The following is a 54,968-nucleotide window of genomic DNA, read 5'->3' as shown; positions in this document are numbered from 1 at the left end:
GCCGTACACGATCACCGCGACCGCTCCCGCGTCGTACGCGTCCTGCGCGTGCTGATTCAGGTCGATCTCGCGACGGTCCTCGACGAGCGCGACGGCGCCGCGTACGCCGGCAGCGGCGAGCTCGTCCGGGGTGCCCGTGCCGGCATGCACGAGCGGCGCAGAGAGCTTGCCGATGTGCTTGGGCGAGAGGATCCCGTAGCTCAGCTCCCGAGCGATGTCGATCTTCTTGCCTTTCGCGCTCACCGTCGCGTCCAGCAGCGGCTGGTTCATGATGTACCGGGTGTGGACCGTCTGCGGGCCGTAGTCCGGATCGTGATCCGTGAGCACGGCGAGGTCGAGGTCCAGTCCGCCGTCGACGATGCTGATCCCCACCGAGATCGAGGTCGAGACCGGGTACGGACGGTCGGGGAGCTCGCGCAGAATCGTCGAGTCGAGGCTCCACGGACGGGACTTCTTCTCGGTCGAGATCTCGACGGGGAGCGCCTTGTCGGCTTCGAGCACGATCTCCTGGTCGGTGCTCAGGTCGACGTCGTAGCTGAAGCTCGTGAAGCCCTCGATGAACAGCGCGGTCGGGCCGGCCGAGTCCAGCAGCTGGCCCATCACCGTGTACCGGCCGCGGGGCACGCGCACCTCGGCGACGCCGTCGGTGAAGCCGAACCACTGGTTGAACTCGGGGTCGTCGACGCCGTAGATCATTCCCTGACTTCCGAGACCCGCGCGGTCGCCGCCGTGCTGGAACGCGTCGATGCGCAGCACCGACATGTTCTGCTCGACGGTGTATCCGAGCACCGTGCGAACGGGCGGTGTGCCCGCCCCGGAGGCGGTGAGCACGCCGGAGTACACACCCGGGTCTCCTGCCTGCGGGTCGACCGTCACCTCGACGGTGGCGCTGCCGAGCGCCGGCACCGTGACGGACTCCGCCGCGAGGGTCACCATGCCGTCGGGCGCGGGCGACCCGTCGGACTTCTCCGCAGACACTTCGAGCTCGAGCGTCGCGTCGGTGTCGGTCGTGTTGGTGTAAGTGACCGTCTGTGTGCGCGGCTCCTGCGTGTCGCGCGGCGACAGGAACACGCCGAACGACAGCGAGCCCGAGCTCGCGTAGACGCTCTGCGCCAGTGCGCCGGGGATCCAGATGCGGCCCGCGCCCTCCCAGAAGACCGGGTTGCCCGCGGCCTGCGTCGAAGACATCAGCACCTTCTTGAGGGCGTCGCCGGAGAGCGACGGCCGGGCCGACTTGAGGATCGCTGCGGCGCCCGCGACGTGCGGTGCGGCCATCGAGGTGCCGGACTCCGACGTGTAGTACTCGTCGACCGGGAACATCGGGTTGGTGTTCGCGGCGCGCGCGGCGATGATGTCGGTTCCCGGGGCGACGACGTCGGGCTTGATCGCGCCGTCGCCGAAGCGCGGACCGACCGATGAGAACGGCGCGAGCACGTCGTGGTCGTCCACCGCGCCGACGGTCAGCGCCCGATCGGCGGTGCCGGGGGTGGTCACGGTGCCGGGCATGTACGAGCCTTCGTTGCCCGCCGCGATGACCACGAGGGTGCCGTATCGCTCCGCGATCGAGTTCACGGCCATGGCGCCCGGGTCGGTCCCGTCGGTGTACTCGCCGCGGACGCCGAGGCTCATGTTGATGATGTCGGCGCCGTTGGACGCCGCCCACTCCATCGCATCGATGACCCAGGAGGTCTCGCCCTGACCCTGCGCGTTGAGGACACGCGCGTTCATCAGGTGGGCGCCGGGCGCGACACCGCGATTGACCCCGCCGGATGCCTCACCCGACCCCGCGATGATCGAGGCCACGTGCGTGCCGTGACCCAGCTGGTCGATCGGCGTGCCGCTGCCGGTGAAGTCGTGCTCGAGGGCGACCACGCCGTCGTCGAGGTCGGGGTGCGAGGTGTCGATGCCCGAGTCGAGGACGGCGACCGTCACACCCGACCCGTCGAGGCCCGCCGACCACGCGGCCGGCGCACCGATCTGCGGCATCGACTCCGCGTCTTCCACGACGACCGGGGCGTCGAGCCACACCTTCTCGACGACGGCCGACTCCTCGGCCGCCTCGACGAGCTCGGGCGCACCCTCGGACGCCACGTCGCCGGCGATGGCCGAGATGGACTCGAGCACGGTGTCGGCCTCGACACCCAGTGCGTCCCACTCGGGGGCATCCGTGCGAGCGTTCTCGGCGGATCCGGTGCCGACGATGACCGGCAGACCGTCCGCCCCGTCCGCGGCGAGCTGCTGAAGCGCGGTGATGTCGAAGAGGTTCAGGTCGAGCTTCTCGGGCACCAGGCCGGCGACATCCGAGGGCAGGACGAAGAGGTGGTCGCCGCGCCCGAAGGTCGAGTACGACACGGGGTGACCGTCGTCGCGGGGTGCCGGTTCGAACGACACGAGCGGCTCGCCGTCGGACCCCTCCATGAGGGTGACGCGATCGCCGGTGATGAGCGTGACCGTCTGAGGTGCCTCGGGCGCGTGCGCCGCGAACGGCTCCTCGTGCTGGGTCGGCTCCGGATCGGCCGCCAGCGCGAGGGCGGGGAACCCTCCGACGGTGACCGCCGCGACCGCGACTCCGGCGAGAGCGGTGCGGATCGTACTTCTGACTCTCACAGATACTCCCTGTTCAGCGACGCGCGGCGCCGGAGTGAGCCCGACGCCGCGCCTATATGTTGTGAACCGCAACAAGAGCGTTCGAGTCGAAAAGGTAGCGCTCCCACGACAGAAGCCTGCCGGAGATGAGGTTTTTCTCTCCGTGCTGTAACAGGCGCGAAACAAAAGAGCGGACGCGAGCCCGAGAGGGGCCTCTCAGGTCGCATCGCGGCGCCACCAGCGCTGGCGCCGGCGAGCATCCTCCTCGGCTTGCTCGGCCTCGGCGGATGCCGCGGCGCGCGCCTCCCGTCGCTCACGCCACGCCGCGACCTCTTCGTCGACGTCGCGTGTCGGCGTCACGACCGGAGGACCGCCCAGCAGCTGGCGCCGCGCTTCGATCACGCGGCGGTTGAAGTCCTCGAGGTACTCGCGCACGTCTCCCTCGCGTGTGAGGGCGTCGAGGCGCTCCTCCATCTCGGCGTGCTCGACGCGGAGCATGAGCGCGGGCGGGCCGAGTCCCGTGAGCTTCTCACTCTGGATCTTGCGGCGGATCCACCAGTCCGGGTCGTGGTGGTCGCCGAGCCCCTCGAGGGGCTTGCCGTAGCCGGGGAGGTCGTCGAACTCGCCCCGCCGGATCGCCTGCTGGATCGCCGTCTCGACGTAGGCCGCCCGGTCGAGCGCGTTGGGCGTGCGCGGCGCGGCGCTCGCGGCGGCATCCGTCGCCCGTTCCTCTTCGGGCTCCTCACCCGCGGCGCGGGCGTCCCGCTCGAGGCGGTAGCGGGTGGCTTTCAGGCGGGGGTCTTCCGGCATGGGGATTCCTCAGCGCACGTGGTCCCGCCACGAGTGGTGCGGCTCGTAGCCGAGCACGCGACGCGCCTTCTCGATCGAGAGCAGCGTCTCGTGCTCGCCCACCTCGCGCGTGAACGGGACGTCGGGGAACATCGCCGCGACGAGCTCGGCGTTCGGCCGCGACATGACGGTGTCGGCGGCGGCGATGATGTAGGGCTCGAACCCGGGCTTCGCGACCTCGAGCGCACGTTCGACGGCCTGCGCCGCGTCGCGTGCGTCGATGTAGGCCCACAGATTCCACTTGCGCAGCGCGGGGTCGGCGTCGTAGCCCGGGAAGGCGGCGTAGTCGTCGGGCACCATCACGTTCGAGATGCGGAACGCCGTGATCGAGAGATCCGGATGCCACCGCACCAGCTCGGTCGCCATGCGCTCCTCGAGCGTCTTGACGAGCGAATACACCGACTCGGGGCGCGGCGGATACTCCTCGTCGACAGGGAGGTAGGGCGGGGGCACGTCGAACGGGAGTCCGAGCACCGTCTCGCTCGACGCGTAGACGATCTTGCGGATGCCGAGCCGCACCGCGGCCCAGAAGACGTTGAACGTCGCGGGCATGTTGTTGTGGAACGTCTCGACGTCGGTGCGCCAACCCGGCGCGGGGATCGCACCGAGGTGCACGACCGCCTCGAACGGGGGCGTCCGGTTGATGCCCGACAGCGCGTCGATGACCTGCCCGTAGTCGGTGAGGTCGAGCCGCACGAACCCCGGCGCGGGGGCGCCGACCTGGTCGAAGCCGACGACGTCGTGGCCCGCCGCCCGCAGCTCGCGGAGGACGACCGTGCCGAGTTTGCCGCTCGAGCCCGTGAGTGCGATGCGCATCCTTAAACCCTGCCACGGTCGTGCGCAGGCGGGTCGAGTACGGTGATTCCCGGCTGCGGCCGCTGCGCGGGATACTGGTATCCGCTCTCAGCGATCCACCCCTCCAACAGGAAACCTCCTCATGGCACGCATCCCCATGTCCGGCACCCAGCACGCGCTGCGCGCCGGTGACTACCAGGCCGTCATCGCGAGCGTCGGCGCATCGCTGCGCTCGCTCACGTACCAGGAGCGCGACCTCGTCGTGCCGTTCGACGCCGACGAAGTGCGCCCGTCGCACCGCGGCGAGACGCTCGCGCCGTGGCCGAACCGCATCGTCGACGGCAAGTACTCGTTCGCCGGGCAGGACCACCAGCTCGCGCTCACCGAGCCGGCGCGCGGGCACGCGCTGCACGGCCTCGCGACGTGGCTCGAGTACGAGGCCGTCGACAAGGGCCCGAGCCATGTGACGCTCGCCACGATCATCTCGCCGCAGATCGGCTATCCGTGGCGCATCCTCGTGCGCACGAAGTTCGCCCTCGACGCCGACGGCCTCACGCAGACCGTGCAGGCCACCAACTGGAGCGACTCCGGCGCTCCGTGGGGGACGGCGCCGCATCCGTATCTCGTCGCGGGCGAGGGCCGCGTCGACGACTGGACCCTCGAGCTCCCCGCCGCGCAGGTGCTCGCGGTGACCGACGACCGGCTCATCCCGACCGAGCTCCAGGCGGTCGACGCCGCCGACCCGGAGCGCTTCGACTACACGACGCCCCGGCGGATCGGCGCCGCGAAGATCGACCACGCCTACACGGCGCTCGCGCGTGACGAGAACGGCGATGTGACGGTCCGGCTCACGGATGCCGCGGGCCGCGGCGTCGCGATGACGTGGGGTCCCGCGTGCCCGTGGGTGCAGGTGCACACGTCCGACCGGCCGGGTCAGGCCGCCGACCGCACCGGCCTCGCGGTGGAGCCGATGACGTGCGCGCCCGACGCGTTCAACGCGGACAAGTACGACTACGACACGGGCCTCATCGTCATCGGCCCCGACGAGATGGTCGAGGCGTCCTGGCGCATCTCGGCGATCGGCTGAGCCGGTCCACCGCCCCGGCGACCGCCCGAGGCGAAGAGAAGGGCGGTGGGCCTCGGAGTGCTCTCTCCGCGAGGCCCACCGCCTCTGGTTGGCCGCCTACCCGCACCCGATTCGAGAGGCGGCGCGGGTCGAGAGTCTGGGGAACCTCTCGACCTGTGCTCTAGCAAGAACGACGGTACGGGCCTCTTCGGTTCACCGAGAGGGGCTTGAATCGGGGCGCGTGTTTTGCTAGACGATCTGCGAGCTCACGACACCGGTGTTCGGGTGTCGATCGCGTCGCGCAGCGGGCGGCGCATGAAGTTCCAATAGTGCGCCGGCATGAGCCTCGCGAGCACGTCGACGAGACGCGCTTCGCGCCCCACCATCGTGCGGGCCTTGCGCCGGACCGTGGCGTCCACGATGCGGGCAGCGGCGTCCTGTGGTTCGGTGTGGTACATCGCCGCCTGGGCCTCGGCGGCACGCTGTGCGATCGCCGGATCGATCGCCGCCGCGAAGCGTCCGTGCAGGATGATCCCCGTCTTCACGCCCGCCGGATATACCGCCCCGACCGACACCGACGAGCGCTCGAGCTCGTGGCGCAGCGCCTCGGTGAACCCGCGCACGGCGAACTTGCTCATCGCGTAGGGGATGCGCCCCGCGGGCGCCGCCAGCCCGTAGATCGACACGAGGTGCGTGATGTGCGCGGCGGGCGCTCGCCGCAGCGCCGGCAGCAGCGCCTTCGTGACGTTGACGGTGCCCCACAGGTTGACGTCCATGAGCCAGCGCATCTCCTCCATCGTCAGCTGGTCGATGTCGCCGAGCATCGACGACCCCGCGCACGCGATGAGGGAGTGGATGACCGGATGCGCCGCCTCGACGTCGCGCACGGCGGCGAAGACGGCGTCGTCGTCGGTGAGGTCGACGATGTGCGTCGTGTGTCCGTCGCCCGCGAGCGACGCGGCCACGGCGGTGAGCCCGTCGGCGTTGCGGTCGAGCAGCGCGACACGTGCGCCCTTCACGGCGAGCAGGCGCGCGGTCTCGGCGCCCATGCCGCTCGCGCCTCCCGTGATGACCGTCGTGCCGCCGCTGACGTCGAGGTGGGGCATCCGTGTCATGCCGGTGCCCCGTTCACCTCGATGAACTGCGCGATCCTCGGCCCGAGCTCGTCCCACGGCGAGCCGATTCCGTACACCGGCGTGAGGTGGTTCTGCCCATAGAGGAAGTGCATCGGGGGATACGTGCCGCGCTGCGCGAACCACTCCGCGACGAGTCGCGCCGCGTGCTCCTGGAACTCCGGCTCGTCGAACTCGCTCACCGAAAGCAGCAGCGGAAGGTCGGTGTCGATGAGGCCCTGCAGCGTCGCGTACTCGCTCCAGCGCGAGGTGTCCTCACCCCAGTACGCGAGGTGGAAGTCGCGGTGCGACGCACGGCCCACGTCGTAGAGGCACGACACGAGGATCGCGCCCGCGAGCGCCCGCCCGTGCGGACCGTAGCCGCCGTGCCCGACGACGTAGTCGGCGACGTGCATCGCGCCGGCGGATTGGCCGGCGAGGAAGATGCGGGACGGATCGCCGCCGTGGTCGCCGATGTTCTCGACGACCCAGGTGACGGCATCCGCCACGTCTTCCGCGCCGCTCGGGTACGGGAACTCCGGCGCGAGGCGGTAGTTGATGACGGTTGCGACCCACCCCTGCTGCACGGCCCACGAGCCGAGGTTCGCGAAGTACGGCGTCGTGTCGGAGTCCTTCGCCCCCCGCACGAACCCGCCGCCGTGCACATACATGAGGACGGGCCGCGGCGTGCCCTCGCCGGCGGCCGAACGGTACACATCGAGCACGTGGCGCTCGTGCGGTCCGTAGGGCAGGTCGTCGACGATCTCGACGCCGTCGAAGATCGCGGGGTCGATATCGGATGCCGCGACCTGCACGGTCCCCGCGATCGTCTCGGGCACGAGGTCTGGGCCGAGGGCGGCGAGCGCGTCTCTGCGCTCGCGGAAGGTCTGTGCCATGGGGCTCTTTCCAAGGAATGGGAATCGGGTCCGCCATAGACGATACGCGGGCGGCAGGATGGGGAACGGCTGTCAGCGGCGACGGTCGGAGGGGGACGACGGCGTGGTGGATCTCGAGTTCGGAGTGTTCGACTGGGTCGACGTGGCGCGCGGGCACAGCACCGCGCAGACGTACGACGAGCGCATCGCGGTGGCCAAGCGCGCCGATCGGGGCAGGTTCGAGCGGTACCACATCGCCGAGCACCACGGTGCGACCCTCGGGCTCGCCGCTTCGCCCGGACTGTTCGCGGCGGCGATCGCGCGCGAGACCGAGCGCATCCGGCTCGCTCCGATGACGTTCATCGTGCCGCTGTACGAGCCGCTGCGCCTCGCGGAGGAGATCGCGATGATCGACAACCTCTCGCACGGGCGGCTCGAACTCGGCATCGGCAAGGGCTCGTCGCCGATCGAGGCGCGCATGTTCGGCCACTCGCCCGAGCAGATGCAGGAGCGGTACGACGCGTTCCTGCCACGCGTGCTCGAAGCGCTCGAGTCGGGTGTGTACCGCAGCGACGCGGGGGAGGAGTTCCCCCTCACGATCCGCCCGCTGCAGCGCTCGTTCACCACGTGGTACCCGACGTCGAACCCCGAGTCGATCCAGAGGGCGGCGGTCAACGGGGAGAACACGATCTTCGGCTTCGCGTTCCGCTCGCCGGGGCTCGACGTCATCCGCGAGCGACGCGACATCTACTTCGAAGCCCGTGCCACGGTGGACTCGGCGGAGAAGCATCCGCGATTCGGCGTGCTGCGGCACGTGTTCGTCGCCGAGGACGAGGGCGAGGCGTGGCAGAAGGCCGAGGCGGCGTTCGTCGACCATTACGACAATTTCACGTGGCTGTGGCGGCAACACGGCGTGGACCAGCCGCCGCTGCCCGACCTGCGCCGACTGGTCGCCGACCATCTGTTCTTCGTGGGGTCCGTCGATTCCGTCATCGAGCAGGTGGTGAGCGTCGTCGAGGCGACGAGCGTCAATTACCTCGCCGGTGCGTTCAGCTGGGGATCGCTCCACGTCGACGACGCGCTCACGTCGATCGACCTGTTCGACACGGAGGTCATCCCGCAGTCGCTGGCCCGGCTCGGAGGCTGAGGTCACGGGTTGGTCGTTCGGTCGCCGAGATCGCACGAACGGCGGCCCCGAGGCGGCGAGGGCGGTGATTCGCGCAATCTCGAAGCGCCGGGCGCGGGCGCTACCCTCGTCGAAGGAGGTGGGGATGGGACGGCACGCCGAGGCGATCGCTGAGGGCGTCGCGATCGCGAACGCTGCCGCGCGTCTCGCGATCCGCAACCACATCCTGGTCGAGACGATCGGCAACGACGAGCCGTACGACCCCGAGCGCGAGCGCGAGTTCGCACGTGAGACGCTGCTCGCGCTCGCAACCGAGCAGCAGGACGCGGCCGAGCGCACGCACCGCCTGCGCAAGCGCGCGTGGGGCAAGCACAGCGAGTCGTACGGCACCCACGACTACCGCGACCGCGACACGCGCAACCTGCGCAGGCGCGAGAAGCAGTACGCGGGTGTGGCGAAGGCCCTGCGCCGCATGGCCGATGACCCCGAGGTCGTGACCGAGCTCATCGAGAAGGCGCGTGACGCCGCATGGGGTGACGTCGAGGCCAACCTGCAGCGCCGACTGCGGGTCGAGGGGGCGCATCCCGAGCTCGATCCCGACTACGAGACGATGCGAGAAGCACGGATGCAGGCACTCCGGCTCGTCGACCTCGCGAAGCTCGCCGCGCACCAGCGCCGCAAGCGTGAACACGCTGCGGAGATCGCCGAAGAACTCGCGGAGGAGTCCGTCGAGGGCGCCTGACACCGGCCTTCTGGCCCGATTTCGTCAGCCGCCGGGCGTGCGGTAGGCTTGTCGACTGTGCGCGCGAGCGCACGTGCGCCCGTAGCTCAATGGATAGAGCATCTGACTACGGATCAGAAGGTTAGGGGTTCGAGTCCCTTCGGGCGCGCACTGTGTTGAGACAGTAAGGAAGAAGCCCCGTGCAGGGGCTTTTTCTCTGTCCGGCGGCCTTCGCGATCGAGTCTTCACTGGGGTTGGAGGAGCTCGGCGTGAACACGACCTGGTCGCTCGTCCTCTGAACTGCGCCGGCCCAGGCCCACTCGCACGAGTGGGGCGGGCAGGTCACCGTGCGTGCAGCCCCATCGCGCGAGCCCGGTCAGCGGGAGAAACGCCGGTCCATGCGGGCGCATGTTCCAGCGGCCGTTCTGGAAGAGTGCGTACATGCCGTCGAATGCATTCACCAGGTTGTCCGTCGCGCTGGCCGACGTCGACGCCCAGATCGCCCACGCGAAGACCTTCGCCGGAGGTAAACGAGGCGCACCCGCATCCGTGAATGGTGTCGCGCGCCCCGGGCGTCCGTTCACCCGCGCCGCAACGGTGATGCTCGCCGGCGCGCTCGAAGGCTACGTCGAGGCGCTCGCGATCGAGACCGGCAAGGCGCTCGGGTACAGCCCGCAGCAGATGAAGGACCTCGACTACGTCGTCGGCCGCAGCCATGGTGCGAACGTCGGGCACATCCACAACCTGTTCGCGCAGGTCGGCATGCCGTTCGTGCTCGACACCGTCGGATGGAAGGGCCTCCCGAAGGGGACGGTTCGCAAGTTCGTCGGCGACCTCGCCAAGCGGCGCAACCAGATCGCCCACGGCGCGGCTCCGCAGGTGGCCGTGGTGGTCGAAGTCGAGCGGTGGCGCCGACTCGTCGGAAGCCTCAGTCAGGCTCTCGACACCGCCGCTGCGAAGCGGGTGGCCGACGTCGTCGGCACTGCTCCGTGGTGAGCCTCCGATCTTCGAGAGCCGGGTCGGAAACGAACGCGCGCTAGCGTGATCGCGTGCTCTTCGCGCAGCTGCTGACCGTCGTCCTCGTCCTTCTCGCCGTCTTCCAACTCGCGCTCGTGTTCGGCGCCCCGCTCGGCCACTTCGCGTGGGGCGGTCAGCACCGCGTGCTGCCCGCGGGCCTGCGCGCCGGGAGCCTCGTCGCGGTCGTCATCTACGGGGTGATCGCGCTGATCGCATGGGACCGAGCGAGAATCATCGACGTGTTCCCGGATGCCTTCGCCGAAGTCGCGATGTGGGTGATCTTCGCGTACTTCGTGCTCGGGACCGTGATGAACGCCATCTCGCGCAGCAAGCCGGAGCGCTACACGATGACGCCGGTGACGATCGTGCTCGCGGTGCTGTCGTTCCTCATCGCGATGGGGTACGACCAGGTGATGGCTGTGGGCTGATCAATTCGGCTCGCAGGCGTAGCCGTCTCCGTCGCGGTCGAGTCCGTAGACATCGGTTCCCACGACCTTGGCGATGCCGCTGAAGTATGCGGGGCCGTTTCCTCCGCCGCCGGCGCAGTCGACGTCGCTCGCGATCGGAACGCACGCCTCGGCGTAGTTCGGGTCGCACCCCGGATTCTGCTGCACCGGTGCCGGAGGGGGCGGCGGGGCGACGTACGTGCCGTTCGCGATCACCCGCGCAACCGGCTCGGTGGTGACGACCTCCGAGATCAGTTCGCGACTGACCTCTTCGCCGTCGACGAGGTGCACGAGATACGTCAGCTTCTTCTCGCCGTTCCGTCCCTCAGCGCGGACCTGCGTCTGCCCGGCGGCGAGATTGCCGTCGTCGACCACGGACTCCGCGAAGGGGAGCGCTTCGACGACAGTCTCTTCGCGCGTGGTCTTCACGGGGGTCGGAGTCGGCGTCGATGTGCGCGTCGGTCGAGCCGACGGGGTGTCCTCAGGGGAGGGTGTCGAGGTGGGCAGGGTGAGCCCGGCGAACCTCGCAGCCTGGGTGTCCGGCACACGTCCCATGTTGGGCAGAGCCGCGACGCTCACGCTGGCGGTGATCAGGAACACCACGGCCGCGGCCGACGTCACCACGGCGGCGGACGACCGCGAGCCGAAGCGCAGCCACGTGCGCTTGTTCTTCGCGAGCGCGACGACCCCGGTGATGAGCACCGCGAGAGCGACGGGCGCGACGAACGGCGAGAACGCGAGCATCACGCCCGTCGCGAGTGACGCGACGATGAGCCACCCCCACCACGGCATCCGTTTTCTGGCCCGCGTCGCAGTTCGCTGTCGCATCATCCGTTCCTCCCCAAGAGTCCCTCCGACCCTAGGTGAGCACCGGAGGTTCCCTTCAGGCGGATGCCCCGAATCGGAACGACCTTGGGGAATGCTGATGCGGACTTGAGGTTCACCCGCCCGTGCCGCGCGATCGGTCAGACGAAGACCAAGTAAGCGCCCGGCTTACCCGGCTCGCGCAGCTCGAACCGCACCGTCAACCCATCGCCGTCGAGCAGCGCGACCTGCCGCACGTACCGCTCGCTCGTGACGTACCCGGTGCGCGCGAAGCCCCACACGCCGGAGAACCATGCACGAAGCGCGGCGAGCAGGTCGCGGTCCATGCCGGCGGCCGCTCGCGAGGGGCGCACCCAGAAGTACACGACCGCGTCGAGGTGCTCCCAGCGGTCGTCACCCAGCGCGGAAACCTCAGCCTTCGTCAGGAACGTCGCATCGACAGGGAAGACATAGACGCATCCGAGCGCCTCGTCCCCGGCGGGATCGAGCACCGTGTAGGTGAACGCCCGGCGCTCGGAGTGGCGACGCTCCAGGTCCTCCAGGTCGGCACGATCGGCCTCGACGGTGAAATCGTCCTCAGGCCACGATGTCTGCTCCCACAGGCGCAGCTCATCGCGGGTCTCCATGACCGCGGCATGGTCGCGCTCGGCGTCGGAGGCGTGGATCGGGCGCAGAGCGAAGTCGTCGGTGCGCAGGCCTTCCGGCACGGGCCGGTCCGGGTCGAGGAAAGGCATTCGCTCATCCTTCCGCACTGAGCCGGTGCGCGGTCACTCGCACGCCAGCCCGTCGCCGTCTCCGTCGCCTCCGTTCCCGGTGCGGATCGCGAACCACTCGTAGATCTCCGCCTGCGCGGGATCGTCGCGGCTGAACGGGCCGACCGGGTGCCCGACGTCGTTCCGCTTGAGCTTCGCGCACGACGAGTACTGTTCCCACCAGCCGTCCGCCGCCGGCGGTGCGAACGCCGCCGCGTGGCATCCGACCGTGATCACTGAGCCGTCCGCGCCGACAGTCGCCTGCTGCGCGGCGTGGTAGTCCTCCTCACGCGGATGCGCGGGGTATCCGTCTCGGGAGTCGTAACGCGCCACCGCATTGCCCGACTCCAATTGCAGCATGCCGAGGTCGACACCGGACGGGGTCTTCACGTACCGGATGAGGCGGCCGTGCCGATCCTGGTCGTTCTGCCCGGCCGGCAGTACGAGGGTCACCGTGTCGCCAGGCGCGAGTACGCCCGAGATGACAGCGGATGCGTGGCCGTGGCCGCACTCGCTGCGCTCCGGTGTGTCGATCCCGATGAGCCGTACCGTGCCCGCGCTCGTCTCGATCGTGTCGCCGTCGATCACCGCGACGAAGGTGGCGGACTCCGTGGCATCCGAGTTCTTCGAAGGCCCGGCGGCATCGATGTGCGCCCGCGGCCCACACGCCGACAGCGCCACGACCGTCGCAACGGCCGCGACGAACGACACCACGATCTGTCGGACTCGCACTCTCACCCCACGCCTATCGGCTCGCCGACACCACATCGCCGACAGCCACGCCCCATTCTCGCCCGGACCGGCGACAGTGCCTCGTCTGCTTCGGACTCGACGCGCTTCTTCGCTGAGCGAACGGGTCATTGACGCGCACCCCGCGCGGCGCAATGCTGAACCAGCGCATTCGGCGCCGGGGAGCGAGGAGGCGTTCGTGACGATCTCTGCACGTGCGAGCGAGGCGAAGTCCGCGGTCGAAGTCGTGACGGCGTTCTTCGGGCGCATCGAGGCGATCGAAGACCCGGATGCCGTCGACCTGACTTTCGGCAACCCGCACGAGCTCGCCCTGCCCGGCCTCGTCTCGGCGATTCGACAGCAGGTCGAGCCGCGGTCGGACGGCTGGTTCGCGTACAAGACCAGCGAGCCCGAGGCCCAGGAGGTCGTGGCATCCGGTCTCTCCGCCGAGCTCGGACTCGACTTCGAACCCGCCGACATCGCGATGACGCAGGGCGCGTTCGGTGCGATGACGCTCGCGCTCGCGCTGCTCGCAGATGCCGGCGACGAGGTGATCATCCCGCTTCCGGGGTGGTTCTGCTACGAGCCGATGCTGCGCGTGGGGGACCTCGTCCCCGTCCGGGCGCCTCTCGACCCCGAGACGTTCGACCTCGACGTCGACGCGATCGCGCGCGCGATCACGCCGCGCACGCGGATCGTGATCGTGAACTCGCCCGCGAACCCGACGGGGCGCGTCTACCCGAAGTCGTCGTGGGACGCGCTGGCGACCGTGCTCGAAGAAGCCTCGGCGAAGAACGGTCGCCGGATCTGGATCATGTCGGACGAGCCCTACCGTCGCATCCGGTTCGACGGCATCGGCTTCGCGAGCCCCGCCGGTTCGTATCCGTGGACCGTCATCGACTACTCCTACGGCAAAGTGCTCCTCGCGCCGGGTCAGCGGCTCGGCTACCTCGCGCTGTCGCCGCTCATTCCAGCGGCCGAGCGCGAGGAGCTGCGCGAAGCGCTCATGCCCACCGGCCTCGCGATCGGATGGGGCTTCCCCGACGCGATCATGCAGTACTCCGTGCCCGCTCTCGAGACCGTGTCGATCGACATCGCCGACTACACGCGCAAGCGCGATCGGCTCTTCCAGGCGCTGGCGGAGGCGTCGTTCGAGGTCACCCGTCCGGAGGGCACCTTCTACCTGTGGGGCCGCGCGCCCGGCGGCGACGCGGTCGCGTACTGCGATGCGCTCGCCGCCCGCGGCGTGTACATCATGCCGGGCACGCTCTTCGACCAACCCCATCACTTCCGGATCTCGCTCACGGGGACGATGGGCATGATCGATGCGGCGATCCCGCACCTCGTCGAGGTCGGCTCCGAGCTCCGGAAGGCGGCTGTGCGCGCCGGTTGACGCCCCGTCAGGCCCGGGCGCTGCGCCCGGTGAAGTGCCGTCGGCACCGCGCCTGATACGACTCGACGCCGCCCACCTGCTCGCGGGTGGGGACGTTCGGGTCGCCGACGTCGCCCGGTGCGAGACGCCGGTGGAACGCGGCATCCGCGCCGCACACCGCGCACACCGCCGTGAGCTTCACGACGTCTTCGGCGATCGCCATGAGCGACGGCATCGGCTCGAACGGGCGCCCGTCGAACGTGACGCACAGTCCCGCCACGACGACCGTGCTCCCGTCCGCGACCAGCGCATCGACGGCGGGCACGAGGTCGGGGCCGAAGAACTGCGCTTCGTCGATCGCCACGAGGTCGAGATTCGCTCCGCGCACCGATGCCGTCAGCTCGTCGACGCTCGACACCGCGCGCGACGGCACGCTCAGGCCGGAGTGCGAGCTGACCTGGCCCTCGCCGCGGCGGTCGTCGAGCGCGTGGTTGATGACCTCGACCGCGAGGCCGGCGATCTGCGCCCGGCGGACCCGCCGCAGCAGCTCCTCGGACTTGCCCGCGAACATCGGACCGGTCACGACCTGCAGCCGAGGGTCGTTGCGCGTGTGCATGGCGCCACCCTACGGCGGGGTCACGACGCCGCGCGTCAGCGCGGCTGCATCCGGATCCCGCCGTCCATGCGGATCGTCTCGCCGTTGAGGTAGTCGTGCTCCACGATCATCCGCACGAGCTGCGCGTACTCGTCGGGCCGCGCGAGCCGCTTCGGGAACAGCACCTGCTCCGCCAATGACGCGCCGACCTCTTCGCCGAGCGCGGCGAGCATCGGGGTGTTCACGATGCCGGGCGCGATCGTGTTGACCCGGATGCCGGACGACGCGAGGTCACGCGCCGCCGGGAGCGTCATGCCGACGACACCGCCCTTCGACGCCGAATAGGCGACCTGCCCGATCTGACCCTCGAACGCGGCGACCGACGCGGTGTTGACGATGACTCCGCGCTGGCCGTCCTCGTCGGCGGACTGGTTCGCGATGACCTCGGCCGCGAGGCGCATGACGTTGAACGTCCCGATGAGGTTCACCTCGATCACCTTGCGGAATGTCTCGAGGTCGTGCACGCCCTTCGACCCGCGCAGGCGACGGGCGGGTGCGATGCCGGCGCAGTTGACGACGATGCGCAGGGGCGCGGCATCCGGATCGATCCCGTCGAGCGCCGCTTGAACCTCATCGGCGCTCGTGACGTCACCCGCGACCAGCTGCACACCCTCGTGTGGCTCGGCCTTCTCGATGCCCTGCGGCAGGTCGAGGGCGATCACGGATGCCCCGTGCGCGGCCAGGCTCGCGGCGGTGGCGGCTCCGAGTCCCGAGGCTCCGCCGGTGACCAGGGCAGTCGTGCCGTCGATTCTCATGTGTCTCCTCCATTGCAGATGGCGTCAACGCTACCGATCGTTCAGGATCGAAGAGGAACCCAGCCCCCAGAGCGAGGAGCCCCCGCAATGATGCAAGAAGCCGTCATCGTCGACGTCGTGCGCACGCCGGCCGGCCGCGGAAAGCCGGGCGGCGTGCTGTCGTCGGTGCATCCGGTGGATCTCGCCGCCCACGTGCTCACCTCGATCCTCGAGCGCAACGGACTCGAATCGCGCCAGATCGACGACGTCATCATGGGATGCGTCAGCCAGGTCGGCGAGCAGTCCCTCAACATCGGGCGCCAGGCCGTGCTCGCCGCCGGCTTCGACGAGACCGTGCCGGCGACCACGATCGACCGCCAGTGCGGATCGAGCCAGCAAGCGGCGCACTTCGCCGCCCAGGGGGTCATGGCGGGCGCGTACGACATCGTGATCGCGGCGGGCGTCGAGTCGATGAGCCGGGTGCCGCTCGGCTCGAGCGTCGCCGGTGCGGAGGTGGCCCCCGGCATCCGCAAGCGGTACCCCGAAGGCCTCGTGAACCAGGGCATCTCGGCGGAGCTCATCGCCCACAAGTGGGGCTTCAGCCGAGACGAGCTCGACGCCTTCGCCGCCGAATCGCACAGGCGGGCGGCGGACGCCGCGGCCCGCGGCGACTTCGACAGCCAGGTCGTCCCGGTCGAGATTGACGGCGAGCTCGTGCGGCACGACGAGACGATCCGGTCGGGCACGACGGTCGAGGGCCTGGCGGGCCTGCAGCCCGCGTTCCGCACCGAGAAGGCCGTGGCGCGCTTCCCCGACCTGGAGTGGAACATCACGCCCGGCAACTCGTCGCCGCTCACCGACGCCGCCTCCGCCGCGCTCATCATGAGCGAGAAGAAGGCGCACGAGCTCGGGCTCACGCCGCGCGCGCGGTTCCACGCCTTCGCCGTCGTGGGCGACGACCCGCTCATGATGCTCACGGGGCCGATCCCCGCGACGCGGCGCGTGCTCGAGCGCTCGAGCCTCGGTCTGGACGACCTGGACGCATACGAGGTGAACGAGGCGTTCGCATCCGTGCCGCTCGCGTGGGCGCGCGAGGTCGACGCGGACGCCGCGAAGCTCAACCCGTGGGGAGGGGCGATCGCCCTCGGCCACGCGGTCGGGGCATCCGGCACACGCCTGCTCGGAACGCTCGTGGCGTACCTCGAGGCGACGGGCGGACGGTACGGGCTGCAGACGATGTGCGAGGGCGGCGGACTCGCGAACGCGACGATCATCGAACGCCTCTGACGGGCGGACGGGGCGCATGCCACACTGACCCCGTGAGACTCGTTCAGATCGCCCAGCACGCCGACGACCTGGATCGCGCCGCCGAGTTCTACACCGTGCTGCTCGAGCGCACGCCGACGGCGAAGTTCGACCCTCCCGGGTTGCTGTTCTTCGACCTGGACGGCGTGCGCCTGCTGCTCGACCGGAGCGCTCCGTCGTCGCTCATGTACCTCCACGTCGAGAACGTGCACGAGACGATCGAGCGCCTCGACGGGCTCGCCGAGGTGGTGGAGAAGCCGCACGTGATCTTCACGCACGACGACGACAAGCTCGGCCCCGCCGGACACGAGGAATGGCAGGCGTTCGTGCGGGATTCCGAGGGGAATCTCGTGGGACTGGTGTCGTTCCAACGGCCCTGAGCGCGACACTCCTCTCGGGTGGTCGTTCGCTCTGGGCGAACGCTTCTGGATTTAGCACTCTCTTACGACGAGTGCTAATCTGGTAGTGGTTGAGTCGAGGCGGCTCAACTTGGGAATGACACGAGTGAACGAAGAGAAGGAGGGACCGATGGCAACGTTCGACCCGTTCCGCGATCTCGACCGGCTGGCGTCCAGCCTCTTCGAGACCGTGCGCGGACCGAGGCGTATGCCGATGGACCTTTACCGCGACGGTGATCACTACGTGCTGACCGCCGACCTGCCGGGCATCGACCCCGGTTCGGTCGACATCGACGTCGACGGTCAGCTGCTGACGATCCGCGCGGAGCGCACGCTCCCGTCCGGCGAGGGCGTCAAGTGGATCACGCGCGAGCGTGAGGCGGCGAGCTTCGTGCGCCAGCTCAACCTCGGCCAGGGCATCGACACCGATCGCATCTCGGCCAGCTACAACAACGGTGTGCTGAGCGTCACGATCCCCGTCAGCGAGGAGGCGAAGCCGCGCAAGATCCCGGTGATGACCGAGGGCGCCCCGCAGACGATCGAGGCTCGCGAGAGTTCCGACTCGCCGCAGCCGATCGCGCAGTGACCTCAGGTCACGCCAGCACCCACGCCCCGGGCCCCGCCCGGGGCGTTTTCGCGTGCGTCGGGTGTCAACGGGGCCGTGGCCGGCCGATCGTGTGAAAGCGCCGGGCTCAAACGCCGATCGGGCTCCTGAACAGCGGCGCGGCGGTCGATCCGGCCCGGCGCTTTCACCGCCGGACCGCTTGCGCCGCCCCGGATGGGGTCCCCTAGGATCGACGGAACCCGAACCCGGACCGTCAGCAAGGAAGCCGATGACCGCCGATTCCTCCGCGCCCGCGCGCCCGTCGCCCGCGGCCGCAGCCGAAGCCCCTGCCCGCCCCGAGCGCGAGCTCACCGAACCTGTCTCCCTCACCCGCCCGAACGGACGCCTCAACACGGACGCGATCGGATGGGCGCGGCACCCGATCGTCGACACCTCCGGAGTCGGCCGTGGCGGCGGGCGCAACAAGCGCTGGGAGTACTGGAACGTCATCACGCCGACGCACATCCTCGCGCTCACCGTGTCGTCGATCGACTATGCCGCCGTGCACGAGGTGTGGGTGCTCGACCGCGTGCGCCAGCGCACGTGGGGCCGCAACGCGACCGTGCTGCCCGCGCGGGGCGTCGAGCTTCCGCCGCGGCTCGAGGCCGGTCGGGCCACCGCCCGCGCCAAGGATCTCGAGATCGACATCGACGAGGTCGAGAACGGCACGCGCCTTCGCGCCCGCATCCCGGGGGCGGAGTTCGATGTGGTCGCGGAGCGGCCCGACGGACACGAGCGGCTCGCGGTGGTCGTTCCGTGGACCGCGACGCGGTTCCAGTACACGGTGAAAGACGTCGCCCGACCTGCGCGCGGCTCGCTCACCCTCGACGGCATGAAGCGCGAGGTGCCGGCGGGGCAGTCGTGGGCGGTGCTCGACCACGGGCGTGGTCGCTGGCCCTATGACGTGGCCTGGAATTGGGGTGCCGGATCAGGCATCTCGAACGGACGCGTCATCGGCGTGCAGGTCGGAGGCCAGTGGACGGACGGCACGGGGTCGACCGAGAACGCGATGCTCGTCGACGGGCATCTGCACAAGATCCACGACGAGCTCGAATGGGACTACGACGTCTCGAACTGGCGTCGCCCGTGGCGCGTCACGGGCGGTGGGCTCGACGCGACGTTCACGCCGTTCTACAACAAGATCTCGCGCACGAACCTCGGCGTGATCTCGTCGAAGACGGATCAGTGCTTCGGACACTGGTCGGGCACGTACCGCATCGACGGGGGAGAGGTCGTCGAGTTCGACGGGATCACCGGCTGGGCCGAGGACGTGCACAACCGCTGGTGACCGCGCATGTGCGGGTCGCCCCCGCGGCCTATGCTGACGCCATGCCGGAGTACGTCGTCCCGACCGCGAAGCGGCGCCGTGGGCGCCCGCGCGGAGGAGCGTCGGATGCGCGCGAGCGCATCCTCACCGCAGCGGCCGAGGAGTTCGGCGAGCTCGGCTACGACGGTGCCACGATGCGCGGGATCGCCGCGCGCGCCGGCGTCGACGCGGCGCTCGTTCACCACTACTTCGGAACGAAGGCCGACCTGCTCACTGAGATCGTCGACGCGCCGGTCCGGCCGGATATCGACGTGCCCCGCCTGCTCGACGGACCACGCGACGCCATCGGCGAGCGCATCGTCCGATACGTGCTCGAGACCTGGCAGGACGCCGACGTGCAGAAGCGCGGCCTCGCGCTCCTGCGCGCGACGCTCGGCAATCGGCTGACGACGCCGCTGCTCGCCGCGTTCCTTTCGCGCGAGCTGATCGGCCGCATCGCCGACCAGCTGGACGTGCCGGATGCCGAGCTGCGCGCCTCGCTCGTCGCGACGCAGATCGCGGGGCTCCTGCTCGGGCGCTACGTGCTCAAGCTGAAGCCGCTGGCCGGGGCATCCGTCGATGAGCTCGTCGCACGGATCGGTCCGACCGTGCAGCGGTATCTCACGGAGTGACCGCGGGGGCGGATTCGGCGACCGCCGCCTCGTAGGCCGCCTGGAGCTCCGCGAAGACCGAAGCGGCGCCGGGGGGTCGCGGTATACCGAGATGCTGCTCGCGCAGCTCGTCCATGAAGCGGTCCCACAGCTCAGGTCCGCCCCTCTCGAGCAGCTCGGCTCTGACCGACAGCTCGTGGCTCGCGGGCAGGTGCCGGCGGCCCCACGATCCGAGCGCCGCCATCACAGGCACGAGCTGGATGCCGGCCTCGGTCAGGCTGTAGCGGATCTTCTGGCGATGCGTCTCGTCGTCGGAGCGCCACAGGAGTCCCTGTGCGACCAGGCGCCGGAGCCGATCGGCGAGGATGTTCGACGCGATGCCCTCCTCCGACCCGGTGAGCAGCTCGCGGAAGTGGTGGCGGTTGCCGAACATCACGTCGCGCAGCACGACGAGCGACCAACGGTCGCCGAGCACCTCGACGGCCAGGTTGATGGGGCACCCCGACCGGTGACCATCGTCCCGAGCATCCGTCATGAATCTGATTGTACTTTGCAATCGGTCCTGCTAGGTTGGCGCACACCGGTTCCACTTTGCAATCAGTTCGGAGGATCGATGGCGACTCCCACCGAGAGCCTCGACACGCGGTTCAGCGACTCCGCCGCGTTGCCCACTCCGTGGTCCGCGGCCGCCGAGCGTCTCGCCCGCGCCGAAGTGGCATGGATCGTGACCGTGCGGCCCGATGGGCGTCCGCATTCGACGCCGGTGGTCCCCGTGTTCCACGATGACCGGATGTACTTCCATACCGGCCGCCGCGAGGTGAAGCACGCGAACCTGCAGGCCAACCCGAACGTCCTCGTGCTCGTCGGCGACACCGAATGGGACCGGGGACTGGACGTGATGTTCGAGGGGACCGCGACGCCGGTCACCGATCCCGAGGCGCTGCGCCGCGTCGCCGACCTCTTCCGCGCGCGGTGGGACGGTCGCTGGATCCTGGAGTCGGCGGATGGCCGGCTCGAGACGCTCGCGGCGCCCGACGTCGAGATCGTGGTCTACGAGGTGACCCCGACGAAGGCGCGCGGGCACTCCAAGGGCGAGCCGTTCGGCCAGACCACCTACCGGTTCAGGGCCGAGCGCAGCCCGGCACCGCTCGCGCAGGAAGGCATTCGATGAAACTGCTCCTCACGTCCGGCGGCGTCACGAACGACAGCATCCGCAACGCCCTCGTCGAGATGCTCGGCAAGCCCATCGGCGAGGCGGACGCGCTCTTCGTGCCCACCGCGCAATGGGGTCAGCCGATGTGCTCGCCCCAGTCGGTGTGGAACTCGACCGCGGGCCGGTGGAGCAACGGCGTCGAGAGCATGGTGGAGCTCGGGTGGAAGTCCGTCGGCGTGCTCGAGCTCGCGGTGCTGCCGAGCGTCGGCCGCGAGCGGTGGGAGCCGTGGGTGCGCGGGGCCGACGTGCTGCTCGTCGACGGCGGCGAGGCGGTCTTCCTCGCGAAGTGGATGCGCGAGTCCGGGCTCGTCGATCTGCTGCCCGAGCTGCACGACACCGTGTGGGTCGGCGTGAGCGCCGGGAGCATGGTCATGACCCCGCGCGTCGGTCGCGAGTTCGTCGACTGGGACCCCGACGGCACGGACGAGACGCTCGGGGTCGTCGACTTCTCGATCTTCCCGCACCTCGACTACCCGGGCTGGACGGAGAACACGACCGAGGCCGCCCGGCGCTGGGCGACGAAGATCCCCGGGCCGGCGTACGCGATCGACGAGGAGACCGCGATCCGCGTCGTCGACGGGGAAGTCGACGTCATCTCGGAGGGTCACTGGGAGCGCTTCGACGCGCAGGCGCGCACGTCTTGACCGACGGGTAGGCGCGCGAGCATAATTCATCACGTGATGAATAATCCCGCGGTGCCGGATGCCTCGCCCGCCGTGCTCGTGCGCGACCTGCACGTGCGGCGGGGCAGGACCCGGGTGTTCGAGGGGCTCGATGTGGAGATCCCCCGCGGTCGGATCACAGGCCTCCTCGGGCCGTCGGGCTGCGGCAAGACGACGCTCATGCGATCGATCGTCGGCGTGCAGAAGATCGCCTCCGGCACGGTGACGGTGCTCGGCCGGCCCGCCGGCTCCGCGGGGCTGCGCCACCGGGTCGCCTACGACACGCAGGCCGCCTCTGTCTACGGCGACCTCACGATCGAGCAGAACCTGCGGTATTTCGCGCGCCTCATCGACGCTCCGCGCGACCACGTCGACCGCGTGATCGAGAGCGTCGGCCTCGCCGACCAGGCGAAGCAGACGATCGACTCGCTCAGCGGCGGTCAGGAGAGCCGGGTGTCGCTCGCGGTCGCGATGCTGGGCTCGCCCGAGCTGCTCGTGCTCGACGAGCCGACGGTGGGCCTCGACCCGCTGCTGCGCGCCGAGCTGTGGGCGGTGTTCCGCACGCTCGCCGAGGAGGGCGTGACCCTCATCGTGTCGAGCCACGTCATGGACGAGGCGCTGCGCTGCGACCGCCTGCTGCTCATGCGGTCGGGGCGCGTGATCGCCGACACGACGCCGCGCGCGTTCCTCGGCTCGACCGGCGAGGAAGACCCCGACAACGCGTTCCTCGCGCTCGTCGAGAAGGATGCGCGCGCGCATCCGCGCTCCGAACATCGGGCCGGCGACCCGGGGGCGGAGGGGCGGCCATGAGGTTCTCACGCACCTTCGCGACCGCGGGACGGGTGCTCCGCCAGCTCAGCCACGACCACCGCTCGGTCGCGCTCATGCTCGTCGCCCCGAGCCTGCTCGTAGGGCTGTTCGCGTGGCTGTTCGTCGATCAGGACCAGGTCTTCCAGATGGTCGGGCCGGCGATCCTCGCGCTGTTCCCGTTCGTCGTGATGTTCCTCATCACGTCGATCACGACGCTGCGCGAGCGCCGGTCGGGCACGCTCGAACGCCTCATGACGACGCCGCTCGGCAAGGCCGACTTCATCGCCGGGTACGCGATCGCGTTCGCGGCCGCCGCGATCGTGCAGGCGCTCATCACGGTCGCGTTCGCGGTCTATGTGTGCGGGCTCGAGGTCGACGGACCACTGTGGCAGCTCGGGCTCGTCGCGGTCGTCGACGCGGTGCTCGGGTCGGCGCTCGGCCTGCTCGCGAGCGCGTTCGCGCGAACCGAGTTCCAGGCCGTGCAGTTCATGCCGATCATCGTGTTCCCGCAGATCCTCCTCGGCGGGATCATCATGCCGCGCGACCAGATGCCCGACGCGCTCTACGCGATCTCGGACTGGCTGCCGCTCAGCTACGCGGTCGACGCCGTGAATGCGGTCACGGCCGGGGATGAGGAGTGGGAGGTCTACGGTCCGCTGCTCATCGTGGTCGCGTTCGTCGTGGGCGCGGTCGTGCTCGCGTCGCTCACACTGCGGCGGCGGACGCCGTGATGACGGATGCCGAAAGCCCCCGTCCCTGAGCGAGGTGGGCAGCGACGCGTCCGGGTCCGGTACCTGGTCGAGCGAAGCGAGACGAAGGGCGGCTCAGTCCGCGCCGTCGGCCTTCGTGCGGTTGCGGAGCTTCGACGTGAGCTCGCGCAGCTGCGCCAGCTCGTCGTCGGAGAGCACCGACATCCGCTCCGCGATCTGGCGACCGTGCACGTGGGCGAGCTTGCGGAACAGGGACGCGCCCTCGGGTGTCGCCTTGACGAGCGCTCCGCGGCCGTCGTCGGGGTCGGGGCACTTCGTGATGAGACCGCGCGTGACCATGCGGTCGACGAGTCGCGAGACGCTCGGCTGGCTGATGAGCATGTTGGCGGTCACGTCACGCAGCCGCGCGGTCTGGTCCTCGCCCCGCGTGACCGTGAGGAGCACGTCGTACTCGGCCTGGCTGAGCTGTCCCTCGTCGAAATCGCGGCTGATGAGCTCGAAGATCTCGTGCTGCGCACGGAAGAGGCTCTCCCAGGCGTCGATCGCGAGGCGGCGGTCCGTCATGCACACCAGAGTAGAGCCCCGGTGCGACGCCGGGAGCGTGAGTCGGTGCGCGCCCCGCCCCTAGGCTGAGGAACATGTCTGTCTGGCAGAGGATCGTCGTCGGCGCGATCGCTGCGGCGGTGTCACTCGTGGGGGTACTGGGCGGCGCATCCGCTGCCTACGCGACGGAGACGGATGCCCCGACCGCCGCGGTCGCGGGCACCGACGTCGAGGCGTTCACGTTCGAGAGCATGGACGTCGTCTACACGATCGGTCGCGCCGAGGACGGCACGAGCACGCTCGAGGTGGTCGAGACATTCGTGGCGGTGTTCCCGGACTTCGACCAGAACCGCGGCATGCGCAGGACGATCCCCGACTCGTATCAGGGGGCGCCGCTGAATCCGCGCCTCATCTCGATCACCGACGAGAACGGCCAGTCGCGTCCTTCCGAGGTCGCGTCCGAGGACGGCTGGTACATCATGACGTCCCGCGCGAACGACTATCTGCACGGCCGGCAGACCTTCGTGTTCACGTACACGCTCGAGAACGTCACGCGATACTTCGACGATGTCGGTGCGGACGAGTTCTACTGGGACGTCAACGGCGCGGACTGGCGGCAGCCGTTCGGCCGGGTCTCGGCGACGCTGATCGTGCCGCCCGAGCTGTCCGACGCGCTCACCGGACAGCAGGCGTGCTACCAGGGGTACCAGGGCGCGACGCAGCAGTGCGCGATCACGGCGGCACCGTCGACCGACGGGGGCGCGACCGTTGTGGCATCCGCCGATCAGCTCGCGGCCTTCCAGACCATGACGATCGCGGTCGGCTTCGAGGCGGGCACCTTCGCGACGTTCGACTCGACGTACTTCGGGTCGCCGTGGGGCTGGGCGCAGGGCATCGCGGCGCTCTTCGCGGGCGGCGCGGCCGTGTTCGCGGGAATCACGCGGTCGCGCAAGCTGCGCGACGCGCCCGGAAGGCCGACGATCATCGCGGAGTACACGCCGCCGCGGCAGGTCGACGCCCTCGAGAGCGCCGTGCTGCTCGGCAAGACGACGAAGGCGATCCCGGCAGAGGTGCTCGAGCAGGCGGTGGTCGGCAGCATCCGGATCGTCGAAGGCAAGCGCTCGTGGACGGGCAAGGCGAAGCTGCGGGCGGTGCTCGTCGACCCGTCGCGGGCGGACGGCGATGGGCGGATGCTGCTCGACGGCCTCTTCCCGACGGGCACGCCCGGTGAGGAGTTCGAGTTCGGGCGCACCGACACGCGCTTCTCGACGGCCGCGCAGGCGATCATCAAAGCCGCGAACCGGGAGCTCGACCGCCGTGGGCTGCGTCGGCACGTGCCGCTGGGCGTGCGTGCGCTGCCGGTGGTCGTCGCCATTCTGGCGGCGGCCTTCGTGGTCCTGTTCGGCATTGCGGCGCTGGACGCGTTCGTCGACGGGTGGGTCCCGGTCCTCGTCATCATCGGCACGGGGCTCGCCGTCTTCGCGACGATCGGGCTCGTCTCACACAAGCCGCTCACCGCCGAGGGCGCCGAGGTGCGCGACCACCTCGAAGGGCTCAAGGTCTTCATCGAGTGGGCGGAGGCCGACCGCATCCGCATGCTCCAGTCGCCCGAAGGCGCCGAGCGCGTGCGGATCGACCCGAACGATCCGCGCGAGATGCTCAAGCTCTACGAGACGCTGCTGCCGTACGCGGTCGTGTTCGGGCAGGAACGACAGTGGGCGGAGCACCTCGCCGTCCTGTACGGCTCGCAGGGCAACCCGGGGTGGTACGTGGGCTCGAGCGGATTCAACGCGGCCGCGTTCTCCGCCGGAATCGGGTCCCTTTCGGCCAGCGCCTCGGCGTCGTCGTCGACGTCCGGCGGCTCGGGCGGCGGCGGGTCGGCCGGTGGTGGCGGGGGAGGCGGCGGAGGCGGCGGTGTCTGACAGCGCCCGGCTCGCTTAGCCTGGAGGGGTGAGCGCCTACGTCTCGGCGTTCGAGCTGTTCTCCGTCGGTGTAGGACCCTCGAGCTCCCACACGGTCGGCCCGATGCGGGCGGCCCGTGATTTCGCCGTCCGCCTGCGGGAGTCGGGAGACCTCGACCGTACCGCCCGCGTCCGCTGCACGCTCTTCGGCTCGCTCGGCGCGACCGGCATCGGCCACGGCACGCCCGACGCCGTCGTCGCCGGCCTGCGCGGCGAGGATCCGGCCACGGTGGACCCCGACGCCGTCCGCCGCGCATGGAGCGATCGGCCCGACGGCGGCACCCTCGTGCTCGCGGGCGCGCACGGCGTGCGGTTCGCGAAGGACGACATCGAGTTCGCACCCCGGATGCGGCTGCCGGGGCATCCGAACGCCATGACCCTCATCGCGCTCGACAGCGCGGGCGCGCCCCTCGCAGAGGAGACGTACTACTCGATCGGCGGAGGCTTCATCCGCCGCGAAGGCGAGCCGTCGCGCGCGCCGGCGCGGCCGTTCCCGCTCTTGTTCGGCAGCGCCGAGGAGCTCCTGGCGCTGTGCGACGAGCACGGACTGACGATCGCCGAGGCGGCGCGCATCAACGAGCAGGCGGTGCGCTCCGAAGAGGAGGTCGCGGCGGGCCTCGACGCGATCTGGAACGCGATGGCCGGATGCATCGACGCCGGGCTGCACGCCGACGGCGAACTCCCGGGCATCATGCGCGTGAAGCGGCGCGCGGCCGCGATCCGCAGACAGCTCGAAGAGGCCGAGGCGTCGGGGCATCGCGAGCTGCCGGGGGAGTGGCTGGGCGCCTTCGCGCTCGCGGTCAACGAAGAGAATGCGTCGGGCGGGCGCGTCGTCACGGCGCCGACGAACGGCGCGGCGGGGATCCTGCCGGCGGTCGCGATGTACTGGTGGCGCTTCCTCGCCGACTCGGGGCTCGGCGCCGACAACGCCGTCACTCCGCACGGCCCGCTCGTCGGCAGTGCGCTGCTCGCGTTCGGCGGCGTCTCCTCCCGGTCGCTGAGCGAGGAGCGAAGCGACGAGACGAAGCGCACGTTCCCGATCGACGACCACGCCGAGGACCTCTACGTCGAGGCGAACCGGCGGCGCGGCATCCGTCGATTCCTGCTCACGGCGACCGCGCTGGGCTCGCTGTTCAAGGCGAACGCGTCGATCTCGGGCGCCGAAGGCGGATGCCAGGCGGAAGTCGGCTCGGCGTGCGCCATGGCTGCCGGCGGGCTGACGGCCGTGATGGGCGGCACGAACCGGCAGATCGAGAACGCGGCCGAGATCGCGATGGAGCACCACCTCGGACTCACGTGCGATCCGGTGGGCGGGCTCGTGCAGATCCCGTGCATCGAGCGCAATGCGATCGCCGCGTCGACCGCGGTCACGGCCGCGCGCCTCGCGCTGCGCGGCGACGGCTCGCACTACGTCTCGCTCGACGCCGTCGTCGAGACGATGCGCCAGACCGGCATCGACATGTCGCACAAGTACAAGGAGACGAGCGAGGGCGGGCTCGCGGTGAACGTCATCGAGTGCTGACAGAGTAAGGGCCGGTCGGAGAGGCTACCGACCGGCCCTTGTCCCTTGCACCAAGAGTGTCCTGCAATCACATGCCGGCAGCTGCCACAGCAAAACAACTACCGTGCATGCACTCTATAACGAGAAGGTAACGACGGCAAGGGTTTGTCGTTATCTTTTTGTGATTCTGGTCCGGGTCGCGCGAACGGCCCGGACCGGCTGTCAGCGAACCTTCGTGAAGAACTCGCGGATGTCGCCGACGACCGCCTCGGGACGCTCGAGCGCCGCGAAGTGGCCGCCCTCGTCGAAGCGGCTCCAGTGCACGATGCTCGAGTTGTCGCGCTCGGCGAAGACCCGGATCGTCTGGAAGTCGTCCGCGAAGACGGCGACACCTGTGGGAGCGGCGTTCACCTGCGGGTCCGCCTGCCGGCGGGCGTCCTCGAGGTAGACGGGGCTGATGCCCGACGCGGCGTTCGCGAACCAGTTGACGCTCACCTCGAGGAGGATCTTCTCGAGTGGCACGAGCGAGGTGCCGTTGCCGAAGCTGTTGAACAGCTCGCTGTACGCGAGGAGTGCGACCGGCGAGTCGCTCAGGCCCGCGGCGATCGTCTGCGGACGCGACGCGTTCATCGTGTTGTAGCCGCCGACGGACTGGAACCACTGCATGTGCTCGAGTCCGGCGTAGTCCTGCGGCTCGAGCTTCTCGAACTCGGCGGGGTCGCCCGACGGGAATGAGAAGAGCTGCAGCACGTGCAGGCCGAGGAAGCCCTCCGGGTTGAGGAGTCCGAGCTCACGCGCGACGAGCGCGCCGTTGTCGGACCCGTGGATGCCGTACTGCTCGTAGCCGAGCCCGCGCATGAGGGCGTCGTACGCGGCGGCGACGCGGGCGGTGGTCCACCCCGCGGCGGTGAGCGGCTGCGAGAAGCCGAAGCCGGGGGCATCCGGGATCACGACGTCGAAGGCGTCCTCCGCCTTGCCGCCGTGCGGGACCGGGTCGACGAGCTGGTCGATGAGGTCGAGGTAGTCGACGGATGACCCGGGGTAGGTGTGCGCGAGAAGCAGCGGCGTCGCGCCGGGGTTCTCGGAGCGCACGTGGATGAAATGGATCGGCTGGCCGTCGATCTCGGTCATGAAGTGCGGGAAGGAGTTGATCCGCGCCTCGGCGGCGCGCCAGTCGAACGTCTTCCACGCGTCGACAGCCTTGCGCAGGTACGAGTTCGGGGTGCCGGCGTCCCAGTCGTCGGTCGGCGCGGACTGAGGGAAGCGCGTGCGGGCGAGGCGCTCGTGCAGGTCGGCGAGCTCGGCGTCGGGGATCGAGACGGTGAAGGGGCGGACGGAGAGGGAAGCGGTGGTGGCGTTCATGTCTTCGACGCTACGGTGCTATTAGGTTCGATCCGTTCCTAATAATCCGATCATCTCGAGGAGTCTTCGTGGCAGATCCGACCGCCCGTCTGCTGAGTCTCCTGGCGCTTCTGCAATCCGCGCGCGAGCGCACCGGACGCGAGCTCGCGGAGCGACTCGGCGTCTCGACGCGCACGGTTCGCCACGACATCGACCGCCTCCGCGGTCTCGGGTATCCGGTCGACGCGACGCGCGGACCGGTCGGCGGCTACCGCCTCGGCGCGGGCGGCACGCTGCCGCCGTTGCTGCTCGACGACGAGGAGGCGGTCGCCGTGACCGTCGGCCTGCGCGTGGCCGCCGGTATCAGCGGAGTGGAGGAGGCCGGAAGCCGCGCGCTCGACAAGCTCGAGCAGGTGCTGCCGACCCACTTGCGGCCCACGGTCGAAGCGCTGCGCTCGATCGAGCGGGCGCCCGAGAACGTCGACACGGATGCCCCGGATCCCGAAGTCGACGCGACGGCCCTGCGCGCCATCGCGTCGGCGATCCAGGGCGTCGAATGGCTGCGCTTCGACTACGACGACGAGCCGCGCCTCGTCGAGCCGTATCGCCTCTTGAGCTGGAAGCGGCGCTGGCACCTCGTCGCGCGCGATCCGCAGAACGGCACGTGGGCGACCTACCGGGTCGATCGGATGAGATTGCGGCTGCCGACTCGCCGCCGCTTCGACCCGCAGCCGCTCCCCGGCGGCGACTACACCGCGTTCGCCCTGCGCTCGATCGCGATCGAGGGCTGGAACGTGCACGCGCGGCTGCGGATCGCCGCGTCCGCCGAGCGCGTGCTCGCGCGCATCAATCCGACGGTCGGCGTCGTCGAGCCGATCGACGATCACACGTGCGTGCTCGTGACCGGCGCCGACAGCCTCGACACCGTCGCGGCCTACATCGGCATGCTCATGATGGACTTCGTCGTGGAGTCGCCGCGTGAGCTCGTGCCGCTGCTCGAGGAGATCTCGCAGCGCTATGCGCGCGCCGTTGCCGGCTCAGCCGAGTTCGCCGCTCCGGACTGAGGGACCGCGTCACGGCACGAGGTGCTCGACCGAGACGTCGTGGTCTCGCCGCATCCGTTCCGCGATCAGCGACCGGTGGCACGCCTCGGGGTCGCGCTCGACGCACAGGAAGGCTGGGATCACGCCCTCGTCGAGGGCATCGAGCACGGGCGTGAGGTCGGCGCGGTCGAGCACCTCGGTGACGAATCGGCGTGCGAACTCGGGTGCGAGCGCTTCGCGTGACCGCTTGCCCACGCCGCGGTGGTCGTCTTCGGCGTACTGCAGCTGCCGCAGCTCGGTCGTCGGCGCGAGGTCGGGCAGGTGCCGGTACGCGATGCCCGCGTCGGAGAGCAGGGCCTGGAGGCGGAGCGAGTTCGCCCACGCGTACTCGGGTCCGCGCACACCGCGGCGCTGTCGCGTGTCGAGCAGTACGCCGACGCCCGCGTCGCGCAGGCGCCGCAGGAACGACTCGGCGTCGAACCCGTAGACCCCGATCGTCGTCAGCCGGCGCACGAGGTCAGTGTGACACGGATGCCGCGGCCGCCCTCCCGGATCAATACCAGTTGAACGCGTTCGAGTGGCCCCACGCGCCGCACGGGGAGCCGTACGCGCGAGCGATGTAGTCGAGGCCCCAGACGATCTGCGTGCGTGCACTGGTCTGCCAGTCCGGGCCCGCGGTCGCCATCTTGCTGCCGGGCAGCGCCTGCGGGATGCCGGTCGCGCCGCTCGAGGCGTTGTACGCCTGGTGGTTCCAACCCGATTCGCGGTTCCAGAGGTTCACGAGACACGAGAACTGGTCGCCGCCCCAGCCGTACTGCGACGCGGCGAGGTCGCGGGCGAACGCCTGCGCGCCCTCGACGGTGTTCGCGGCGGCGAGCGCCGCTGCGGCCTCCTCGGCCTTGCGCTGCGCCTCGGCGGCGGCGGCGGCCGCGGCGGCCGCAGCGGCTTCCGCCTCGGCCTTCGCCTTGGCGGCGGCGTCGTGGCGCGCCTGGAGCGCGTTCGTCTCGGTGACGACGCCTTCGAGGTGCGCGACGACGGCCTTCGTGAGCGACGGGAGCATCGGGGGGAGTCCGACGAAGTTCTCGACCCGCTCGGCGGCCGCGCGCAGGTCCTTCGTGTCGATCGTGGTCGGGCCTTCGCCGAGGTCGAGACCGGATGCCGCGGCATCCGCTGCGACCTGCTTCGCGCGCTCGACCGCGTTGTCCGTCGCACGGAGGGCTGCGTCGGCGTCCGCCGCGATCTCCTCGAACAGCGCCGGCTCGCTCGTGTCGGTGAGCGCTGCGAGAGCCGTGCCGGCCACCTGCACGGGGCTCGCGACGGCCGCGGATGCGCCGGAGGCGAGCGGCATCGAGGCGGCGGTGAAGCCGGTGAGGGCCACGAGGCCGATCGTCGTGCCGAGCACCGCACCGGCGGTCAGCGCCGCCGCGCGGCGACGCTTCGGGGTGGCGGCGGGCTCGGGTGCCGCGGGGGCGGCGGGCAGGGTGGACGTGGGCGTGGAGAGCATGCGGGGAACGCGTCTTTCGGGTCGCTTTCCCGTCGCCGGCACGCGGCGGCGGGCGTGTCCTCGGGTCGGACACAAATCACCGAGTCTGCGTGACCGGTCTGGACGAAACCGTGGCGCTGCCTGCAAGAACCGTCAAAGGGCGGAGCCACTCGACGGCTGTCGGTGGCACGCGCAATACTCGCGTGAGCGCGTGCCGACCAACACGATCGACGGCTGAGGAGGCCGGTTGATGGACATCATCCTCGTACCCGGAATGTGGCTCGGCGGTTGGGCGTGGTACGCCGTCGCGCCGAAGCTCGAGGCATCCGGTCATCGCCCTCACGCGCTGACGCTGCCGGGCATGGGCCGCGACGACGGCGATCGGTCGGCCGTCACGCAGCAGGACGCGGTCGACGCGGTCATCGCAGAGATCGACGCGTGCGAGGCGCCCGTCATCGTGGTCGGGCATTCCGCCGGGTGCGGCATCGTCTCGCTCGCCGTCGCGGCGCGTCCCGACAAGGTGGCTCGCGCCATCTACATCTCCGGGTTCCCTGCGGTCGAGGGAAGGCCGCTCGTCGAGGGCTACACGGTCGAGGACGGCGTCATCCCGCTGCCGGCGTGGTCAGAGTTCGACGAAGCCGACACCCGCGACCTCGGCGAGGCGGGGCAGGAGGCCCTGGCCGCCTACGCCGTGCCGACGCCGGCGCGGGTCGTGGGCGACGAGGCGCACTACGCGGGCGACGAACGGCGGTACGACATCCCCGTGACCGTCATCGCGACGGAGTTCACCTCCGACGACCTCCTCTCGTGGATCGCGGAGGGTGCGCCACCCGTGCAGGAGTTCACGCGCATCAAGGATGTGACATACGTCGACATCCCGACCGGACACTGGCCGATGCTCACTCGGCCGGACGAGCTCACCGAGGCGATCCTCTCGCAGCCGCCGATCGGCAGCGGGCGCGTGCGCAGCGCCATCTCGGCGAAGGAGTTCCACGAGGCATCCGGCGTCGACGACTGGCGCGTCCTCTACTTCGGGGCGTACGCCTTCTACCGCGCCGAGTCATACGACCAGGCCGTGCGGCTGACGGTGGAGATCGGGCGGATCGCCGACGAGCTCGAGCACTATCCCGACGTCGACCTGCGGCGCGAGGGCGTCACGGTGCGTACCTTCTCGCGGCGGAGCGGCGGCCTCACCGGGAGCGACATCGAACTCGCGCAGCGCGTCTCGGCGGCGGCGCTCGAGTTGGGGATGGAGCCCGACCCGACGAACCTGCAGCAGGTCGGCATCGCGATCGCGCACGATCCCGACATCGACGTGCGGCCTTTCTTCGCGGCGGCCTTCGGCTACGAGGAGCTCGGCATGGAAGACGCGATCGACGCGAACCGTCGCGGCCCCCACTTGTGGTTCCAGCAGATGGAGCCGGCGAAGCCGAGGCGTGGCCGCATGCACATCGACGTGTCGGTGCCGCCCGATTTCGCCCGCAAGCGCATCGAGGCCGCGCTCGCGGCGGGCGGGCGCATGGCCGACGACTCGCACGCGCCCGACTACTGGACCCTCGCGTCGCCCGACAACCACGGCGTCGACATCGCGGCGTGGACGGACTTCGACGACCGCTGAGCCGGGACGCCCGCTGGGTCAGGTGCGCGTGACGATGAGGTAAGAGAGGTACGCGACGTAGGCGATCACGAAGCCCGTGCCCTCGCGACGAGACAGCATGCGCCCCGACGTCATCAGCGGCCCGCAGATGAACGACACCGCGACCATGAGCGGAAGATCGATGTAGACGAGCTCCGGGCCGATGAGGATCGCGCCGGGGGAGAACAGCATCGTCACGCCGAGGATGATCGTCAGGTTGAAGATGCTCGACCCGATGAGGTTGCCGATCGCGATGTCTCGGTCGCCCCGGATGGTGGAGATGATCGTCGTCGTGAGCTCGGGCGCGCTCGTGCCGATCGCGACGATGGTCAGGCCGATGAGCGCATCCGACACGCCGAGCGCGTGAGCGAACTCGACGGCGCCGTCGACGAGCCAGTCGGCGCCGACCACGATCACCACAAGGCCCACGACGAGCAGCAGCGACTGGATCGCGATCGCACCGAGCTTGTGCTCACGCCGGGGCGGCGCGGGGTACTCGGCCGCGAATTCCGCGAGCACGACCGCGCTCTCGCGACGGGTCCACCGCACGAGCAGCGCCATGTAGACGAGTGCGAACGCGACGAGGGGGATGCCCTCCCACACCTCGAGGGCCCCGTCGATTCCGAACATCAGGAGAAGGTAGGCGGCCCCGCCCATCATCGGGAGGTCGAGGCGGATCGTCTGCAGCGTGAGCGGCAGCGCTCGGATCGCCGCGGACAGTCCGAGGATGAGGAGCAGGTTGACCATGTTGGTCCCCGCGATGTTGCCGACGGCGAGCGCGCCGACATTGTTGTTGGCCGCGTCGATGCCGACCGCGAGCTCGGGAAGGCTCGTCCCGATCGAGACGACTGTGAGACCGATGAGGATCGGCGGCAGTCCGAGCTGCCGAGCGAGGCGCGCGCCGTAGCGGACGACGAGCTCAGCACCGAGGATGAGCGCCGCCAGCCCCAGAACGATCCAGAGAAGCGGCATGAACCGAGAATATCGGGGCGGCGAGAGCCGCCTCGTGGTCAGTCCCGCCGATGGTTGCCTCGCCGCGCATCCGATTGTCCCGCCTCGTCCCCTCGAACGCGCGCCAAGATGGAAACATGCAGATCCCCACGGTGACCCTCAACGACGGCACGTCCTTTCCCGAGCTCGGCCTCGGCACCTACAACCTGCGCGGGGCGGAGGGGGTGACATCCATGGTGTCGGCCATCGAGCTGGGGTACCGGCTGCTCGACACCGCGGTCAACTACGAGAACGAGCGCGAAGTCGGCGAGGCGATGCGCCGCAGCGGCGTTCCGCGCGAGGAGCTCCTCGTCACGACCAAGATCCCCGGTCGCCACCACGGGTACGACCTCGCGATCGAGAGCACGAACGGATCGCTCGCGACGCTCGGCGTCGACTACCTCGACCTTTCGCTCATCCACTGGCCGAACCCGAGCCGCGACCTGTACGTCGACACGTGGCGTTCGATGATCGATCTGCGCGACGCGGGCAAGATCCGCTCGATCGGCGTCTCGAACTTCACCGAGCAGATGCTCCGCCGCCTGATCGACGAGACGGGTGTCGTGCCCTCGGTGAACCAGATCGAGATGCATCCGTACTTCCCGCAGGCCGAGCTGCGCGCGGTGCATGCCGAGCTCGGCATCCGCACCGAGAGCTGGAGCCCGCTCGCACGCCGCTCCGAACTGCTCACCGAGCAGGTGCTCGTCGAGCTCGCGCACATCCACGGTGTGACGCCGACGCAGATCGTGCTGCGCTGGCACGTGCAACTGGGCAGCACGCCGATCCCGAAGTCGGCTGACCCCGACCGGCAGCGTGAGAACGCCGACGTGTTCGGCTTCGAGCTCACCGACGACGAGGTCGCCGCGATCTCGGCGCTCGAGCGGGGGCGGCTGTGGAACGGCGACCCGAACACCCACGAAGAGATGTGAACAGACTGCGCAGCACGCCGCCCACCCGGGTTAGCGTTGTGGGATGCCAACGCCGTTCGACTCGCTCGATTCGTACATCGCCCTTCCTCGCATCGAGGGGCTCGCGCTCTCACCCGACGGTCGCCGCGCGGTCCTGACCGTCGCGACCGTCAAGAAAGACGGCACCGGTTTCGACCGGTCGCTGTGGGAGATCCCCGCTGACGGGGCGGATGCCGCGCCCCGCCGCCTCACGCGATCGGCCAAGGGCGAAGCCGCCCCCGCCTTCACCGCGACGGGCGACGTGCTGTTCGTGTCGGCGCGCCCCGACTCCGACGCCGACGAAGACGACGAGTCGGGCCAGCTGTGGCTGCTTCCCGCGGGCGGCGGCGAGGCTCGCGCGGTGACCCGCCTCGCGGGCGGCGTCTCGTCGATCGCCGCGGTCCCCGAGCAGTCGACCCGTGTCGTCGCGTCGGCGGAGCTCCTGCCGAGCGCCGACTCGATCGAGGCCGAGGCCAAGCTGCGCGCGCAGCGCAAGAAGAAGAAGGTCTCTGCGATCCTGCACGAGCGCTATCCGATCCGCTTCTGGGACCACGACCTCGGACCCGCCGAGCCGCACCTGCTCGCGCTCGACCTCGACGACCTGCGCGACACCGTCGGCGCGGTGCGCGACGAGTCGGCCGACTCGGATGCCGCGGACGACGAGAAGGGCGAGGACGCACCGACGCCCTACCCCGCATCGCTCCCGCGCCCGCGCGACCTCACGCCGAAGCCCGGCCGCTCCGCCGACGCCGCCGGCGTCGCGATCACGCCCGACGGCTCGACGGTCGTGGCGGCGCTGCGCGTGCCCGAGGGCCAGGACGCCCGCTACAGGCTCGTCGCGATCGACACCGGGACCGGCGCGCACACGACTCTTTTCGACGAGTCGCGCGTCGACTTCGAGTTCCCCGCGATCAGCCACGACGGATCGCGCCTCGCATTCCTCCGCACCGAGAAGGCGACCCCTGCGGGCCCGACGCAGTACGAGCTGTGGGTCTCGGCGATCGACGGCTCCGACGCGCGCCGCATCGCCGCCGAGTGGGACCGCTGGCCCACGAGCCTCACGTTCGCCGCCGACGACGCGTCGCTCGTCGTGACGGCCGACCAGGACGGTCGCGGCCCGGTGTTCCTCGCGCCGCTCGACGGTGGCGTGCCCGAGCAGCTCACGCACGACGACTTCACCTACACCGACGTGCACGTTGACCGTATGACGGGTGACCTCGTCGCTCTTCGCTCATCGTGGATGGCGCCGCCGCACCCGGTGCGCATCACGCGCGATGGCGCGGCGACCCCGCTCACGGCGCCATTCGAGCTGCCCGACGTGCCGGCGACGATGACCGAGGTCGAAACGACGGCCGAGGACGGTGCGCGCGTGCGCGGATGGCTGCTGCTCCCGCCTGATGCGTCGGCTGACAAGCCCGCCCCGTTGCTGCTGTGGATCCACGGCGGCCCGCTCAACAGTTGGAACGCGTGGAGCTGGCGCTGGAACCCGCAGCTCGCGGTCGCGCGCGGCTACGCGGTGCTGCTGCCCGACCCCGCGCTGTCGACCGGCTACGGCCTGGAGTTCATCGCACGCGGGTGGAACGCGTGGGGAAAGGCGCCGTACACCGATCTCATGGCGATCACCGATGCCACCGTCGCTCGCGACGACATCGACGAGACGCGCACGGCCGCGATGGGCGGCTCGTTCGGCGGCTACATGGCGAACTGGGTCGCAGGGCACACCGACCGGTTCCGCGCGATCGTGACGCACGCGAGCCTGTGGGCTCTCGACCAGTTCGGTCCCACGACCGATTTCACACCCTACTGGCGGTCGACCTTCACGCCCGAGGCGATGGTGGAGAACTCGCCCCACCGCTTCGTCGAGAACATCCGCACGCCGCTGCTCGTGGTGCACGGCGACCGCGACTATCGCGTGCCGGTGGGTGAGGGACTGCGGCTGTGGTCCGAGCTCAACCAGCATTTCGCGGCCGAGGACGGCTCGATCGTTCACCGGTTCCTGTACTTCCCCGACGAGAACCACTGGGTGCTCAAACCCCAGCACGCGGCCGTCTGGTACGAGACCGTCTTCGCGTTCCTCGCGCAACACGTCCTCGGCGAGGAATGGGTGCGCCCCGCGAACCTCGGCTGACAGCCGACACGCCGGATGCCGCGACCTTCTGCCCTTGGGGGTGGGGTCGCGGCATCCGTTCGTGAGTCGGTCGCAGGCGGGCTATCCGGCGCTGGCCCCGATGAGTTCCGGCATTGATGCGACCGTCGAATCATCGATCCGGTGCCACGTGCGGTTCCGGTAGACGAGGCCTTCGCACATCGCGGCGTCGGGGGCAACGCTCGACTCGACGATGGTGACGACGAACACATTCGAGCCGCCTGCGTCGACTCGGTGCAGGATGTCTGCGCGCATCCAGGTCTTCACTTCTTCGAAGACCGGCTCTCCCGTCGGCAGACGCTGCCATCGGCTCTCGTCAGCGAACCTGTCGACCCCACTCGCGGCGCCGAGAAGCGCCAGATCGAGATTGTCCGCCGACAGCAGGTGGATCACCACCGAGTCGGCTTTGCGAAGGTTCCGCGCACTCGAGCTGAGTGCCGACACCGAGAACATCGCGAGCGGAGGATCGGCGCTGACCGCCGACACCGAGGAAGCCGTGAGCGCGACGGGGCTTCCTCCGGGATCAGCCGTGATGAGGGCGACACCTGCCGGGTGCAGCCGAAACGCCGACTTGAACTCTTCTGGGGTGATCATGACACCGCCGCCAAGTACCGGACCGCCGCCTGCCGCCAGTTCAGGGTGACATGGTGCGAGATCATCTCGACGTCGCGCTTGGCGATCGACACGGGGTGGGCCGGGTTCCCGGCCTTCGCTCCCACCAGCGAGAAGATCTGCTGAACGGCCCGCAGCGCGGTTCGTGTCACAAGGGCGTTGTCACGCAGTTCGCGCGCGACATCCTCTTCCGACGACTCGATTCGCTGACGGGCTCGCTCGGATGCCTCCCAGCTCCGCTTCTCGATCAGCAGTCGCGCCATCTGGATGTCGCCCTGCGCCTGCGCGAACTCGCTCGCGACGTAGTCCTGATCCGCAAGGCGCACTGCGCCGCCGAGCGCGTTCGCTACACGGGTGCTCGAGCCGACAGTCTCGGCGAAGTGCTCGGCCGCGCCCCATGCTGCACCCACCGCGCACGACGCGAAGGGGAATCGGCCGTTCGACGGCCACGTCGCGTACATCGTGCTGAAGGTCGGGTGCAGTGCCCGGCGCTCCTGGAGCTTGCGGACCGTGTCTTTCGTCGCCTGCACCCGGTGTTCCGGCACGAAGACGTCCTTGACCGACATGGTGCGGCTTCCGGTCCCGCGCATGCCCGTCGGGAACCAGTCGTCGATCGTCTCGGCGTCCTCACGAGGAACGAGGAACATGTGGCCCTCGCCCTCCACCGGGGCGTTGAAGATCAACCACTCCGAGAAGTCGGAACCGCTGCAGAACCCCCAACTGCCGGTCAGTCGATAGCCTCCGGGCACCTTCTTGGCCACGGCTTTGGGATTGAGGTTCGTGTTGCCGGCGAGCGTCTTATAGGTGTCTTCGCCCCAGATCTCGTCTTGGACCTCCTCGGGGTACGCGAGGACCGCCATGTTGTCGGAGCTGAGGATCGAGAACGTCCACGCGGTCGACGCGCACCCGCGTGCGAGGGTCATCGCCACCTTCGCATGCTCGTGCTCACTGAGCTCGAGCCCGCCGTACTTCTTGGGCTTCAGGATGTGGAAGAATCCCGCGTCGCCGAGCTCGCGGTACACCTCGTCTGAGATTCGGCGCTCACGGTCGACATCCGCGGCGCGCTCCCGCAGGCGCGGGACCATCGCTTCCGCGCGTGCCAGGATCTCTTCGGCCGTCAGCGTCGACGGCGGCGCGGGGCGGATTCCGGTGGGGCGCTGGTCATCGAGAACGGTGCTGTTCATGTCTGTCCCTCCCGCGGCGTCGGTGCCGCAGAGCTCGATCAGGTCTGGAGTTCATCCTGCGATCGGCGTAAACCGCGGTCAAACAGAACAATTAGGGCAATATGCACGGTTTCGGTGCAAATACCCCTGGCTTCTGAAGAGGGAGTCGGATGGATTCAGGCGGGCGTCGGGTACTGCTCGCGCAGCAATTCGCCCAGCGCGTCGGCCCGCGGAGACAGCTCGGCATCCTTCGCCCAGGCGAAAACGACCGATACGGCCGCCGGCGGAGGCACGATGTCCTTCTCGATGATCGGCAGCCCTTCGTAACTCATCTTGTTGGCGGGCCGTTGGACGAGAATCGCGTAGGCCGTGTCCGATCGCGCGACGAGAGACCTCGTCAGCTCGAAGGCGTGCGTGCGATGTCGTACGTTGGGCACGAGACCGCGCGCCTCGAAGACCGACATGGCGTAACGCGTGCTCGGGCTCTGGTCGAACAGGATGAGCGGCAACGGAGCCAGCTCTTCGAGAGTCACCACGTCACGCTTGGCGAGCGGATGGTTCTCACCGAACAGCGCGTAGCCGCGCGCGCGGAAGAGCTGGAAGCGATCGAGATTCTCCGTGCCGTCCATGTCGTACATGATCGCGGCGTCGAGCTGACCTGCGACGAGCGCCTGGTGGAGTTCGTCCTGCGCGCCGACGATGAAATCGACCGACACTCGTGGGTGCCTCTGCTCGAACTCATCGAGCAGTCGGGGGAGAACGGTTGTCGCAAGCGTGACGAAGCATCCGATGCTGAGGGGGCCGACGAGCTCGGAACCGTCACCCTGTACGGCGTAGCTGAGTTCCGCGACATCGATGAGGAGCCGGCGCGCTCGGGTGAGCACGAGCTGGCCGGTGGGGGTCAGTGTGACGCCCTGTGCCCGGCGTCGGACACACAGTTCCGCGCCGAGGGCGCGCTCAAGTTCGGAGATCGATGCCGATATGGCGGACGGCGAGAAGTGGAGCCGATGAGCAGCCCCGCTGATCGTGCCTTCTTCGGCGGCCGCGACGAAATGCGCGAGCTGCCTCAGCGTCACGTCTCCCCGCGTGAGGGAACCGGCGACCGGGTCGTCAGTCATGCGGAGATCATATTCCACACCTCATCCGTGGTTATTCCTCAGTTTGTTCTGTTTGACCGAATTAGTCCCCGTTGCGCACCATTGTGCCGACAGTCCACTGCCCGAGACCTGCTGTCATCTGGGCTTTGATCGCGCTCGACGCCGAGCGCGTGGAAGGGACCGAGACCAATGGAGGCTCAGTTCGTATGAAGAACACGATCACCCGCAGACGAATGACTGCCGCAGTCGCTGCCGTCGGCATCGCGGGTCTCATGCTCACCGGTTGCGCGAGAGGGTCGGAAGAGGCCGCTTCGGCGGATGACGCCGTAGAGCCTTCGCCCGGGATCACGGACACATCGATCACGTTCGCCACGACATCACCGTTGACGGGCAACGCGGCCGGCGTCGGACAATGTGCGGTGGACGGGGCGGTCGCGTACTTCGAAGCCAAGAACGCCGAGGGCGGGATCACGTTCGGCGATGGCAAGACGCGTACCGTCGAGTTCCGCGCATACGACGACGCCTATGACCCGCAGCGCGCACTGGCGAACTTCCAGCAGATGGTTGCTGACGGCGTGTTCGGCGCCGCGCTCAGCCTGGGCACTCCGACGAACCGGGCCTGGCGGGAGGCGGCGATCGCGGAAGGGGTGCCGCAGGTGCTGCTCCAAACCGGCGACCCGATCTTCAGCGACCGCGAGGAGAGTCCGTGGCAACTTGGTCTGCTGCCGATCTATCAGCAGGAGGGCGAGGCGTTCGGCGAACTTCTCGCGGCGTCCGCAGATGACCACAAGGTCGCAATCCTCTCGCAGAATGACGACTTCGGCCGTGGCTACGTCGAAGGCTTCAAGGAAGCGATCGCGGACGCGGACAACGTCGAGATCGTCAAAGAACTCACGTTCGAAGCGACGGCCGTCGACGTCTCAGCGCAGATCACCGACCTCGCCTCAACGGGTGCGGACGTCTTCTTCAACGCGATGTCGTCACTTCCGCCGCTCGTCATCGGTGCACTGCAGCAGGCGGATTCGGTGGGTTGGCACCCCAGCCTGTTCCTCCCGTCAACGACGTCGAGTCCGCAGACGCTGCTCATCCCGTCCGGCGTTGCGGACCGATTCCCCGGCATCTACTCGACTGCGTCGTCGCTGGTGGCAGGGTCGCCGGCGTTTGATGAGAGCCCGGATTCGGAGGCGTTCCTGGATGCGCTCGCGGAGTACACGTCGCAGGACGGCGTCCCGGCCTTCCCGCAGTGTGTTTGGAGCTGGATCGGCGCGTCGGTGCTCGAGCAGGCGTTCATGAAGATGGAACAACCGACACGGGAGAGCTTCATGGAAGCCCTTCGCTCGATCTCCGGATTCGAGGCGCCATTCCTGCTGCCGGGCGGGGTGATCGATACGACCGTCGACGGACTTCCGGCTATGAACGGCGTCGTCGTGTTGAAGTTCAACGGTCAGGGCTTCAGCCCGGCCGAATCTCTGGGGTAACCTCTCGGGTCCGCCTCCAGGCCGGATGCCGCGACCTTCTGCCCTTGGGGGTGGGGTCGCGGCATCCGTGTGTTGGTCGTCCGGATCAGAGCCGCTGGGCCGCGAGCCACTCGTCGAACGTCTGCGTGCCGAGCTGCGCGTCGGGGCCGGGGAGCAGCGACCCGTCGCGCTGGCGGCGCCCACCGTCGCCGGGCAGCGAGATCGCGGGGATCCAGGCGCGGGAGCCCTTCGCCCGCGCGTAGGCGCGCATCATGTCGGCGAGATTCTCTTCACGAGGACCGCCGAGGTCGCGCGCCCGACCCGCGGGCGGCTGTTCGGCGAGCTCGACGAGCCTCTCCGCGACCTCGCGTGCGGCGATCGGCTGCGTGCGCATGCGGATCGCGAGGTGAAGCGGCCCGAGCGTGGCGCGCTCATAGGTCTGCCCCGCGAACTCGTGGAACTGCGTCGCGCGCAGGATCGTCCACGGGACGGCGCCGGTCTCGACGAGCCGCTCCTGCGCGAGCTTGCCGACGTAGTAACCGTACGGCGCGCGATCGATGCCGACGATCGACAGGGCGACGTGGTGGGGAACTCCGATCCGCTTCTCGGCGTCGAGCAGCGCGCGTGTCGTCGTGGTGAAGAACTCGGTCGACACGTCGGCCGAAAGCGTCTGGGTGCTGAGCACGTCCACGACGACGTCGGCACCTGCGATCGCGTCGGCGAGGCCCTGGCCCGATCGCACGTCGGTGCCCGTGCGGCGCGACAGCACGACGACATCGTGCCCGCGCCCCCTTGCCACGTCGACGACGTGCGTGCCAACGGCTCCTGTTCCACCCGCGACGACCAGCTTCATGTGCGATTCCTCCCTCTGCGGCGGCGATCAATGCGCCTACCAGAGAGACAACGCTCAGGCCGGAGATGTGACGTGACCCCGTGGAACCGCGAGTGAGGACCGCGTTCAGTCGGGACTGCCGCCGGTCGTCGGATCGGTCGGCGGCGGGAGCCTCGACGGGTCGGACGCGATGCCGAGACGGTCGGCCGCTTCGGAGATCTGCCGCGCGAGTTCGACGTCCTTCTGCGTCAGCCCACCCGCCGAATGCGTCACGACGCGGACGGTCACCCCGCGATAGCGCAGGTCGACGTCGGGGTGGTGGTTCGCGGCATCCGCGAGCTTCGCGATCTCGGCGACGAATGCCGCACCCGCATTGAAGTCGCGTGTGTCGAAGTAGGCGGCGGCGCCTGCGGCGGTCGCGCGCCAGTCGGCGACTCCGGATGCTTCGTGGAACTCGCGACTCGTGATGACGGCCATGTCGGGCCTCCGTTCGATCGACGATGCTGAGGCTCGGGCGAGCGAGCGGTGAGGGAGCGGAGCGACGGGCGCCGGATCCGCGCCGCGGTCCGGCGCCCGCGACAGTCAGCCCGCGTGCCGGATCTCGCAGTCGCTTCCGGGAGAGAGGATCGCCTCGCGCCCGTCGTCGTACCGCACCACCAGCAGCGGATCGTCGTCATGTCCACGGACCTCGACCACCTCACCGGAGTGGTCCGGCGCGCCGACGGTGCGCCCGTGGATGATGACGCGGTCACCGACCTTCGCCTGCATGTCGCTCACCTCCTGGCCTCACCATACGATGCACGCGAATGCGAAGGCCAGTCCTCTGCCAGTCCTCTCGGCGAGGTCTAGAGTTGCGCGCCGTCGTCCCACGGGTCGTTGAGACCGGGGGTCTTGCCGCGCCACGACTCGTACGCGATGAGCCATCCGATCGAGATCACGATGCCGATCACCAGGCCCAGCACGACGCTGCCGAGCACGGTGCCGACGAGCGCACCGAGACCGAGCAGCACGACGGTGCCGACGGCCCATCCGATGCGCCCCTTGGGCCAGCCCGTGCGTCGATCGCTCATGCGCTCAGCCTACGGCGCGCGGCGAGGGGCCGAGGCACCCGCGTCGTCACTCCCGCGGAGGCGTGTACGCGATCATCCAATCGATGCCGAACCGGTCGGTGAGCATGCCGAAGCGCCCGCCCCACGGTGGGACGTCGAACGGCAGCGTGACCGTGCCGCCGTCCGCGAGCGCCGACCAGAACCGCTCGAGCTTCTGCTCCTCGTCGCCGCTGACCGAGACCGCGATGCCGGCGGGCTTGCGGTACTCGACGCCCGCGGGGGTGTCGGACGCCATGAGCACGAACCCATCGGGCGTCGTGAGCTGCGCGTGCATGACGAGGTCGGCCTCGCTCGCGTCCTGCACCATGCCCTCGTACTCGCCGAAGGTCGAGATGTCGAGCTCGCCGCCGAAGACGCCCTGATAGAACTGCATGGCCGACCGGGCCTCTCGCTGGAACGACAGGTACGGATTGAGGCTGGGCATGTTCGCTCCTGGAATGTGAAGGGGGAATGACGGATGCCGCGCCCGGCCGCGCCGCGGAGAACCCCAGTCTGACAGGCGCCTCCGACATCGAGGGCGCCGAGATCAGCCGACGAGCTCGCGCAAGAGGCGCGACGCGGCCGCGCCCTGCAGCCGCTGGAAGCGCCGGAGCGTGGGCAGCCCCGGCGGGTCGGGTCGCCGGCCCTTCTCGAGCAGGAATCCGGCCATCAGCGCCACGATCGCGGCGATCGTCGCCGCATCCGCCCCCTCGAACGCCTCGTGCGAGTCCACCGCGGCGATCACATCGAACCCCGGATCGCGGTACCGCACGTCGACGAGCAGCATGACGGCGTCGACCCACGGCGCACCGAGCAGCGCCCACGGCCAGTCGATGAGCACCGCGTCGCCCGCCGGCGTGAGCAGCACGTTGTCGGCCCGCACGTCGAAGTGCACAAGCGCGTCACCCGCCGCGAGCTCGACACCACGATCCGCCATGGCGATCCACCGCGCGGCGTGCCGCACCGCCCACTCGACGTCCTCCGCATCGGCGAGTGTGACGCCGTCAGCTTCGGTCAGCGGCACGACGACCGGATCGGGCTCGGCGAGCAGTTCCTTCCACGACTCGGCGAGCGGCCGCAGTCCCGTGTGGATGGGCGGGATCACCGCGCGGGCCTCGGCGCTCAGCGGCGCCCGCGCCGTCGCCGCGAGCGCGTCGAGCACGGCGCACAGCTCATGGTCGCGCCACGGCACCGCGGGATGCCGCCCGTCCACGAGCTCGAACGTGAGCACGGTCCAGCCGTCGCCGTCGGCTGAGCCGAGGAACCTCGGCGCGGGCACGACGCTCGGGAGCACCGCGGCCTTGGCCGCTTCGCTGCGGTGGATCGGCACGACCTCGGGGTTGACGTCCGATGTCGCCGTCTTGACGAAGACGCGGCGGCCGTCGGCGCACGTCACGATGTCGGCGGACCCGGGCGAGAAGCCGCCCGGCTGCGACACGGCGTCCACGACGGAGGAGCCCAAGAGCTCCGCGACGGCGTCCTGTACGCGCGCGGGCACATCCTCCCAACGCACGCGCGACGCGACCATCCGCACATTCTGGCATCACGGTCCGCGCGGTCAGCGGTCGCGGTGGTCCTCGGGGTGCAGGCGGGGGGCTTTGCGCGGCTCGCGCACGCCGCTCAGCCCGATGAGACGGATCGCGCGCTGGCGCTGACCGCTCCACGGGGCGAGGAGTTCGAGCATCCGGTCATCGTCGACGCGCTCGCCGATGAGCGCGTATCCGACCTCGTTCGCGAGGTGGTAGTCGCCGACGCTCACGGCGTCGGGATCGCCGAGGGCGCGGATGCGGGTCTCCGCCGACGTCCACACGCCGACCCCGCGCAGACTCGTGAGCACGCGGTCGCGCACTTCCCCGTCGGGCGCCGCGGTCACCGCACGCACGATCGAATCGCCGCGGCGCGCCGTCTCGACGATCGTGCGCGCCTGCGGCGGCTCGAGCCCGGCACGGTGCCATGCCCACGACGGCACGCGGCGCCACCCCTCGATCGTGGGCGGCGCGAACATCGGCCGCGGCGTGGGTCCTGGTGCGCGTTCGCCGTACCACGTGAGGATGCGCCGCCACGCGCCGAAGGCCTGCATGTTCGTGACCTTCTGCTCGATGATCGACGCCGCGAGAGCGTCGAACACCAGGTCTGTGCGGCTCAGGCGGAGTCCGGGATTGCGCCGATGGGCGTCGGCGATCAGCGGATGCCGCGACGCATCGAACCCACCCGGATCATCCTGCGCACCGCACAGCGCCGGCAGCTGTGCGAGCGCCCATTCGCGGCCGGGCCCCCACGCCGCGCCGCGGATGACCCCGCGCGACACTTCGCGCAGCGCGAGCGTCGCGACGCCCTCGGGCGTGCGGCTCGCGCGCCAGATGACGGAGCCGTCGACGCACATCGTGGGGTCGCCGTAGCCGCGCCGCTGCATGAGCACCGTCCGCGCGAGATCGAGCGGATGCCGCGGCCGATACTCGGTCTCGAGGGGACGGCCGTGCTCGGGCCGGGGGTCGCGGGAAACGGCCCCGCGCGCATCGCGCACGGGGAACACCCCCGACGACCTCATGCGCTCACGATACGTCGTCGTCGCGACATCCGCAGATCCACGATGCCGGACGCGCGCGGGATCAGAACCGGTCGGGCGACGGCGAGCCGTGGCCGTAGCGGATGACGACGTCGGCATGCCGGTCGAAGCGGTAGCCGACCCCGCGCACCGTGCGCACGATGTCTTCATAGCGGCCGAGCTTCGCCCGCAGGCGGCGCACATGCACGTCGATCGTGCGCTCGCCGGGGACGTCGTCCTCGCCGGCTCCCTGCCACAGCGAGCTCACGAGCTCGGCGCGCTCGATCGTGCGGCCCTCGCGGAGCACGAGGTACTGCAGCAGCTCGAACTCCTTGAAGGTGAACGCGGCCGACTCGCCGTCGATGAGCACGCGCTTGCGGGAGATGTCGACGACGACGCCCGCGGGCGTGCGCTCGTCCTCGTCGGGCTCCTGCTGCTTCGCGCGGGCGACGGCCGACGGCTCGTGCAGCGCGAGGCGCACGACGTCCACGTCGCGTCCGCCCGAGCCGACGGGGGCGAGGGCGACGGTCGCGTACGTCTCGGCGTTGGGGGCGAGCTCGGCGAGGGTGCGGCGCAGCGCGTCGACGAGGACGCCGAGCGAGACGCCGGATGCCGCGGCCTTCGCCTCGTCGATGCCGACGTACAGGGCGAAGCCGCGCGGCGCGGTGCCGACCGGCAGGGCGGCGGTCGGCGCCGGTGCGGGGGTGGAGGGCTGTGCGGGGGCCGTCGTGCGGCGGATAGTGGGAACCGGGCCGGTGACGGCGCGCAGGTGACGGGTGGTGGTGGTCGTGGGGCGGTCGAGGAGAGCGGTGTTCGACATGGGAGTGGGAGTCCTTGCGGTGAGAACCCGGGCTGATCGCCTCGTGGGGGTTCGGATGTGTTGTGAGGGCCGGCCGTGTGGGCCGGGTGCGGAGCGCGCGACGAAACGACGTCAGTCGCCGTGTCGGTGCTCGGGGACTCGATGCGCGGTGCTCGCAGAAGGAGCAGAACCGATCGAGTCCGGCTGGGTCACCGGATCACATGCACATTCGACAACACATGACAACGCGGCCGGCCATCATCATGCCGGCAGTCCCGTTCGCCTCCCAGGCGGACAGAGAGCGTGCGTTGTCAGTCATGACGGCGATTATGACCGAAGGTGTCCTTATGCGTCAAATCACGTCACGTTATGAATGGGAGAAGCGATGGCTCAGGGTCGAATCAGGCGCTGGTGGCTCGGCTTCATCCAGCGGCGGCTGAACCCCACGACACTCGCCGCGGCCCGTTCCGGTCGCGGGCCGTTCTCGCTCGTGCGTCACCGCGGGCGCAAGAGCGGCAGGATCTATGAGGCGCCGCTCGTGCTCGCGCAGGTGCCGGAAGGAATCATCGCCGAGCTCACGTACGGTCCTGAGGTGAACTGGTACCGCAACGTCGTCGCCGGTGGCGGTGAGGTTCTCCACCGCGGACAGTGGTACCGCGTCACCGCCGTCGAGCCCTTCCCGGCCGATCGCGGTCGCAGAGCGTTCGGCCCGTTCCGGTCGCTCATCCTCACCCTGCTGCGCCGGCACGACTTCCGGCTGCTGAAGGTCGAGGCGATCGATCCGCCCACGTGACCGGGCGTCGCGGGAAAGCGCGGCTCTGCCCTGACGTCGCGGGAGAGACGTAGCCTGTCAGGGTGAAGGAGTTCCGGTTCACCAACGAGACCGACGCATCGCGCTACACGCTGCACCTGGGCGACGACCTGGTCAGCGTTCTCGACTATCGAGATGACGGTCGCACCGTCGCGATGACGCGCGCCTACACCGTTCCCACCTTCCGCGGCCACGGCTACGCGGGCGAACTGGTCGACCGCGCCGTCGCCGAGCTCGAGGCGCAGGGCGACCGCGAGGTCATCCCCGTCTGCTGGTACGTCGCCGACTGGTTCGAGGCGCACCCGGAGCGCAGCGGCATCCTTCGCAGCCGCGCCCTCTGACCTGCCAGCGGCCGGCGCTAACCGGATCGGTCGGTCTCGTCAACCCCTCGCTCCGTCCCCGGGCTCGCAGGGATGCTGGGAGGGTCGAGAGGAGCCGACATGGAGCACGAGAACACGGATGACCGTGCCGCGGAGATGCGAGGCGACAAGCGCCCGCTCGACCCGGAGCAGGCGCAAGACACTCCGATGCTCGCTCAGAACGAGGCATCCGAAGTCGACAAGGTCGCGGGCATCGTGGTGCAGACGCGCTCGGACGTCGGAGACAAGTCCATCGACGAGATCGCCCATGTGCTGCGCCAGCGGCTGAACGACTCGTCGATCGAGCTGCCTGACTCCGAGGTGCAGGAGCTGGCCAAGCAGATCGCGACCGGAACGTCCTGACGCAGTCCAGGATGTGAGATCCGCCGCGCCCACTTCGTTCCGAGTCGGGGCACGGCGGATTCTTCTCTGTCACATCGCCGTCATATCACCGCGGTCGAGCAGCTGCGGCGCCTCATGCGCACGCGGGCAAGGCGTCGCCGTGCGCGACTCCGATCGGCCGGGGCCACGCATTGCGGCGCGGCCGGGGCGAGCGCTGCGCCGCCTCAGCGGCCAGCGCGGCCAGGCGCTCCCGTCGAAGCTCGTCGATGCGGGCCTCCCTGGCGCGGAGCTCCGTGTCGTGTCGGAACAGCACTTCGCTCGCGTAGATCGTCGAGAGCATGATTCCTCCAAGGTTCCGATGTCTCGAACTTAGGGAGGGGTTCCGACATTTCCGCCGCCGGATGTGTTGGCAGTTTTCGATGCGTCGGTGGCGGCATCCGGATGCCTTGACGGCTCGTGTCCGGACGCCGATAGCCTGTCGAGCGTGGCGACCCCAGACGCGCACCCCCCGACGCGTGACATACCTCTCAATCCGAATCAGCGCTGGCGGGCGTACTGGGTGTGCGTCGCCGTCGCGGCGATCACGATCCTCGACCTGAGCAAGGTCAACGTCGCGCTGCCGTCGATCGAGGCTGCCCTCGGATCGAGTTCGACCGAGCTGCAGCTGATCGTGTCGGGCTACGTGCTCACCTTCGGGCTGGCGCTCGTGCCGGCCGGTCGCATCGGCGACCAGCGATCGCGCCGCGCGCTGTTCATCACGGGGCTCTCGGTGTTCACCGTCACGAGCCTCGTGTGCGCCCTCGCTCCGACGACCACCGTCCTGATGATCGGGCGGCTCGCGCAGGGCATCGGTGCGGGCATCCAGATGCCGCAGGTGCTCGGCATGATCCAGCAGCTGTTCCACGGCAAGGAGCGCGGGCGCGCGTTCGGGCTCTTCGGCGCGGCCGTGGGGATCTCGACGGCGTTCGGACCCACGCTCGGCGGTCTGCTCATCGCGATCGGCGGACCCACCGACGGGTGGCGCGGCATCTTCTGGATGAACGTGCCGCTGTGCCTCATCGCGATCGCGCTCGCGGTGTGGGTGCTGCCGTCGACGCGCGAGCGCTCCCGGCGCCGCCTCGAGCTCGACCCGGTCGGCGTGCTGCTCTTCGGCGGCGCCGTCCTCGCGCTGCTGTGGCCGTTCCTGTTCACGACGGGCTCGCCCGACGACAACCCGCAGCGGTGGTGGCTGCTCGTTGCCTTCGTGCTGCTGGCCGCCGCCTTCGTGTGGTGGGAGCGCCGCTACGACCGCGGCGGCAAGAGCCCGCTGATCCCGTTCAGCCTCTTCCGGCTGTCGTCCTACCGCAACGGGACCCTCCTGGCGACCGCGCAGTTCGCCGCCCTTCCGGCGCTCTTCCTGCTCACGACGCTGTATCTCCAGCTGGGTCTCGGGCTCGCGCCCGTGTTCGCCGGGCTCGTCACGGTCGGCTTCGCGCTCAGCAGCGCGTTCGCGTCGTGGATCGGCGGCAACCTCGTGGTGCGCATCGGCCGACCGCTCGTCGTGTGGGGTGTCGTCGGCGTGCTCGTCGGCGTCGGCGCGATGGCGATCACAGCCTACTTCGCCCCGACGGGCTCGCAGCCGTACATCATGGCGGTCGTGCTCTTCCTGTCGGGATTCGCGGGCGGCCTCGTGGTGTCGCCGAACCAGACGCTCACGCTCGCCGACGTGCCGGTGCGGCGAGGCGGCGTCGCCGGATCGGTCGGGCAGCTCGGTCAGCGCATCGGAGCCTCGGTCGGCACGGCGGTGGCCCTCTCGCTGTTCTACGCGACGATCTACAACGAGCGCGGATCCGATGCGCCCCGCATGGTCGTGTTCCACGACGCGTACGTGATCGGCCTCATCTCCGTGGGGATCTTCCTCGGTCTCGCGCTCGTCGCAGGCGTCGCCGACATGACCGCACGCCGGCGCGACGAACGCTCGACGGACCCCGTGATCTGAACGGCGGCCGGGCATCCGGGCGAAGCACCGCGAGGCTCACCGGTGATGTCGGAGCCGGAACATACGGTGTGTGGCATGCGGATCCTGCACACCTCGGACTGGCACATCGGCCGGTCGTTCCACGGGCACTCGACGCTCGAGGCGCTCCGTGGTGTGCTCGAGGCTCTCGTCGAGCAGGTCCGCGAACATGAGGTCGACGTCGTAGTGGTCGCGGGTGACGTCTTCGACTCGGCGGCGCCGTCGGCGGCGTGCTTCCCGCTGCTGAGCGACACGCTGCGTTCGCTCAGCGGCGCGGGCGCGCACGTCATCGTCACGAGCGGCAACCACGACTCGGCCGCGCGGCTCGGGTTCCAGTCCGGGCTCCTGCGCGACGGCGTGCACGTGATCACCGACCCGCGGTCGGTCGGCTCGCCCATCACGATCGACGACGAGTCCGGGCCGGTGCACTTCTACGGCATCCCGTTCCTCGAGCCGGCGCTCGTGCGGCACATGTGGCCCGGCGCCGAGCTGCGCACGCAGGCTGAGACGATCGCGCATGCGATGTCGCTCGTGCGCGAAGACCTCGCGTCGCGCGGCGGTCGGTCGGTGGTGATGTCGCACTGCTTCGCGGCGGGGGTCGAGGCGACGCCCGGAGTCGAGCGCGAGATCCGCCAGGGCACGCTCGACGTCGTGCCGCTCTCGTACTTCGAGGGGCCGGACTACGTGGCGCTCGGGCACATCCACGGGCGCCAGCAGCTGTCCGAGCGCGTCCGCTACGCGGGGGCGCCGCTGCACTACAGCTTCGGCGAGGGCGACAAGCCGCGCGGGTCCTGGCTCGTCGAGCTCGACGCGTCAGGACTCGCGTCGGTGGAATGGCTCGACCTCCCCGTGCCGCGCCGCCTGGTCACTCTCACGGCGACCTTCGACGAGCTGCTCACCGACGGGCGCTTCGACGAGTTCGCCGACGCCTGGGTGTGCGCGCGCTACACCGATCCGACCCCGCAGCTCGACCCGATGCGCCGTCTGCAGGAGCGCTTCGCCCACTGCGCCGCCGTCGTGCACCTTCCGGCGAACGCGGCCGCCGCCGACGGGTCGACATACGCCGGCCGTGTGCGCGCCGCGCGCAGCGACGCCGAGCTGCTCGACGCCTTTCTCGCCCACGTGCGCGAGGGCGAGGGTGCGAACGCCCGCGAGCAGGAGCTCATCCGCGAGATCATCGGGGAGCGCGTCGCCGCGGAGGCACAGGCGTGAGGCTCCACCGGCTCGAGCTCGAGGGCTTCGGGCCCTTCCGCGATCGTCAGGTCGTCGACTTCGACGCGTTCGCCGACGACGGCATCTTCCTCATCGCGGGCCGCACCGGCGCGGGCAAGTCGAGCGTGCTCGACGGCGTGTGCTTCGCCCTGTACGGGGGAGTGCCGAGGTACGACGGAGCCGAGAAGCGACTGCGCAGCGATTACTGCGGTCCGGATGATCCGACCGAGGTCTCCGTCGAGTTCACCACCGGCGGACGCAGGTGGCGCGTCACCCGCTCGCCCGAGTACGAGCGCGCGAAGAGGCGCGGCACCGGCACGACGCTCGTGAGCGCGGACGCCCAGCTCGACGAGCTCGTCGGCGGCGAGTGGATCGGTCGGGCATCCGGCTCGCGCAATGTCGCGCTCGCGCTCGACGACGTGCTCGGACTGAGTCAGCAGCAGTTCCTGCAGGTGATCCTCCTTGCGCAGAACCGCTTCGCGGAGTTCCTCCTCGCCCGCAGTGACGAGCGGCAGAAACTGCTGCGTCGGCTGTTCGGCACGCGCACGTACGAGCAGTATCAAGAGGCATTGGAGCAGCGCCGCCGTGATGCCGAAGCCGCGCTCGCGGCGGCGGGCGACGGCGTGAAGCTGCTTCTGGGCGAGGCGGAGCGACTCGCTGCGGCCGAAGGGGCATGGGAGGGCTTCGGTGCCGCAGGACACCTGCTCGAGCGTCTGGCCGACGGCGCGAGCGAACCCGAATCGACGGATGCCCCGCCCGCGGCTCCCCCGGACGACCCAGGTGCTTCTTCGGGCACAGGGCCCGCGACCTCGCTCGCCGACCGCCTCGCCGAGGCGGAACGGTCCGTGCGCTCGGCGCGGTCGCGGGCCGACGTGCTCGCCGGTCAACAGTCGGTCGCCACCGCCACGGCCCGTGATGCCGATGCCGCGTTCGCCGCGGTCAAAGCCCTCCACGCCAAACAGCAGCAGCTGACCGCCGCGCGCGCCCGCTTGGCGGCGCTCGAGGAGGACGCCGACCGCATCGCCGCCGACCGCACCCGGGTCGAGCGCGCGATCGCCGCCGAGGCGCTTCGAGCGCCGATAGAAGCGGTTGCCACCGCGGATGCGGCCGCGCAGCGCGCAGCGGAGGCCCTGAGCACCCACCGCGAGGCATGGGAGCGCGTCGGCGGCTCGGCCGACGACGACGTCAAGCAGCTGCGGGGACTCGTCGATGAGCTGACCGGGCAGCTCGCCGTGTGGGCCGCGGTCGCCGAGCAAGAGGACGAGCTCGCGCACCTCGAGAAGCGACTCGCGGCAGATGAAGAACGGGTCGTCGCACTGGAACGCGACATCGCAGAGATCGAGGAGCGCCGCCGGCTCGTCCCGGCTCGGCTCGAGGCGATCGACGCCGAGTTGCGCGAGGTGCTCGCCGGCGCCGGGCGCGTGGACGACCTGCGCACGCGGCTCGCCGCGCTCGATGAGCGTCTGACCGCGGCGCATGAGGCGGAGCGGCTCGAGAAGCAGCTTCGGGTCGCCGACGAGGCGCACCTCGCCGCCGCCGGTCGCCACGAGTCGGCGCAATCCGCGGTGACCGCGCTGCTGCGGCGGCGACTCGCAGGCCATGCCGCAGAACTCGCCACCGCGCTGGTCGACGGTGAGCCGTGCGCGGTGTGCGGGTCGACGGAGCATCCGTCACCGGCCGCGGCTTCCGAGGCGCCCGTCACCGACGAGGAGGTCGCGGCCGCCGAGGCGGCGCGAGATCGCGCGGCGAAAGACGAGGCGGCTGCGGCCGACGCAGCGAAGGCCGTCCGCGATGCCCACAGCGGCGCACTGGCGCGTGCCGGCGGCGAGTCCGTGGCGGCGCTCGCCGAGGCGAAGGTCGCCACCGAGCGCTCGCTTGCCGCTGCGACCGACGCGCAGCGCCGCTCTGAACAGCTCACCGCCGAGCGCGCGAGTCTCGTCGAGCTCGACGCCGCGGCAGGACTCGAGCTCGACCAGGCGACTGCGACGCTCGCCGAACTGCGGATGCAGGTCGCCGCAGCGACCGCCGAAGCCAAGACGCTTCGCAGCGCTGTGGCGGAGGCTCGCGATGACTTCGAGTCCGTTGCCGCGCGCATCGCCGCGGCCAAGCAGCGCCGCGGACTCGCCCTGGCTCTCATCACCGCCCTCGAGGATCACGCCGGCGCCGAGGCGTCGCTCGCTCGGGCGCGAGCCGACCTGGCGACGCGTGTCGCCGCGACGGACTTCACCGACGATGCGGATGCCCAGGCCGCACTCCTCGACCCGGCGGAGCGCACCGTACTGTCGGAGCGCGTGCGTGCGCACGAGGTCGCGCTCACCACAGAGGCCGAACGCGTGCGCGAGCTGGAGAACGAGTTGGGCGAGGCGGCGGATGCCGCACCCGACGTCGACGCCGCGGCGTCCGCGCGCGATCGGGCGCTCGCCGAAGAGAAGGCCGCGGTCGAAGCTGCCGCTCGCGCGGCGCAGACGGCGAAGCGCCTGGACGACCTCGTGCGCCGCGCGGTCGAAGCGCAAGACGGGATCGCCGAGCTCGCAGCAGAGTGCGAAGCGGTCTCGCGGCTGGCGAACACGGTGGCCGGCCGGCCACCGAACACTCGCCGCATGACGCTCGAATCGTTCGTGCTCGCTGCCGAGCTCGAGGAGATCGTGGAGGCCGCGAACCTCCGGCTCGGCGAGATGTCGAGCGGGCGCTACCGCCTGCAGCACAGCGATGCGCGGGCCGCGCGCAACGTCGCATCCGGACTCGGGCTCGAGATCGTCGACGCCCACACGGGCCAGGCGCGACCGGCGCAGTCGCTGTCGGGCGGCGAGACGTTCCTCGCGTCGCTGGCTCTCGCGCTCGGGCTCGCCGAAGTCGTGACCGCACGCGCGGGCGGCGTGCGCCTCGACACGCTCTTCATCGACGAGGGATTCGGCTCGCTCGACGAGGCGACGCTCGACCTCGCGATGCGAACCCTCGATGAGCTGCGGCAGGGTGGGCGCACCGTCGGGCTCATCAGTCACGTCGCCGCGATGAAGGAGCAGTTGCCGGCGCAGCTGGTCGTGGAGGCCACTGCTCAGGGGCCGAGCGTGGTCCGGCACGAGACGGCTTCGGCCGTCGTCTGAGGCCTCGCCGACCTGGGCGCAACGGGAAGAACGGAGCGTGCATACACACTCGAAGGAGCGCGACACGCCCGGGATCGCGCCTCGATTTGCCGCTCCTCGGCAAGCCACGTACAGTATTACCTGTTCGCCCCAAAGGGAAGAGCGCTGAGGCTGAGAGCCCCGCCCCCTCAAGTGGAGAACCACCTCCCATCCGATCAACTCTCCTTGTGAGACATGACCTCCGGGTCTAGGATGGGAAGTCCACTCCGTGGACCGCGGTCATCGTCTGCCGTCGAGATCTGAAGATCTCGAGCAGATCGGTTCGACAGACGGAACGGAGCGGACGAACAGGAAGTCGCCCCTCGGGCACGGTCGCGAGACCCGACCGTGGGAGCGTCCGATCCTTGAGAACTCAACAGCGTGCACTTGTCAAATGCCAATTTATTTCCGCTGGCCATTTTTGGTTGGTGGGGGTTTTTGGATCAATTCATGGATTGTCAGTGATGGCATTCTGTTTTGGTCATGATTGAACTCGTCGCAGGTTCTGCTTTTTGGTGGGGATTGTGGTTTCGTTTTTTACGGAGAGTTTGATCCTGGCTCAGGATGAACGCTGGCGGCGTGCTTAACACATGCAAGTCGAACGGTGAACACGGAGCTTGCTCTGTGGGATCAGTGGCGAACGGGTGAGTAACACGTGAGCAA

56 protein-coding genes, 1 tRNA gene and 1 rRNA gene (1 of these 58 running past the window's edge) are annotated in these 54,968 nt (G+C 69.8%); 30 read left to right on the top strand and 28 right to left on the bottom strand.

Going from position 1 to position 54,968, the window contains the following annotated elements; translation table 11 throughout:
* The 3 genes from VNR19_RS13140 to VNR19_RS13130 all read right to left on the bottom strand — a co-directional run.
* Positions 1-2,607: the 5' portion of a S8 family serine peptidase gene (locus VNR19_RS13140; protein ID WP_325727460.1), read on the bottom strand. The gene continues 1,323 nt to the left of window position 1, outside the view; 2,607 of the gene's 3,930 nt are visible here — the first part of the coding sequence; the start codon lies at positions 2,605-2,607; the stop codon falls past the left edge of the window.
* A 195-nt stretch (positions 2,608-2,802) separates the two neighbouring features.
* Complete coding sequence (locus tag VNR19_RS13135) at positions 2,803-3,396, bottom strand: DnaJ family domain-containing protein (protein WP_325727458.1); 594 nt, start codon at positions 3,394-3,396, stop codon at positions 2,803-2,805.
* 9 nt (positions 3,397-3,405) lie between these two features.
* Positions 3,406-4,251: an NAD-dependent epimerase/dehydratase family protein gene (locus tag VNR19_RS13130; RefSeq protein WP_325727456.1), complete on the bottom strand. Its 846-nt coding sequence runs from the start codon at positions 4,249-4,251 to the stop codon at positions 3,406-3,408.
* 121 nt (positions 4,252-4,372) lie between these two features.
* Between VNR19_RS13130 and VNR19_RS13125 the strand changes: the two genes are divergently transcribed.
* The gene (locus tag VNR19_RS13125) at positions 4,373-5,317 is read left to right on the top strand and encodes an aldose 1-epimerase family protein (protein WP_325034282.1); all 945 of its coding nucleotides are present in this window, start codon (positions 4,373-4,375) and stop codon (positions 5,315-5,317) included.
* 245 nt (positions 5,318-5,562) lie between these two features.
* Here the strand turns inward: VNR19_RS13125 and VNR19_RS13120 are convergent, their stop codons facing one another.
* Both VNR19_RS13120 and VNR19_RS13115 read right to left on the bottom strand, forming a co-directional pair.
* The gene (locus VNR19_RS13120) at positions 5,563-6,411 is read right to left on the bottom strand and encodes an SDR family NAD(P)-dependent oxidoreductase (RefSeq protein WP_325034281.1); all 849 of its coding nucleotides are present in this window, start codon (positions 6,409-6,411) and stop codon (positions 5,563-5,565) included.
* Positions 6,408-7,304 (bottom strand): alpha/beta hydrolase, encoded by an 897-nt coding sequence (locus VNR19_RS13115; RefSeq protein ID WP_325727453.1) that lies wholly within the window; start codon positions 7,302-7,304, stop codon positions 6,408-6,410. Before VNR19_RS13115 ends, VNR19_RS13120 begins: the two co-directional genes overlap by 4 nt.
* Positions 7,305-7,410: 106 nt before the next feature.
* On the opposite strand from VNR19_RS13115, the gene VNR19_RS13110 reads away from it, so the two are divergent.
* The 5 genes from VNR19_RS13110 to VNR19_RS13090 all read left to right on the top strand — a co-directional run bounded on the left by VNR19_RS13110 (position 7,411) and on the right by VNR19_RS13090 (position 10,575).
* Positions 7,411-8,430 carry an LLM class flavin-dependent oxidoreductase gene (locus VNR19_RS13110; protein WP_325727451.1) on the top strand — a complete coding sequence of 340 codons (1,020 nt, stop codon included), beginning with the start codon at positions 7,411-7,413 and terminating at the stop codon, positions 8,428-8,430.
* Between the two features lie 124 nt (positions 8,431-8,554).
* Entirely contained in the window at positions 8,555-9,151 is a 597-nt protein-coding gene (locus VNR19_RS13105; RefSeq protein WP_325727449.1) for an asparagine synthase, read from the top strand.
* Positions 9,152-9,226: 75 nt separating this feature from the next.
* Positions 9,227-9,299: transfer RNA gene (locus VNR19_RS13100), tRNA-Arg, on the top strand.
* 272 nt (positions 9,300-9,571) lie between these two features.
* Positions 9,572-10,126 carry a hypothetical protein gene (locus VNR19_RS13095; RefSeq protein ID WP_325727447.1) on the top strand — a complete coding sequence of 185 codons (555 nt, stop codon included), beginning with the start codon at positions 9,572-9,574 and terminating at the stop codon, positions 10,124-10,126.
* Between the two features lie 53 nt (positions 10,127-10,179).
* A complete protein-coding gene (locus VNR19_RS13090) occupies positions 10,180-10,575 on the top strand; it encodes a hypothetical protein (protein ID WP_325727445.1) in 396 nt (131 codons plus the stop codon).
* Here VNR19_RS13090 and VNR19_RS13085 read toward each other — a convergent pair whose 3' ends face one another.
* The 3 genes from VNR19_RS13085 to VNR19_RS13075 form a co-directional block, all read right to left on the bottom strand.
* Entirely contained in the window at positions 10,576-11,421 is an 846-nt protein-coding gene (locus VNR19_RS13085) for a G5 domain-containing protein (protein WP_325727443.1), read from the bottom strand.
* A 137-nt stretch (positions 11,422-11,558) separates the two neighbouring features.
* On the bottom strand, positions 11,559-12,152 hold the full coding sequence (locus VNR19_RS13080) for a GNAT family N-acetyltransferase (RefSeq protein WP_325727441.1): 594 nt from the start codon (positions 12,150-12,152) through the stop codon (positions 11,559-11,561).
* 33 nt (positions 12,153-12,185) lie between these two features.
* Positions 12,186-12,908 (bottom strand): thermonuclease family protein, encoded by a 723-nt coding sequence (locus VNR19_RS13075; protein WP_325727439.1) that lies wholly within the window; start codon positions 12,906-12,908, stop codon positions 12,186-12,188.
* A 190-nt stretch (positions 12,909-13,098) separates the two neighbouring features.
* Here VNR19_RS13075 and VNR19_RS13070 point away from each other — a divergent pair, with 190 nt between their 5' ends.
* The gene (locus VNR19_RS13070; RefSeq protein ID WP_325727437.1) at positions 13,099-14,292 is read left to right on the top strand and encodes an aminotransferase class I/II-fold pyridoxal phosphate-dependent enzyme; all 1,194 of its coding nucleotides are present in this window, start codon (positions 13,099-13,101) and stop codon (positions 14,290-14,292) included.
* Positions 14,293-14,299: 7 nt separating this feature from the next.
* Here VNR19_RS13070 and VNR19_RS13065 read toward each other — a convergent pair whose 3' ends face one another.
* Positions 14,300-14,887 (bottom strand): thymidine kinase, encoded by a 588-nt coding sequence (locus VNR19_RS13065; RefSeq protein ID WP_325727435.1) that lies wholly within the window; start codon positions 14,885-14,887, stop codon positions 14,300-14,302.
* Between the two features lie 35 nt (positions 14,888-14,922).
* Positions 14,923-15,681 (bottom strand): SDR family NAD(P)-dependent oxidoreductase, encoded by a 759-nt coding sequence (locus VNR19_RS13060; protein ID WP_325727433.1) that lies wholly within the window; start codon positions 15,679-15,681, stop codon positions 14,923-14,925.
* 90 nt (positions 15,682-15,771) lie between these two features.
* On the opposite strand from VNR19_RS13060, the gene VNR19_RS13055 reads away from it, so the two are divergent.
* From VNR19_RS13055 to VNR19_RS13035, 5 genes are all read left to right on the top strand, one after another.
* Complete coding sequence (locus VNR19_RS13055) at positions 15,772-16,947, top strand: thiolase family protein (RefSeq protein ID WP_325727545.1); 1,176 nt, start codon at positions 15,772-15,774, stop codon at positions 16,945-16,947.
* Positions 16,948-16,979: 32 nt separating this feature from the next.
* Positions 16,980-17,345 (top strand): VOC family protein, encoded by a 366-nt coding sequence (locus VNR19_RS13050; RefSeq protein WP_325727432.1) that lies wholly within the window; start codon positions 16,980-16,982, stop codon positions 17,343-17,345.
* 148 nt (positions 17,346-17,493) lie between these two features.
* Entirely contained in the window at positions 17,494-17,949 is a 456-nt protein-coding gene (locus VNR19_RS13045; RefSeq protein WP_325727430.1) for an Hsp20/alpha crystallin family protein, read from the top strand.
* A 247-nt stretch (positions 17,950-18,196) separates the two neighbouring features.
* The gene (locus VNR19_RS13040) at positions 18,197-19,255 is read left to right on the top strand and encodes a DUF2804 domain-containing protein (protein WP_325727429.1); all 1,059 of its coding nucleotides are present in this window, start codon (positions 18,197-18,199) and stop codon (positions 19,253-19,255) included.
* A gap of 41 nt (positions 19,256-19,296) precedes the next feature.
* A complete protein-coding gene (locus VNR19_RS13035; protein ID WP_325727427.1) occupies positions 19,297-19,905 on the top strand; it encodes a TetR/AcrR family transcriptional regulator in 609 nt (202 codons plus the stop codon).
* Here the strand turns inward: VNR19_RS13035 and VNR19_RS13030 are convergent.
* Positions 19,895-20,419: a winged helix-turn-helix transcriptional regulator gene (locus VNR19_RS13030; RefSeq protein WP_325727425.1), complete on the bottom strand. Its 525-nt coding sequence runs from the start codon at positions 20,417-20,419 to the stop codon at positions 19,895-19,897. The two genes, VNR19_RS13035 and VNR19_RS13030, sit on opposite strands and share 11 nt — an antisense overlap.
* A 78-nt stretch (positions 20,420-20,497) precedes the next feature.
* Here VNR19_RS13030 and VNR19_RS13025 point away from each other — a divergent pair, with 78 nt between their 5' ends.
* Genes VNR19_RS13025 through VNR19_RS13010 form a run of 4 tightly spaced genes read left to right on the top strand, consistent with a single transcriptional unit; the run spans position 20,498 to position 23,300 of the window.
* Entirely contained in the window at positions 20,498-21,055 is a 558-nt protein-coding gene (locus VNR19_RS13025) for a pyridoxamine 5'-phosphate oxidase family protein (RefSeq protein WP_325727423.1), read from the top strand.
* Positions 21,052-21,741 carry a Type 1 glutamine amidotransferase-like domain-containing protein gene (locus tag VNR19_RS13020; RefSeq protein ID WP_325727422.1) on the top strand — a complete coding sequence of 230 codons (690 nt, stop codon included), beginning with the start codon at positions 21,052-21,054 and terminating at the stop codon, positions 21,739-21,741. Before VNR19_RS13025 ends, VNR19_RS13020 begins: the two co-directional genes overlap by 4 nt.
* Before the next feature lie 36 nt (positions 21,742-21,777).
* Entirely contained in the window at positions 21,778-22,569 is a 792-nt protein-coding gene (locus VNR19_RS13015) for an ABC transporter ATP-binding protein (protein WP_325727543.1), read from the top strand.
* On the top strand, positions 22,566-23,300 hold the full coding sequence (locus tag VNR19_RS13010; RefSeq protein ID WP_325727420.1) for an ABC transporter permease: 735 nt from the start codon (positions 22,566-22,568) through the stop codon (positions 23,298-23,300). Before VNR19_RS13015 ends, VNR19_RS13010 begins: the two co-directional genes overlap by 4 nt.
* A 93-nt stretch (positions 23,301-23,393) precedes the next feature.
* Here VNR19_RS13010 and VNR19_RS13005 read toward each other — a convergent pair whose 3' ends face one another.
* A complete protein-coding gene (locus VNR19_RS13005; RefSeq protein ID WP_325727418.1) occupies positions 23,394-23,843 on the bottom strand; it encodes a MarR family winged helix-turn-helix transcriptional regulator in 450 nt (149 codons plus the stop codon).
* A gap of 74 nt (positions 23,844-23,917) precedes the next feature.
* Between VNR19_RS13005 and VNR19_RS13000 the strand changes: the two genes are divergently transcribed.
* Complete coding sequence (locus VNR19_RS13000) at positions 23,918-25,744, top strand: DUF2207 domain-containing protein (protein WP_325727416.1); 1,827 nt, start codon at positions 23,918-23,920, stop codon at positions 25,742-25,744.
* A 28-nt stretch (positions 25,745-25,772) separates the two neighbouring features.
* Positions 25,773-27,305, top strand: a complete 1,533-nt coding sequence (locus VNR19_RS12995) for an L-serine ammonia-lyase, iron-sulfur-dependent, subunit alpha (RefSeq protein WP_325727414.1) — start codon at positions 25,773-25,775, stop codon at positions 27,303-27,305.
* Positions 27,306-27,506: 201 nt separating this feature from the next.
* On the opposite strand, the gene VNR19_RS12990 is transcribed toward VNR19_RS12995, so the two are convergent.
* Positions 27,507-28,646, bottom strand: a complete 1,140-nt coding sequence (locus VNR19_RS12990; protein WP_325727412.1) for an epoxide hydrolase family protein — start codon at positions 28,644-28,646, stop codon at positions 27,507-27,509.
* A gap of 68 nt (positions 28,647-28,714) precedes the next feature.
* Here VNR19_RS12990 and VNR19_RS12985 point away from each other — a divergent pair, with 68 nt between their 5' ends.
* On the top strand, positions 28,715-29,689 hold the full coding sequence (locus VNR19_RS12985; RefSeq protein WP_325727410.1) for a helix-turn-helix transcriptional regulator: 975 nt from the start codon (positions 28,715-28,717) through the stop codon (positions 29,687-29,689).
* Between the two features lie 9 nt (positions 29,690-29,698).
* On the opposite strand, the gene VNR19_RS12980 is transcribed toward VNR19_RS12985, so the two are convergent.
* Positions 29,699-30,181: a DUF488 domain-containing protein gene (locus tag VNR19_RS12980; RefSeq protein WP_325727408.1), complete on the bottom strand. Its 483-nt coding sequence runs from the start codon at positions 30,179-30,181 to the stop codon at positions 29,699-29,701.
* Between the two features lie 40 nt (positions 30,182-30,221).
* Positions 30,222-31,172 carry an aggregation-promoting factor C-terminal-like domain-containing protein gene (locus VNR19_RS12975; RefSeq protein ID WP_325727406.1) on the bottom strand — a complete coding sequence of 317 codons (951 nt, stop codon included), beginning with the start codon at positions 31,170-31,172 and terminating at the stop codon, positions 30,222-30,224.
* 229 nt (positions 31,173-31,401) lie between these two features.
* On the opposite strand from VNR19_RS12975, the gene VNR19_RS12970 reads away from it, so the two are divergent.
* A complete protein-coding gene (locus VNR19_RS12970) occupies positions 31,402-32,769 on the top strand; it encodes an alpha/beta fold hydrolase (protein ID WP_325727404.1) in 1,368 nt (455 codons plus the stop codon).
* 18 nt (positions 32,770-32,787) lie between these two features.
* Here the strand turns inward: VNR19_RS12970 and VNR19_RS12965 are convergent, their stop codons facing one another.
* On the bottom strand, positions 32,788-33,759 hold the full coding sequence (locus VNR19_RS12965; protein ID WP_325727402.1) for a calcium/sodium antiporter: 972 nt from the start codon (positions 33,757-33,759) through the stop codon (positions 32,788-32,790).
* A gap of 116 nt (positions 33,760-33,875) precedes the next feature.
* On the opposite strand from VNR19_RS12965, the gene VNR19_RS12960 reads away from it, so the two are divergent.
* Complete coding sequence (locus VNR19_RS12960; protein ID WP_325727400.1) at positions 33,876-34,706, top strand: aldo/keto reductase; 831 nt, start codon at positions 33,876-33,878, stop codon at positions 34,704-34,706.
* A 43-nt stretch (positions 34,707-34,749) separates the two neighbouring features.
* Positions 34,750-36,852, top strand: a complete 2,103-nt coding sequence (locus VNR19_RS12955; RefSeq protein ID WP_325727398.1) for a S9 family peptidase — start codon at positions 34,750-34,752, stop codon at positions 36,850-36,852.
* Positions 36,853-36,933: 81 nt separating this feature from the next.
* On the opposite strand, the gene VNR19_RS12950 is transcribed toward VNR19_RS12955, so the two are convergent.
* The 3 genes from VNR19_RS12950 to VNR19_RS12940 all read right to left on the bottom strand — a co-directional run bounded on the left by VNR19_RS12950 (position 36,934) and on the right by VNR19_RS12940 (position 39,763).
* Positions 36,934-37,464, bottom strand: coding sequence for a flavin reductase family protein (locus tag VNR19_RS12950; RefSeq protein WP_325727397.1), 531 nt, complete (start codon positions 37,462-37,464; stop codon positions 36,934-36,936).
* Positions 37,461-38,666, bottom strand: coding sequence for an acyl-CoA dehydrogenase family protein (locus VNR19_RS12945; protein WP_325727395.1), 1,206 nt, complete (start codon positions 38,664-38,666; stop codon positions 37,461-37,463). Before VNR19_RS12945 ends, VNR19_RS12950 begins: the two co-directional genes overlap by 4 nt.
* Before the next feature lie 155 nt (positions 38,667-38,821).
* Entirely contained in the window at positions 38,822-39,763 is a 942-nt protein-coding gene (locus VNR19_RS12940) for a LysR substrate-binding domain-containing protein (protein WP_325727393.1), read from the bottom strand.
* Between the two features lie 185 nt (positions 39,764-39,948).
* Between VNR19_RS12940 and VNR19_RS12935 the strand changes: the two genes are divergently transcribed.
* On the top strand, positions 39,949-41,220 hold the full coding sequence (locus VNR19_RS12935) for an ABC transporter substrate-binding protein (RefSeq protein WP_325727391.1): 1,272 nt from the start codon (positions 39,949-39,951) through the stop codon (positions 41,218-41,220).
* An 85-nt stretch (positions 41,221-41,305) separates the two neighbouring features.
* Here VNR19_RS12935 and VNR19_RS12930 read toward each other — a convergent pair whose 3' ends face one another.
* The 8 genes from VNR19_RS12930 to VNR19_RS12895 all read right to left on the bottom strand — a co-directional run bounded on the left by VNR19_RS12930 (position 41,306) and on the right by VNR19_RS12895 (position 46,484).
* Complete coding sequence (locus VNR19_RS12930) at positions 41,306-42,052, bottom strand: SDR family oxidoreductase (protein WP_325727389.1); 747 nt, start codon at positions 42,050-42,052, stop codon at positions 41,306-41,308.
* 105 nt (positions 42,053-42,157) lie between these two features.
* A complete protein-coding gene (locus tag VNR19_RS12925) occupies positions 42,158-42,508 on the bottom strand; it encodes a 4a-hydroxytetrahydrobiopterin dehydratase (RefSeq protein ID WP_325727387.1) in 351 nt (116 codons plus the stop codon).
* Positions 42,509-42,613: 105 nt separating this feature from the next.
* A complete protein-coding gene (locus VNR19_RS12920) occupies positions 42,614-42,799 on the bottom strand; it encodes a DUF1918 domain-containing protein (protein WP_325727541.1) in 186 nt (61 codons plus the stop codon).
* 77 nt (positions 42,800-42,876) lie between these two features.
* Positions 42,877-43,101, bottom strand: coding sequence for a hypothetical protein (locus VNR19_RS12915; protein ID WP_325727385.1), 225 nt, complete (start codon positions 43,099-43,101; stop codon positions 42,877-42,879).
* Between the two features lie 46 nt (positions 43,102-43,147).
* A complete protein-coding gene (locus tag VNR19_RS12910; RefSeq protein WP_325727383.1) occupies positions 43,148-43,564 on the bottom strand; it encodes a VOC family protein in 417 nt (138 codons plus the stop codon).
* A 102-nt stretch (positions 43,565-43,666) separates the two neighbouring features.
* Entirely contained in the window at positions 43,667-44,647 is a 981-nt protein-coding gene (locus tag VNR19_RS12905) for a phosphotransferase family protein (RefSeq protein WP_325727382.1), read from the bottom strand.
* A 30-nt stretch (positions 44,648-44,677) separates the two neighbouring features.
* Positions 44,678-45,667 carry a DNA-3-methyladenine glycosylase family protein gene (locus tag VNR19_RS12900; protein ID WP_325727381.1) on the bottom strand — a complete coding sequence of 330 codons (990 nt, stop codon included), beginning with the start codon at positions 45,665-45,667 and terminating at the stop codon, positions 44,678-44,680.
* Positions 45,668-45,728: 61 nt separating this feature from the next.
* On the bottom strand, positions 45,729-46,484 hold the full coding sequence (locus tag VNR19_RS12895; RefSeq protein ID WP_325727379.1) for a winged helix-turn-helix domain-containing protein: 756 nt from the start codon (positions 46,482-46,484) through the stop codon (positions 45,729-45,731).
* A gap of 364 nt (positions 46,485-46,848) precedes the next feature.
* Between VNR19_RS12895 and VNR19_RS12890 the strand changes: the two genes are divergently transcribed.
* The 3 genes from VNR19_RS12890 (at position 46,849) to VNR19_RS12880 (ending at position 47,996) form a co-directional block, all read left to right on the top strand.
* The gene (locus VNR19_RS12890; protein ID WP_325727377.1) at positions 46,849-47,256 is read left to right on the top strand and encodes a PNPOx family protein; all 408 of its coding nucleotides are present in this window, start codon (positions 46,849-46,851) and stop codon (positions 47,254-47,256) included.
* Between the two features lie 62 nt (positions 47,257-47,318).
* The gene (locus tag VNR19_RS12885; protein WP_325727375.1) at positions 47,319-47,615 is read left to right on the top strand and encodes a GNAT family N-acetyltransferase; all 297 of its coding nucleotides are present in this window, start codon (positions 47,319-47,321) and stop codon (positions 47,613-47,615) included.
* A 99-nt stretch (positions 47,616-47,714) separates the two neighbouring features.
* Complete coding sequence (locus VNR19_RS12880; RefSeq protein ID WP_325727373.1) at positions 47,715-47,996, top strand: hypothetical protein; 282 nt, start codon at positions 47,715-47,717, stop codon at positions 47,994-47,996.
* A gap of 112 nt (positions 47,997-48,108) precedes the next feature.
* Here the strand turns inward: VNR19_RS12880 and VNR19_RS12875 are convergent, their stop codons facing one another.
* Entirely contained in the window at positions 48,109-48,315 is a 207-nt protein-coding gene (locus VNR19_RS12875) for a hypothetical protein (protein ID WP_325727371.1), read from the bottom strand.
* Positions 48,316-48,459: 144 nt separating this feature from the next.
* On the opposite strand from VNR19_RS12875, the gene VNR19_RS12870 reads away from it, so the two are divergent.
* The 4 genes from VNR19_RS12870 to VNR19_RS12855 form a co-directional block, all read left to right on the top strand.
* The gene (locus tag VNR19_RS12870) at positions 48,460-49,953 is read left to right on the top strand and encodes an MFS transporter (protein WP_325727369.1); all 1,494 of its coding nucleotides are present in this window, start codon (positions 48,460-48,462) and stop codon (positions 49,951-49,953) included.
* 75 nt (positions 49,954-50,028) lie between these two features.
* Entirely contained in the window at positions 50,029-51,183 is a 1,155-nt protein-coding gene (locus VNR19_RS12865) for an exonuclease SbcCD subunit D (protein ID WP_325727367.1), read from the top strand.
* Positions 51,180-54,287: an SMC family ATPase gene (locus VNR19_RS12860; RefSeq protein ID WP_325727365.1), complete on the top strand. Its 3,108-nt coding sequence runs from the start codon at positions 51,180-51,182 to the stop codon at positions 54,285-54,287. The genes VNR19_RS12865 and VNR19_RS12860 overlap by 4 nt, the downstream gene beginning before the upstream one ends.
* Positions 54,288-54,841: 554 nt before the next feature.
* Positions 54,842-54,968, top strand: a 16S ribosomal RNA gene (locus VNR19_RS12855); the annotation flags it as partial.

Origin of the sequence: Microbacterium sp., assembly GCF_035556355.1 — a bacterium.
In the GTDB taxonomy this organism is placed as follows: domain Bacteria; phylum Actinomycetota; class Actinomycetes; order Actinomycetales; family Microbacteriaceae; genus Microbacterium.
Note: the sequence above shows the minus strand (reverse complement) of the source record. Positions and strands in the feature narration are given on the sequence as shown.

What these genes read in the sequence shown, in the direction of transcription:
- VNR19_RS13135 (WP_325727458.1), bottom strand. Translation starts at nt 3,396, where the DNA reads ATGCCGGAAGACCCCCGCCTGAAAGCCACCCGCTACCGCCTCGAGCGG.
- VNR19_RS13130 (WP_325727456.1), bottom strand. Translation starts at nt 4,251, where the DNA reads ATGCGCATCGCACTCACGGGCTCGAGCGGCAAACTCGGCACGGTCGTC.
- VNR19_RS13125 (WP_325034282.1), top strand. Translation starts at nt 4,373, where the DNA reads ATGGCACGCATCCCCATGTCCGGCACCCAGCACGCGCTGCGCGCCGGT.
- VNR19_RS13120 (WP_325034281.1), bottom strand. Translation starts at nt 6,411, where the DNA reads ATGACACGGATGCCCCACCTCGACGTCAGCGGCGGCACGACGGTCATC.
- VNR19_RS13115 (WP_325727453.1), bottom strand. Translation starts at nt 7,304, where the DNA reads ATGGCACAGACCTTCCGCGAGCGCAGAGACGCGCTCGCCGCCCTCGGC.
- VNR19_RS13105 (WP_325727449.1), top strand. Translation starts at nt 8,555, where the DNA reads ATGGGACGGCACGCCGAGGCGATCGCTGAGGGCGTCGCGATCGCGAAC.
- VNR19_RS13095 (WP_325727447.1), top strand. Translation starts at nt 9,572, where the DNA reads ATGCCGTCGAATGCATTCACCAGGTTGTCCGTCGCGCTGGCCGACGTC.
- VNR19_RS13085 (WP_325727443.1), bottom strand. Translation starts at nt 11,421, where the DNA reads ATGCGACAGCGAACTGCGACGCGGGCCAGAAAACGGATGCCGTGGTGG.
- VNR19_RS13080 (WP_325727441.1), bottom strand. Translation starts at nt 12,152, where the DNA reads ATGCCTTTCCTCGACCCGGACCGGCCCGTGCCGGAAGGCCTGCGCACC.
- VNR19_RS13065 (WP_325727435.1), bottom strand. Translation starts at nt 14,887, where the DNA reads ATGCACACGCGCAACGACCCTCGGCTGCAGGTCGTGACCGGTCCGATG.
- VNR19_RS13060 (WP_325727433.1), bottom strand. Translation starts at nt 15,681, where the DNA reads ATGAGAATCGACGGCACGACTGCCCTGGTCACCGGCGGAGCCTCGGGA.
- VNR19_RS13055 (WP_325727545.1), top strand. Translation starts at nt 15,772, where the DNA reads ATGCAAGAAGCCGTCATCGTCGACGTCGTGCGCACGCCGGCCGGCCGC.
- VNR19_RS13045 (WP_325727430.1), top strand. Translation starts at nt 17,494, where the DNA reads ATGGCAACGTTCGACCCGTTCCGCGATCTCGACCGGCTGGCGTCCAGC.
- VNR19_RS13040 (WP_325727429.1), top strand. Translation starts at nt 18,197, where the DNA reads ATGACCGCCGATTCCTCCGCGCCCGCGCGCCCGTCGCCCGCGGCCGCA.
- VNR19_RS13035 (WP_325727427.1), top strand. Translation starts at nt 19,297, where the DNA reads ATGCCGGAGTACGTCGTCCCGACCGCGAAGCGGCGCCGTGGGCGCCCG.
- VNR19_RS13030 (WP_325727425.1), bottom strand. Translation starts at nt 20,419, where the DNA reads ATGACGGATGCTCGGGACGATGGTCACCGGTCGGGGTGCCCCATCAAC.
- VNR19_RS13025 (WP_325727423.1), top strand. Translation starts at nt 20,498, where the DNA reads ATGGCGACTCCCACCGAGAGCCTCGACACGCGGTTCAGCGACTCCGCC.
- VNR19_RS13020 (WP_325727422.1), top strand. Translation starts at nt 21,052, where the DNA reads ATGAAACTGCTCCTCACGTCCGGCGGCGTCACGAACGACAGCATCCGC.
- VNR19_RS13015 (WP_325727543.1), top strand. Translation starts at nt 21,778, where the DNA reads ATGAATAATCCCGCGGTGCCGGATGCCTCGCCCGCCGTGCTCGTGCGC.
- VNR19_RS13010 (WP_325727420.1), top strand. Translation starts at nt 22,566, where the DNA reads ATGAGGTTCTCACGCACCTTCGCGACCGCGGGACGGGTGCTCCGCCAG.
- VNR19_RS13005 (WP_325727418.1), bottom strand. Translation starts at nt 23,843, where the DNA reads ATGACGGACCGCCGCCTCGCGATCGACGCCTGGGAGAGCCTCTTCCGT.
- VNR19_RS13000 (WP_325727416.1), top strand. Translation starts at nt 23,918, where the DNA reads ATGTCTGTCTGGCAGAGGATCGTCGTCGGCGCGATCGCTGCGGCGGTG.
- VNR19_RS12990 (WP_325727412.1), bottom strand. Translation starts at nt 28,646, where the DNA reads ATGAACGCCACCACCGCTTCCCTCTCCGTCCGCCCCTTCACCGTCTCG.
- VNR19_RS12975 (WP_325727406.1), bottom strand. Translation starts at nt 31,172, where the DNA reads ATGCTCTCCACGCCCACGTCCACCCTGCCCGCCGCCCCCGCGGCACCC.
- VNR19_RS12970 (WP_325727404.1), top strand. Translation starts at nt 31,402, where the DNA reads ATGGACATCATCCTCGTACCCGGAATGTGGCTCGGCGGTTGGGCGTGG.
- VNR19_RS12965 (WP_325727402.1), bottom strand. Translation starts at nt 33,759, where the DNA reads ATGCCGCTTCTCTGGATCGTTCTGGGGCTGGCGGCGCTCATCCTCGGT.
- VNR19_RS12960 (WP_325727400.1), top strand. Translation starts at nt 33,876, where the DNA reads ATGCAGATCCCCACGGTGACCCTCAACGACGGCACGTCCTTTCCCGAG.
- VNR19_RS12955 (WP_325727398.1), top strand. Translation starts at nt 34,750, where the DNA reads ATGCCAACGCCGTTCGACTCGCTCGATTCGTACATCGCCCTTCCTCGC.
- VNR19_RS12950 (WP_325727397.1), bottom strand. Translation starts at nt 37,464, where the DNA reads ATGATCACCCCAGAAGAGTTCAAGTCGGCGTTTCGGCTGCACCCGGCA.
- VNR19_RS12945 (WP_325727395.1), bottom strand. Translation starts at nt 38,666, where the DNA reads ATGAACAGCACCGTTCTCGATGACCAGCGCCCCACCGGAATCCGCCCC.
- VNR19_RS12940 (WP_325727393.1), bottom strand. Translation starts at nt 39,763, where the DNA reads ATGACTGACGACCCGGTCGCCGGTTCCCTCACGCGGGGAGACGTGACG.
- VNR19_RS12935 (WP_325727391.1), top strand. Translation starts at nt 39,949, where the DNA reads ATGAAGAACACGATCACCCGCAGACGAATGACTGCCGCAGTCGCTGCC.
- VNR19_RS12930 (WP_325727389.1), bottom strand. Translation starts at nt 42,052, where the DNA reads ATGAAGCTGGTCGTCGCGGGTGGAACAGGAGCCGTTGGCACGCACGTC.
- VNR19_RS12925 (WP_325727387.1), bottom strand. Translation starts at nt 42,508, where the DNA reads ATGGCCGTCATCACGAGTCGCGAGTTCCACGAAGCATCCGGAGTCGCC.
- VNR19_RS12920 (WP_325727541.1), bottom strand. Translation starts at nt 42,799, where the DNA reads ATGCAGGCGAAGGTCGGTGACCGCGTCATCATCCACGGGCGCACCGTC.
- VNR19_RS12915 (WP_325727385.1), bottom strand. Translation starts at nt 43,101, where the DNA reads ATGAGCGATCGACGCACGGGCTGGCCCAAGGGGCGCATCGGATGGGCC.
- VNR19_RS12910 (WP_325727383.1), bottom strand. Translation starts at nt 43,564, where the DNA reads ATGCCCAGCCTCAATCCGTACCTGTCGTTCCAGCGAGAGGCCCGGTCG.
- VNR19_RS12905 (WP_325727382.1), bottom strand. Translation starts at nt 44,647, where the DNA reads ATGGTCGCGTCGCGCGTGCGTTGGGAGGATGTGCCCGCGCGCGTACAG.
- VNR19_RS12900 (WP_325727381.1), bottom strand. Translation starts at nt 45,667, where the DNA reads ATGAGGTCGTCGGGGGTGTTCCCCGTGCGCGATGCGCGCGGGGCCGTT.
- VNR19_RS12895 (WP_325727379.1), bottom strand. Translation starts at nt 46,484, where the DNA reads ATGTCGAACACCGCTCTCCTCGACCGCCCCACGACCACCACCACCCGT.
- VNR19_RS12890 (WP_325727377.1), top strand. Translation starts at nt 46,849, where the DNA reads ATGGCTCAGGGTCGAATCAGGCGCTGGTGGCTCGGCTTCATCCAGCGG.
- VNR19_RS12880 (WP_325727373.1), top strand. Translation starts at nt 47,715, where the DNA reads ATGGAGCACGAGAACACGGATGACCGTGCCGCGGAGATGCGAGGCGAC.
- VNR19_RS12875 (WP_325727371.1), bottom strand. Translation starts at nt 48,315, where the DNA reads ATGCTCTCGACGATCTACGCGAGCGAAGTGCTGTTCCGACACGACACG.
- VNR19_RS12865 (WP_325727367.1), top strand. Translation starts at nt 50,029, where the DNA reads ATGCGGATCCTGCACACCTCGGACTGGCACATCGGCCGGTCGTTCCAC.